The organism is Paraflavisolibacter caeni (assembly GCF_025628885.1).
Classification (GTDB): Bacteria; Bacteroidota; Bacteroidia; order Chitinophagales; family Chitinophagaceae; genus Flavisolibacter; species Flavisolibacter caeni.
Window position 1 is genome coordinate 230,686 of sequence record NZ_JAOTIF010000002.1, and the last position, 57,671, is coordinate 288,356.

48 protein-coding genes (2 of these 48 only partly in view) are annotated in these 57,671 nt (G+C 39.7%); 16 read left to right on the forward strand and 32 right to left on the reverse strand.

From position 1 onward, the window contains the following. The 4 genes from OCK74_RS05080 to OCK74_RS05095 all read left to right on the forward strand — a co-directional run. A protein-coding gene (locus OCK74_RS05080) for an adenylate kinase (RefSeq protein WP_279295923.1) crosses the window boundary here: on the forward strand, positions 1-53 show its end. Its footprint begins 541 nt before the window's first position; 53 of the gene's 594 nt are visible here — the last part of the coding sequence; its start codon lies beyond the left edge, outside the window; its stop codon occupies positions 51-53. Positions 54-238: 185 nt separating this feature from the next. Continuing rightward, positions 239-733, forward strand: a complete 495-nt coding sequence (locus OCK74_RS05085; RefSeq protein WP_279295924.1) for a DinB family protein — start codon at positions 239-241, stop codon at positions 731-733. Positions 734-859: 126 nt separating this feature from the next. After that, a complete protein-coding gene (gene paaZ / locus OCK74_RS05090; RefSeq protein ID WP_279295925.1) occupies positions 860-2,962 on the forward strand; it encodes a phenylacetic acid degradation bifunctional protein PaaZ in 2,103 nt (700 codons plus the stop codon). Between the two features lie 172 nt (positions 2,963-3,134). Beyond that, on the forward strand, positions 3,135-3,929 hold the full coding sequence (locus OCK74_RS05095; RefSeq protein WP_279295926.1) for an enoyl-CoA hydratase/isomerase family protein: 795 nt from the start codon (positions 3,135-3,137) through the stop codon (positions 3,927-3,929). Positions 3,930-3,985: 56 nt separating this feature from the next. Here the strand turns inward: OCK74_RS05095 and OCK74_RS05100 are convergent, their stop codons facing one another. The 28 genes from OCK74_RS05100 to lptB form a co-directional block, all read right to left on the reverse strand. Further along, positions 3,986-5,644 (reverse strand): capsule assembly Wzi family protein, encoded by a 1,659-nt coding sequence (locus OCK74_RS05100; RefSeq protein ID WP_279295927.1) that lies wholly within the window; start codon positions 5,642-5,644, stop codon positions 3,986-3,988. 42 nt (positions 5,645-5,686) lie between these two features. After that, positions 5,687-7,675: a polysaccharide biosynthesis protein gene (locus tag OCK74_RS05105; RefSeq protein ID WP_279295928.1), complete on the reverse strand. Its 1,989-nt coding sequence runs from the start codon at positions 7,673-7,675 to the stop codon at positions 5,687-5,689. Between the two features lie 163 nt (positions 7,676-7,838). After that, positions 7,839-9,008 carry a DegT/DnrJ/EryC1/StrS family aminotransferase gene (locus tag OCK74_RS05110; RefSeq protein WP_279295929.1) on the reverse strand — a complete coding sequence of 390 codons (1,170 nt, stop codon included), beginning with the start codon at positions 9,006-9,008 and terminating at the stop codon, positions 7,839-7,841. Between the two features lie 18 nt (positions 9,009-9,026). Further along, the gene (locus OCK74_RS05115) at positions 9,027-9,764 is read right to left on the reverse strand and encodes a DUF4184 family protein (protein ID WP_279295930.1); all 738 of its coding nucleotides are present in this window, start codon (positions 9,762-9,764) and stop codon (positions 9,027-9,029) included. Further along, positions 9,764-10,348, reverse strand: coding sequence for an acetyltransferase (locus tag OCK74_RS05120; protein WP_279295931.1), 585 nt, complete (start codon positions 10,346-10,348; stop codon positions 9,764-9,766). The genes OCK74_RS05115 and OCK74_RS05120 overlap by 1 nt, the downstream gene beginning before the upstream one ends. Positions 10,349-10,352: 4 nt before the next feature. Beyond that, entirely contained in the window at positions 10,353-10,985 is a 633-nt protein-coding gene (locus tag OCK74_RS05125; RefSeq protein WP_279295932.1) for a sugar transferase, read from the reverse strand. Then, a complete protein-coding gene (locus OCK74_RS05130; protein ID WP_279295933.1) occupies positions 10,982-12,220 on the reverse strand; it encodes a glycosyltransferase family 4 protein in 1,239 nt (412 codons plus the stop codon). The genes OCK74_RS05125 and OCK74_RS05130 overlap by 4 nt, the downstream gene beginning before the upstream one ends. Then, positions 12,180-14,096 (reverse strand): alginate lyase family protein, encoded by a 1,917-nt coding sequence (locus OCK74_RS05135; protein WP_279295934.1) that lies wholly within the window; start codon positions 14,094-14,096, stop codon positions 12,180-12,182. The genes OCK74_RS05130 and OCK74_RS05135 overlap by 41 nt, the downstream gene beginning before the upstream one ends. Next, a complete protein-coding gene (gene wecB / locus OCK74_RS05140; protein ID WP_279295935.1) occupies positions 14,093-15,208 on the reverse strand; it encodes a non-hydrolyzing UDP-N-acetylglucosamine 2-epimerase in 1,116 nt (371 codons plus the stop codon). The genes OCK74_RS05135 and wecB overlap by 4 nt, the downstream gene beginning before the upstream one ends. Beyond that, complete coding sequence (locus OCK74_RS05145) at positions 15,209-17,239, reverse strand: bi-domain-containing oxidoreductase (protein ID WP_279295936.1); 2,031 nt, start codon at positions 17,237-17,239, stop codon at positions 15,209-15,211. It abuts the gene before it with no gap. Between the two features lie 77 nt (positions 17,240-17,316). Next, entirely contained in the window at positions 17,317-18,090 is a 774-nt protein-coding gene (locus tag OCK74_RS05150) for an AglZ/HisF2 family acetamidino modification protein (RefSeq protein WP_279295937.1), read from the reverse strand. Beyond that, positions 18,083-18,703 carry an imidazole glycerol phosphate synthase subunit HisH gene (gene hisH / locus OCK74_RS05155; RefSeq protein ID WP_279295938.1) on the reverse strand — a complete coding sequence of 207 codons (621 nt, stop codon included), beginning with the start codon at positions 18,701-18,703 and terminating at the stop codon, positions 18,083-18,085. The genes OCK74_RS05150 and hisH overlap by 8 nt, the downstream gene beginning before the upstream one ends. Then, the gene (locus tag OCK74_RS05160; protein WP_279295939.1) at positions 18,700-19,836 is read right to left on the reverse strand and encodes an N-acetyl sugar amidotransferase; all 1,137 of its coding nucleotides are present in this window, start codon (positions 19,834-19,836) and stop codon (positions 18,700-18,702) included. Before OCK74_RS05160 ends, hisH begins: the two co-directional genes overlap by 4 nt. After that, positions 19,836-20,669 carry a glycosyltransferase family 2 protein gene (locus OCK74_RS05165; protein WP_279295940.1) on the reverse strand — a complete coding sequence of 278 codons (834 nt, stop codon included), beginning with the start codon at positions 20,667-20,669 and terminating at the stop codon, positions 19,836-19,838. The genes OCK74_RS05160 and OCK74_RS05165 overlap by 1 nt, the downstream gene beginning before the upstream one ends. 14 nt (positions 20,670-20,683) lie before the next feature. Continuing rightward, entirely contained in the window at positions 20,684-21,574 is an 891-nt protein-coding gene (locus OCK74_RS05170) for a glycosyltransferase family 2 protein (protein ID WP_279295941.1), read from the reverse strand. Positions 21,575-22,008: 434 nt separating this feature from the next. Beyond that, on the reverse strand, positions 22,009-23,034 hold the full coding sequence (locus OCK74_RS05175; protein WP_279295942.1) for an EpsG family protein: 1,026 nt from the start codon (positions 23,032-23,034) through the stop codon (positions 22,009-22,011). Positions 23,035-23,039: 5 nt separating this feature from the next. Then, a complete protein-coding gene (locus OCK74_RS05180) occupies positions 23,040-24,134 on the reverse strand; it encodes a glycosyltransferase family 4 protein (RefSeq protein WP_279295943.1) in 1,095 nt (364 codons plus the stop codon). 209 nt (positions 24,135-24,343) lie between these two features. Then, positions 24,344-25,633 (reverse strand): O-antigen translocase, encoded by a 1,290-nt coding sequence (locus tag OCK74_RS05185; protein WP_279295944.1) that lies wholly within the window; start codon positions 25,631-25,633, stop codon positions 24,344-24,346. Continuing rightward, the gene (locus OCK74_RS05190) at positions 25,627-26,739 is read right to left on the reverse strand and encodes a DegT/DnrJ/EryC1/StrS family aminotransferase (protein WP_279295945.1); all 1,113 of its coding nucleotides are present in this window, start codon (positions 26,737-26,739) and stop codon (positions 25,627-25,629) included. The genes OCK74_RS05185 and OCK74_RS05190 overlap by 7 nt, the downstream gene beginning before the upstream one ends. Beyond that, complete coding sequence (locus OCK74_RS05195; protein ID WP_279295946.1) at positions 26,736-27,290, reverse strand: acyltransferase; 555 nt, start codon at positions 27,288-27,290, stop codon at positions 26,736-26,738. Before OCK74_RS05195 ends, OCK74_RS05190 begins: the two co-directional genes overlap by 4 nt. Then, positions 27,244-27,702 (reverse strand): sugar 3,4-ketoisomerase, encoded by a 459-nt coding sequence (locus tag OCK74_RS05200; RefSeq protein WP_279295947.1) that lies wholly within the window; start codon positions 27,700-27,702, stop codon positions 27,244-27,246. The genes OCK74_RS05195 and OCK74_RS05200 overlap by 47 nt, the downstream gene beginning before the upstream one ends. Further along, complete coding sequence (locus tag OCK74_RS05205; RefSeq protein ID WP_279295948.1) at positions 27,689-28,105, reverse strand: sugar 3,4-ketoisomerase; 417 nt, start codon at positions 28,103-28,105, stop codon at positions 27,689-27,691. Before OCK74_RS05205 ends, OCK74_RS05200 begins: the two co-directional genes overlap by 14 nt. A 9-nt stretch (positions 28,106-28,114) precedes the next feature. Continuing rightward, positions 28,115-29,410, reverse strand: coding sequence for a nucleotide sugar dehydrogenase (locus tag OCK74_RS05210; protein ID WP_279295949.1), 1,296 nt, complete (start codon positions 29,408-29,410; stop codon positions 28,115-28,117). A 152-nt stretch (positions 29,411-29,562) separates the two neighbouring features. Next, positions 29,563-30,633, reverse strand: coding sequence for a GumC domain-containing protein (locus tag OCK74_RS05215; protein WP_279295950.1), 1,071 nt, complete (start codon positions 30,631-30,633; stop codon positions 29,563-29,565). A 208-nt stretch (positions 30,634-30,841) separates the two neighbouring features. Further along, positions 30,842-33,259, reverse strand: coding sequence for an SLBB domain-containing protein (locus OCK74_RS05220; protein WP_279295951.1), 2,418 nt, complete (start codon positions 33,257-33,259; stop codon positions 30,842-30,844). Positions 33,260-33,719: 460 nt separating this feature from the next. Next, the gene (gene fabG, locus OCK74_RS05225; RefSeq protein ID WP_279295952.1) at positions 33,720-34,475 is read right to left on the reverse strand and encodes a 3-oxoacyl-[acyl-carrier-protein] reductase; all 756 of its coding nucleotides are present in this window, start codon (positions 34,473-34,475) and stop codon (positions 33,720-33,722) included. 82 nt (positions 34,476-34,557) lie between these two features. Next, complete coding sequence (locus OCK74_RS05230; RefSeq protein ID WP_279295953.1) at positions 34,558-36,081, reverse strand: GH3 auxin-responsive promoter family protein; 1,524 nt, start codon at positions 36,079-36,081, stop codon at positions 34,558-34,560. A gap of 51 nt (positions 36,082-36,132) precedes the next feature. Then, positions 36,133-36,915, reverse strand: coding sequence for an LPS export ABC transporter ATP-binding protein (lptB, locus tag OCK74_RS05235; RefSeq protein ID WP_279295954.1), 783 nt, complete (start codon positions 36,913-36,915; stop codon positions 36,133-36,135). Positions 36,916-37,047: 132 nt separating this feature from the next. Between lptB and metF the strand changes: the two genes are divergently transcribed. Continuing rightward, entirely contained in the window at positions 37,048-38,007 is a 960-nt protein-coding gene (gene metF, locus OCK74_RS05240) for a methylenetetrahydrofolate reductase [NAD(P)H] (RefSeq protein WP_279295955.1), read from the forward strand. A gap of 157 nt (positions 38,008-38,164) precedes the next feature. On the opposite strand, the gene OCK74_RS05245 is transcribed toward metF, so the two are convergent. Then, positions 38,165-40,081, reverse strand: a complete 1,917-nt coding sequence (locus OCK74_RS05245; RefSeq protein ID WP_279295956.1) for a peptidylprolyl isomerase — start codon at positions 40,079-40,081, stop codon at positions 38,165-38,167. Positions 40,082-40,219: 138 nt separating this feature from the next. Next, positions 40,220-41,647 (reverse strand): DUF5106 domain-containing protein, encoded by a 1,428-nt coding sequence (locus OCK74_RS05250; protein ID WP_279295957.1) that lies wholly within the window; start codon positions 41,645-41,647, stop codon positions 40,220-40,222. Positions 41,648-41,764: 117 nt separating this feature from the next. Between OCK74_RS05250 and rlmD the strand changes: the two genes are divergently transcribed. The 5 genes from rlmD to cysS all read left to right on the forward strand — a co-directional run bounded on the left by rlmD (position 41,765) and on the right by cysS (position 47,910). Next, positions 41,765-43,213, forward strand: a complete 1,449-nt coding sequence (rlmD, locus tag OCK74_RS05255) for a 23S rRNA (uracil(1939)-C(5))-methyltransferase RlmD (protein ID WP_279295958.1) — start codon at positions 41,765-41,767, stop codon at positions 43,211-43,213. A 3-nt stretch (positions 43,214-43,216) separates the two neighbouring features. Further along, positions 43,217-43,897 (forward strand): rhomboid family intramembrane serine protease, encoded by a 681-nt coding sequence (locus OCK74_RS05260; protein WP_279295959.1) that lies wholly within the window; start codon positions 43,217-43,219, stop codon positions 43,895-43,897. Positions 43,898-43,935: 38 nt separating this feature from the next. Continuing rightward, positions 43,936-44,865, forward strand: coding sequence for a rhomboid family intramembrane serine protease (locus tag OCK74_RS05265; RefSeq protein ID WP_279295960.1), 930 nt, complete (start codon positions 43,936-43,938; stop codon positions 44,863-44,865). Positions 44,866-45,060: 195 nt separating this feature from the next. Beyond that, entirely contained in the window at positions 45,061-46,224 is a 1,164-nt protein-coding gene (locus OCK74_RS05270; RefSeq protein WP_279295961.1) for an endonuclease/exonuclease/phosphatase family protein, read from the forward strand. 177 nt (positions 46,225-46,401) lie between these two features. Further along, on the forward strand, positions 46,402-47,910 hold the full coding sequence (cysS, locus tag OCK74_RS05275) for a cysteine--tRNA ligase (protein WP_279295962.1): 1,509 nt from the start codon (positions 46,402-46,404) through the stop codon (positions 47,908-47,910). Between the two features lie 51 nt (positions 47,911-47,961). Here cysS and mnmC2 read toward each other — a convergent pair whose 3' ends face one another. Beyond that, positions 47,962-48,645 (reverse strand): tRNA (5-methylaminomethyl-2-thiouridine)(34)-methyltransferase MnmC2, encoded by a 684-nt coding sequence (gene mnmC2, locus OCK74_RS05280; RefSeq protein ID WP_279295963.1) that lies wholly within the window; start codon positions 48,643-48,645, stop codon positions 47,962-47,964. Positions 48,646-48,770: 125 nt separating this feature from the next. On the opposite strand from mnmC2, the gene OCK74_RS05285 reads away from it, so the two are divergent. Continuing rightward, positions 48,771-49,382, forward strand: a complete 612-nt coding sequence (locus OCK74_RS05285; protein WP_279295964.1) for a DNA-3-methyladenine glycosylase family protein — start codon at positions 48,771-48,773, stop codon at positions 49,380-49,382. Between the two features lie 302 nt (positions 49,383-49,684). Here the strand turns inward: OCK74_RS05285 and hemW are convergent, their stop codons facing one another. Next, a complete protein-coding gene (gene hemW / locus OCK74_RS05290) occupies positions 49,685-50,812 on the reverse strand; it encodes a radical SAM family heme chaperone HemW (protein ID WP_279295965.1) in 1,128 nt (375 codons plus the stop codon). Positions 50,813-50,909: 97 nt separating this feature from the next. Between hemW and OCK74_RS05295 the strand changes: the two genes are divergently transcribed. The 5 genes from OCK74_RS05295 to porK form a co-directional block, all read left to right on the forward strand. Then, on the forward strand, positions 50,910-52,679 hold the full coding sequence (locus OCK74_RS05295; RefSeq protein ID WP_279295966.1) for a POTRA domain-containing protein: 1,770 nt from the start codon (positions 50,910-50,912) through the stop codon (positions 52,677-52,679). 159 nt (positions 52,680-52,838) lie between these two features. After that, positions 52,839-53,789, forward strand: a complete 951-nt coding sequence (locus OCK74_RS05300) for a DUF4271 domain-containing protein (RefSeq protein ID WP_279295967.1) — start codon at positions 52,839-52,841, stop codon at positions 53,787-53,789. Positions 53,790-53,817: 28 nt separating this feature from the next. Further along, positions 53,818-54,612 (forward strand): uroporphyrinogen-III synthase, encoded by a 795-nt coding sequence (locus OCK74_RS05305; protein WP_279295968.1) that lies wholly within the window; start codon positions 53,818-53,820, stop codon positions 54,610-54,612. A gap of 198 nt (positions 54,613-54,810) precedes the next feature. Continuing rightward, positions 54,811-56,841: a thioredoxin domain-containing protein gene (locus tag OCK74_RS05310; protein WP_279295969.1), complete on the forward strand. Its 2,031-nt coding sequence runs from the start codon at positions 54,811-54,813 to the stop codon at positions 56,839-56,841. Positions 56,842-56,976: 135 nt separating this feature from the next. Beyond that, on the forward strand, positions 56,977-57,671 hold the 5' portion of the coding sequence (gene porK / locus OCK74_RS05315) for a T9SS ring complex lipoprotein PorK/GldK (protein WP_279295970.1). Its footprint extends 601 nt past the window's final position; 695 of the gene's 1,296 nt are visible here — the first part of the coding sequence; it begins with the start codon at positions 56,977-56,979; the stop codon falls past the right edge of the window.

The following is a 57,671-nucleotide window of genomic DNA, read 5'->3' on the forward strand; positions in this document are numbered from 1 at the left end:
AGGCTATTTGTCAAAGCATTGAGGCTGAAATGACTGCACAGCAGGAAGCCTGATTTGAATGACGAATCAGCCGAAAACGGTCCGATAGTTTTCTGAATGCAGATGAGGAATGAGTGATGATTGATGGAGATACTTTTAAGTTATACTGGCATTAGGTTCTTAGGCTAAGAACTCCGAACTTAGAAGTGAATACCCATCATTGATCACTCATTACTCATTTTTATCACCCATTTTCCATATGAATAACGAAAAGACCGACTTCCTCAAGAACAAACTTGTTCTGTATTTAAGCGATATCCCTTCTGACACACATCCCCAGTGGGGCAAAATGACGCTTCAACAAATGATTGAACATTTGATTGATACGTTCCGCATTGCGTCGGGCCGCGCTGAATTTCAACATATCCTGACACCTTCGGAAAAGCTGCCCAGGATGCAGGATTTTTTAATGAGCGATAAACCTTTCCGGGAAAATACCTTGAATCCTATGTTACCTCAGGATCCGGTTCCGGTTGTATTTCCTGGTATTGAAGAAGCCTTCCAGGAATTACAAAAAGAAATCGATCATTTCTTCGCTGTTTTTGAGGCTAATGAAAACCTCTCTACCCGCAATCCTATTTTTGGTGATTTAAATTTTGAGATGAATCTGCAGTTACTGTATAAACACTCCTTGCACCATTTGAAGCAGTTCGGCGTGATATACACTCCCATGCAAGCTCCCGGTTCAGCCTAAGGCGGAGCAGATTACGTTGCAGTCCTACCATTTAAGAGGTGCTCCTGTTAGCCTTCCCCTAAGGGAAGTAGTCTTTATGCAGAAGAATTGCTAACTTATAATCGAAATTATTTCTAAAAGCTTTTTATGATCAATGAAGGACAGTTCAACCTAAGTTCCCCCTTTAGGGGGACAGGGGGCTTGGCTGGGGGCAAACTTCAGAGTTATGTAACCGGGCATTGGATAAGCGGAGAGGGGGATGGGCAGCTACTTTTTGATGCGGTTACCGGAGAGCCCATTGCTTCAGCTAGCACAAAAGGGCTTGATTTTGACTCTGTTTTAGCATATGGCCGCTCTGTAGGTAATCCTGCTTTACGTAAACTTAGTTTTCATGAGCGTGGCAGGATGCTGAAAGCCCTTGCTTTACACTTAATGGCTAAAAAAGAAAAGTTTTACCAGGTAAGTTATCATACCGGGGCAACAAAGGCCGATAGCTGGATTGATATTGAAGGAGGAATAGGCAACTTGTTCAGCAATGCTTCACTGCGCCGGAAATTTCCAGACCTTCCCTACTGCACCGACGGTGAACCTATCGGACTGAGCAAGGGCGGCACTTTTATGGGCCATCATATAATGGTACCCAAGGAAGGTGTAGCCATTCATATTAATGCCTACAACTTCCCGGTTTGGGGTATGCTGGAAAAATGTGCTGTTAACTGGTTGGCAGGTATGCCTGCCGTGGTGAAGCCTGCAACCATTACTTCTTATCTGGCAGAAGTCGTTGTAAAAGAAATCATTGCTTCGGGCATTTTACCCGAAGGCGCCTTGCAGCTCGTTTGCGGCAGCGCCGGTGATTTGCTGGATCATGTGACCGGCCAGGACGTGATCACATTTACCGGCTCTAAATCTACCGGGCTGATACTGAAAGGCCATAAAAGAATAATGGAGGAAAGCGTTCCCTTTAATATGGAAGCAGACTCCCTGAACTGCATTGTATTAGGAGAGGATGCTATTCCTGGTAAGCCCGAGTGGGACATTTTCATCAAAGAAGTGAGAAAAGAAATCACAGTAAAAGCCGGTCAAAAGTGTACCGCCATCCGCCGCATTTTTGTTCCGGAGCATTTGCTGGAAGATGCCTGTGTTGCTCTTAGTAAGTCATTAGCTCAAACAATTATTGGAAATCCATTGAATGAAAGCGTACGAATGGGAGCCCTTGCTGGAAAAGGACAAAGGGATGAAGTGAAGGAGCATATACAAAAGCTGCTCGCTGCTTCCCAGATAGCTTATGGTTCGCTGGATAGCGTGGAGGTCATTGATGCCGATCCTCAAAAGGGGGCATTCCTTTCTCCTATATTGTTATTGAATGAGACTCCTTTTAGTACAGAAAGCGTACACGAGGTGGAATGTTTTGGACCTGTGAGTACCATCATGCCATATAAAAACCTCGACGAAGCTATACTATTGGCCAAAAAAGGTAAGGGGTCATTGTGCTGTACCATGGTGACTGCCAATGATCAACTAGCTACCCAATTTGTTGTGGGAGCTGCTACACACCACGGCCGTATATTGGTGTTGAATGAGGAGTGCGCTAAAGAAAGTACGGGACATGGTTCTCCTTTGCCTATGTTGGTACATGGTGGGCCCGGCAGGGCAGGAGGCGGAGAGGAGATGGGCGGCGTACGTGGCGTAAAGCATTACATGCAAAGGGTGGCTATACAGGGCTCTCCGACATCCATTACAGCGATTACAAGGAGCTATCAGCCAAAGGCAAAAACAACAGAAGAGGAGAAGCATCCATTCAGAAAATACTTTGAAGAACTGGAAATTGGTGATTCGCTCCTTACCCATAAAAGAACGGTTACCGAGGCAGATATTGTAAACTTTGCCAATATTAGCTGGGATCATTTTTATGCGCATACTGATCATACATCTCTCCAGGGAACACCATTTGAAAAGCCCGTGGCTCATGGATATTTCATCTTAAGCGCAGCTGCAGGACTGTTTGTAGATGCCCGAAAAGGTCCCGTGTTACTAAATTATGGGTTGGAAGAATGTCGCTTTATGAAGCCTGTTTACGCAGGGTCGACAATTGGCGTTCGTCTGACCGTAAAAGAAAAACTACCCCAGGATACTAAAGATGAGTCAGATATTCCGAAGGGTATTGTAAAATGGCTGGTAGAGATAACGGATGAAACAGGAGAATATGTGGCGTTGGCTACAATTTTGACGATGGTGAAGAGAAAGGTCTAACCATGATGGAGAGACTGGCCTGAATAAGAATTGAGGATGATGGATAAGAATTATTAAGAGTTTGACCGTTTCTTAAAAATGTTGGGTCGAGGAATGATGTTTGCAGTTTTTTTAGAGTAGATTTAAGTAAGGAAATGTTTCAGTTTATCCCTCACCCTTTTATACCTCAATTATGATACAAGATTTCCATAACGGACATGTAGTATCCGAAACTCATAAAGGCATTACCACTATAGAGTTTTTCCATCCTCAAAGTAATTCTCTGCCTCGACGATTGCTGGAAGGCCTTGCCCATGAAATTCACGCAGTCGGAAGTGATGATGATACCAGGGTCATTGTGCTACGTTCTGCTGGTGATAAGGCCTTTTGTGCCGGGGCTGCGTTTGGTGAGTTATCCACGATAGAAAATGAGCGAAAAGGATTTGAGTTTTTCAGGGGCTTTGCCGATGTCATCAATGCCTTACGTGTAATACCTAAACTGGTTATTGGCCGTATCCAGGGGAAATGCGTTGGTGGTGGGGTTGGTTTGGCCGCTGCAGTAGATTATGCTATCGCTGTAGACGCTGCCGAAATTCGCCTGAGTGAACTTTCTCTTGGTATTGGTCCTTTTGTGATTGGTCCTGCGGTGGAACGTAAAATAGGTTTGTCTGCATTCAGCCAGATTGCTATTGATGCCACCATGTGGCGTGGTGCCGACTGGGCAAGAAGGAAAGGTTTATACGCCGAATTGCACGATTCGATTGAAGGCATGGACGAATCCATTTCCCGCCTGGCTAACCAATTGGTGCACACCAGTCCGAAAGCAATGGCTGAATTAAAAAGGGTTTTGTGGAGAGGAACAGAACACTGGGACGAGTTGCTTTACCAAAGAGCTGAAATCAGTGGAAAGTTGGTAGTTGGAGATGATACGAAGGCTGCGATTGAAAAGATCCGGACGAAGGTGGTGAGGGAGGGAAAGATAATGTGATAAAAATAAAAATGCCACCTGTTGGTTATATCTGGTGACCAGCAGGCGGCGTATTATTAAAAGAGATAAGACACTGAAAACCCAGCATGAATATTATTGACATCTTTTCCTTCGCCACTTCTCCATTGGTAGTTTAGCGATCTGATCAAGGAAAGATCTGCATTGTAAATAAAATGTTTGCGGTGCCAGCTTTTATTCAGGTTTAAGGATACATCTACCCAGTGCCTTCCATAGTTTTGTAGGGGAGCGAATGCATCAAAATAAAAATCATTATTCCACACCACCCTTTCCAACATCACGCCAAATTTGTCAGTTTCTTTTATCCAATTGAGTCCAATGCTTTGGCTGTTGCTACCAGGACCAATACCTGCTCCAATTACCTGTCCCCGGTTTGTGTATCCCTGCCCGATTCGGTCATGAGTATACCAACTGCCTTGTGGCCTGACAGTTATTGTAGGGGGGACCTGCAAGTTGGAAATTTCAGTAAATAATTCAACATCCTTCCCCTTTTTAGTTTCGAACAGCTTTCTAAATCCTATTATATAAGCTCTTGAATGTTCAGGTTCTAAAATGAGATCTCTTAAATTTGCTGCATGATCGTTCCTTCCATATTCTGCATACAATTCAGCTTTCTCCTTTGGAAGAATTAGTCTGAAAAATATAGACAGCAATTGATTCTTTTTAATACTATCTTCCCTTGCCACATTACCACCTTTAAAAAGTTTAGTAACAATTGGTAAGTACCTGCTAAAGGAATGCCCTAGTTCAGACTCATATTGAACAAAAACCCTGCTCATACCTAAGAACAATCCTGTTGTCCATTTAGGCTGCCAGGTAATGACCATACCATTGAAATACCTGTCATCATTAACTTTTGCACTATACAGTCGATGTCCTTCATAAGTATGCGCTGTATCATCAGGAAAGATGCCTGAACTTTTTAGAATACCAGATACTGCCTGCCATTCAAAGGAACCAACAGGAGAGGATACTGGTGAGACAGTGTTGAAAGTAATATGTTGAAAACCCGTTGCATTATTGCTCATGATCAGAGAGTTCCGGATACCAGGGCCCCACCACAGGTCTTCGGAGGACACCCCTAATGAAAGTTTCCTATAATTGAAACGTATACTCGACTGCCCAGGAAAAAGCTTTGCATAAGCTCCCTTCCCATATTTTTCAGGATTATCAAAGTGATTCAAAAAATAATAATAACTTTTCCAGATGCTATCGCTATATGTTGAGGGAAATGTTGAAAAGTTCCTGTTTTGGGCATATACTAACTCTGGCTGAAATTGAATACTTAAAGGACCAATTGTGGAATATAACCCAAAGGATAACTGGCCTTGGTAACCCCTTGCCTGTATCATGGAACCATCATTCCATCCATAAGGGTGGTGAGAGTTATACTGTTGCTTAAGCATAACAGGAAGGAAAAGTCCTTTACCTGCTCCTCTTGCAAAAAAAAAAGAATGAGAATTGTTCCTGACAGTTAGAACGTTGAATACATGATTACCGGAATCGTTTACAGATATAGACGTATAGTTGATAGGCCTTATTGTGAGTGATGTATTGCTGTCCAGAACTCCACTCATTTGTAACCTTCTCCATGTCTCTTCCTGCAAAGGTGTTCCTACAGGAATCGTCTGTGAAATAGAACAGAAACTACAGGCAAATAGAAAAGAAGTAATAATGAACTTAAGTGTTGCTCTCATAAAAAGAAAATACAAATTTTGAATACTAAACAACAATGATTCTTAGCTTACTTGTTTTACCCTGTCCAACTCCTCGTAGACAGAATTATTACTCTTATATTCCGGCACCATAAACTTCATCTGCTTGACCACCTCGTAATTCTTATTCTGCTGTGCCAGTTTGATCAGGATCTCTACATTACTCCCAATGAATTGAAAATCTGCTTCGGAAGTTTTTGAGATCATGATTTTCTTGTTGTAGGTAGGGATTACTTCTTCTTCCTTATTCAACAGTTCCTCAAATAATTTTTCTCCGGGGCGCAATCCAGTGTATTCAATCTTTATGTCTTTACCAGGCACAAAGCCTGAAAGCTTGATCATCTTATGTGCCAGATCTGCAATCCGGACTGGTTCTCCCATATCAAACAGGAAGATCTCACCACCATTGCCCATGGTACACGCTTCTAATACTAAAGAGCTGGCTTCGGGTATGGTCATAAAATAACGGATGATATTAGGGTCTGTAACTGTGACAGGACCACCTCTTTGAATTTGTTCCTTGAACCTTGGGATAACGGATCCATTGGAACCTAATACATTTCCAAAACGTGTAGTGATAAACTTGGTGTGTAGTCCTTCTTCACTATCATTAGAAAGAACTGATACGTACTTTCCTGTGGTATTCATGTACAGTTCTTTGAAGTTGTGTTGCAATCCTTTGATATACATTTCAGCGATTCGCTTGGACGCGCCCATTACATTTGTCGGGTTAATGGCTTTGTCTGTAGAAATGAGCACAAAACGTTCTACCCGAAACTGCAGGGAAAGGTCTGCCACCACTTTGGTACCCAGCACATTATTTTTTACTGCTTCAGAAGGGTTATTTTCCATCATGGGCACGTGTTTGTATGCAGCCGCATGAAATACCACTTCTGGTCGGTACTTCCTGAAAAGGCGCCGCATGGCATCTATCTCCGTAACGTCCCCAATGACTACCTTCATAGAGCCTTTTTCACCATATTTCTTTTTCAGTTCATATTCTATCTCGTAAAGAGGGGTTTCGCTGTTGTCGAATAAGATCACCATCGACGGGTTCATCCTGACCACTTGTCTTGCGATCTCACTCCCTATGGATCCTGCAGCTCCTGTTATTAAGATCCTCTTGGTCTCCAGGTATTCAGTTATATGCTTTTTGGCAAGTTCAATGGGCGGCCGGTTTAGAAGGTCTTCAATCTTTATATCCTCAATTTGCAGGGGCTGCAATTTTCCTTCTACCCAGTTTTCTACAGACGGTAGGACCTTCACCTTGATGTTCCTGGATAAAAAGTACTCGACCAACTTATTTTTAAACTCAAGCTCAATATTGTCTGATGCAAGAAAAACTGTCTTTACATCCCAATCCTTTGATACTTTTTTAATCTTATGAAAGGAGTAAATCTTCACGTTATCGATAGAACGATTATAAAACCTGCTATTGGTTTCAATAAACGCAACAACACTATAATTGCACTCCTTTATGTGTTCTATGGCTCTTTTGATAAGAAAGCCATTGGAAGCACCTCCAAATACCATCACATTCTCTAGGTTATATCTTGCTTTTATGCTCCTGTGGTACAGGTCTTTCGCCGCTACCCGGTAGCCGAATATGATAAAAGAGGCTGTAAAAAAATAGATGATCAATACGGATGTAGGAATCAAATGAGCCCAACTATAATAGCTGCAAATAAAATTTACAGTTAAAACAACAAAGAAAGAAGCAAAAACCGCACTGATACACCGGGCACCTTCTTTCAGGCTCGACATACGGATGATTCCCTTATAGGTACCGAATACAAGAAAACAAAGTATATTGATGACTGTCACAGCTCCCAGTTGTAAATAAAAATTATGTGCTTTAATGCTGTTGAAATCAAAATTGAAGCGTAGAAGGATGGCGTATGTAAGGGACATAACGCAGATAATTACATCCAATACAAAAATGATCCACCTTGGAGTTGTTTCTTTTTCTTTGATAATGGAATAGAAGAAATCCATAGGGTTAATGATGCTCATAATCAGAAAGTTTTGTTGATGAAACAGCAAATTTTGAAGCCCGGCTTCAAAATCTAAGAGTAATGACTATCTGGATAATACTCCTACAAGCAAATGTACGTTTAATATTGTCCTTTCTGCCGTATAGGTGTTGAAGACAATTCAGGCAGCCATATCCTTGTTATCAGGACATCACTTTCTCTATGATCGTCCTGATATCAGACAATTGCTCTTTAGTTAGATTCGAACCCGATGGAAGACAAAGACCATGATCAAATAAATGCTCACTTGTTCCATTGGTGTAATTTTTACATCCTTTAAAAACCGGTTGCAAATGCATGGGCTTCCATAATGGGCGGGATTCTATGTTTTCTCTTTCCAGTGCCATTCTTAGCTCTTCACGTGTAATGCCATTTGACGAAACAGCAGGATCGATAATAACCGTTGTCAGCCAGCGGTTACTTTTAAAACCTGTCAATTCAGGCAGGAATGCAATTGCCGGATTGGACGAAAATAAATCATAATAAAATTGGTAAACTGAACGGCGCTGTTTTACCCTTTCTTCCAACACAAGCATTTGCCCTCTCCCAATGCCTGCACAAATATTGCTCATCCGGTAATTATAGCCAATGTGGCTATGTTCATAGTGAGGAGCGTTATCCCTAGCCTGGGTAGCCAGGAACTTGGCCTTTTCCACCAGGGCTTTGTTTTTTGATATTAGGGCGCCCCCACCAGAAGTTGTGATGATTTTATTACCATTAAAAGATAAAACAGCTATATCCCCAAAAGTCCCGCACTTTTGGCCATTGATAGATGAACCCAATGCTTCAGCGGCATCTTCCAGTACAGGGATCCCATACTTGTTTGCAATAGAGCAGATCTGCTCCATTTGAGCGGGCATGCCATAAAGATGGACGACTATGATGGCCTTGGGCTTTTTTCCGGCGGCTATCCCTTCGGTTATAGCCTTTTCCAGCAACAGGGGATTCATATTCCATGTTGCTTCCTCGCTGTCGATGAATACAGGATTGGCACCCATGTAAACTATAGGATTTGCGGAAGCGGAAAAGGTCATGCTCTGGCAGATTACTTCGTCTCCTGCCTCTATACCAAGCAATATAAGTCCCAAGTGAATGGCTGCAGTTCCGCTGCTCAGGGCTGCTACAGATACACCTCCGCCTAAATAATTCGCAAGGTTTTCTTCCAGGCCATTTACATTAGGGCCCAGCGGAGCTATCCAATTGGTAGCAAACGCCTCAGATACAAATGCTTCTTCCTTACCTCCCATATGAGGGGATGAAAGCCATATTTTACCGGTTGTCTTCCTGGTAAGTTTTATTTCTAAAGTTTCCATTGATACGTTCTTGTAATTCTAAACTGCTGTACTTACAGTACTTTCTGGTTTAAATTTATTTAAGGAGCAGTAAATAGATGAAATGATCAATCCTGCCAGTAAACCAGCAATGCTGGTATTAATAAGTATATCGATAAAGTGCTCGGAATGGTAACAATTCATGAACCTGCATATAGTGAAGATGGTGGATACCAGTGCAATCAATCCCCAATAAAGTTTCTTGTTTGAATGCTCCTGTACAATATCGTTTACTGGTAACCGATGTACAACAACAAAAATCAGAATAAGAGGAGGAATAGAACAGGCATATTGAACGAAAACAAAAAGTGGATCAGAAATTCCAAATATCTCTACCTCTGCCTCCATTCCTGGAATTATTCCCGGGTGCGTCAATTGGTCCCATAACAAATGTGACGCAATTCCGGCTATAAGCGAGAAAAACACATTCCCGCTATTTTCTTTTACATGCCCAACCCAATCAAAGGAATAAAATAGTACAAAACGGCTTTTAAAATAGCGAGGCAAATGATCTATCAACGGCATTCTCACAACCCCGTGAAAAATATAGCAGCACAGTAACGCCAATGGCAGATCCAGCAAAATAGCGCCTGTCCAGCTATGGCTAAATTTCTTGTCTACATCAAGTGTAATAAATCCTTGGAAATCTGGCACCATGCTTCCGACTACCAAAGCAGTTACAGAACCTATTTTTCTGAATGGAAGGAGAATAGCGGGATGTGAAAAGGTAAAGGGCATTAACCTTGAATTTGATTTCCTGGATTTCCAACGAATTTACAATGATCCGGTATATTACGGATGATCACCGCGCCTGCACCAATGGTGCACCACTTCCCAATACGAATGCCGGGGATGATTACCGCTCCCGCACCAATATGAGTTCCTTCTCCTATGTGTACATCTCCGCATAAAGCAGCATTTGGAGATATATGTACAAAATCTCCTAAAATACAATCATGGTCAACCGACGCATTAGTATTGATAATACAGTGTTTACCAATTTGCACATCTGCATTAATGCTTACCCCGGACATTACCACTGTGCCATCACCAATTACAGACCGTCGTGAAATATTGGTAGATGGATGAAATGCACATCCGTATTTTACGTTTAACAGTCCGGCAATCTTTTTCCTTATGGCATTGTTTCCGATAGAAATAATTAGACTACTTACTGCTTCATGCTCATAGGGTTTTACTTGATAACCCAATAGGTTGTTGATATTCACATTATCATCAAATAACCCGTCAATTGTAATCCCTAAACACTCAAGGATTTCAATTATAACTTTTGCATGTCCACTGGCGCCGTATAAGTACATCTGCTTAATTTAAGATACTTCCTGAAAACTTTTCCATGGTAACTGAAGACGCTGAATTGATGCCTTCTGACTTAAATACCTTATATAATGTTCTCAAGGCAATTTTAACATCAAGCCAGAAGCTGATATGTTCTACATACCATATATCCTTCTCAAATTTCTGATCCCAGCTAATTGCATTTCTCCCATTTACCTGCGCCCATCCTGTAATTCCGGGCTTTACTTCATGCCTTCTTCTTTGTTGGCTATTGTATAAAGAAAGATACTCTACCAGCAAAGGCCGAGGTCCAATGATACTCATATCGCCTTTAATAACATTAATAAGCTGGGGTATTTCATCTAAAGAAGTCTTACGTATAAACTTTCCCACAGGTGTCAACCTTTTTTCATCAGGTAATAAATTACCTTCTTTATCTTTTCGATCATTCATTGTTTTGAACTTAATAATTGAAAAGATTCGTTCATTCTTGCCTGGTCGCCTTTGAAGAAAAAACACCTTACCATCGTTAGCAAAAAATAATATGATAACAACAATGATGAAAATAGGTAAAAAACAGATAAAGGCCACAAAGCTCACAAGAAAGTCTAATACTGGTTTTATGAATGACAGATAGACTTTTTGATTGAGTCGGTTCATTTTTTTAAGACATCTTTTATGAGTGCCAGGTATTTTTTTGCTAACTGCGTCCGGTCAAAATTTTCTTTAGCAAAATGGTAACCATTAACACCTTCTTCTACAATTCTTCCCTGATCATTGATGTACATCCTGATTACCCGGTTAAACTCTTCTGCATTTTCCGGCTCAATATAACTGCCGGCTTCAGCTTGTTCTACCAGCTCCCTCGAAACACCATCTATGGCCATTAAAATCGGCTTCTTACAAGCCATATAATCAAAGGTCTTGTTTGAATATACAGTTTTGAAAGTATCAACTTTTTTCAATACAGACATACCCATATCAGAACTGATAATGTATTTGAAGACTTCCTGTTTGGGGACTGGATCCAGAAAACGCACATTCTTGATTTGGCGCTCTTTGGCCATTTTTTTTAGCTTCTCCTTTTCCATACCCTGACCAATCAGGAGAAAGAGTACATTGGTGTCTTCCAGTAATTTGCCAGCATCCAATACCTGCTGTAGATGGTTGGCCACACCATGTGCCCCTACATAAGTGATAACAAAATGGTCATTTAAATCATTTTTACTTCTGAATATTTGCCTGTCAAAGTTCTCCAGAAGGCTATCGGATAAAGAAAAGTCTGCTGCATTTGGAATAAATATGACCTTATCGGCTGGTACATTTTTATTTTCGATTAAAGCGGTCCTGAATGCAGGTGTTAAGACGTTTATTAGCTTGGCTTTCCTATATATAAACCGTTCAAACCAAAATGCCAGTTTGATGATCGGCTTTGAACGCAGTACCCCAGTATCTATCGCCGATTCAGGCCAGAGATCTCGAATCTCAAATACTAGAGGGATTCTTTTAAATCGTGAAATACAATAACCGCTGAAACCAACAAAAAGTGGTGGTGATGTAACAATGACTACATCAAAATTCCCCTTCACCTTGAAAAGACCTGCCCAAAGGCTGGAGAACATGAATGAAAAATAACCCCACAAACGGCCGATAAAATTTTTATTATAAGCCTCCGATACATGGCATCTCCACACTGCAACCTCACCCTGCAATTTCTTTTTATATAGTTTTCCTTTATATTCACTTCTTTTCTCCTTTCCATTGGCATGCACCATGCCAGCAAGGACTGTTACCTGTGCACCCTGGCTGACCCATGTTTTTGTGATTTCGTTCCATCGCGATCCGCCTGCATCATCATCTTCCAGAAAGTATTGGTGTATTAATAAGATATTCACTGTTTATTTTTATCCGTGTTTTTATTGTATTTGTTGCACTGCTGATGATCACTCTTTTAGTCTCTTCTTTTTGACCATATTGTGAAGAATACCATCCTTTAGCTATTTCTGGATGCAATGGTTCCTCCGCCTCTGAAGCATAACTTATGTCAGCTGAAGATGGCTGATTCCAATTTTGAATGATCGTCCGGCCTGGTGGTAATCCTTTAATATGGTCTTCGATTATCCATTCCGGCTTTCCTTTAGTTTTAATAATTGTTCTTTGGTGGTCTATATTTTTGCCGAGCTGGCGGAATGCACTGATCGTTCCTGAAAAATTGATTCTTTCTGCATCTTCTCTCAATTCTGCCTTCTTACATTGCGTCCAGTAAAACCAGATAAACCGTCCTCCTTTTTTCATCTGGTCTTGCTCATCGAGCAAAACTGTATTGTGTGAGGCTGTACCAAAAAAATACCTGGCCAGTTCTTCTGTTGTGTTATACTTATAACTACCGCCATCCAACAAAATATTCTTTCCCTTATACCAAACATCCATGTGCAGGTTATCGGCCTGTGATGGCCTGTCTTTGTGATTCCCACAACGGATAAACGTCAGGGTATCCTGCTCCCGGATTAAGTAATATCCCCCTTTGGGAAACCGATACACGATAGAGCTTAGGTCAAGGCTTTTTTTGTATTCAGGTTGCAAACCATACCATCCCAGGTCTTCTTCGGTGCTGTTTAAACCGGCATCAATATGGAGTACAGCAGCCAGACCATTCAGTTGAGGTCTGAAATCCGGAAATCCCCGGTCATTTAATTTAAAAAATAAAGCCCCATCGTTTGCACCATAATTGGGCAGTCTGCCTGTATAATCATCCATGCAGGTTCGTAAAAAGAACAAAGACTTTTCCGCTCGTTCATACACAATGGGCAATAGAGGGTCCTTGTTAATTTCTGATAATCGTATCCCCCATGTAAGCAACTGTATCACTACCCGGTGGTAGTTCATTGAGAACTGCAGAAAGGTGCCGTCCTCATATACCTGGTAGGATAACTCTTCCTCAAACCACTTCTTTCCCTTTTGTCCCCACGCCTTTACTTCCGGTATATAAGGGAAGAGCATTCCTGCTATAAAAAGAGCAAGCGTTTCTGTAAGGGCATGATTGTTTCGAACAGCTATCCTGGAAAAATCAATATTATGGTATACATGATGTAGCTGCCAGTATATAGAATATTCTATTTGAGCAAATACGTCTTCCGACAGGTTTTCTGAATCGCGGTAATAATATAAGGCAAAGATCCAGTTCAATACGCGTAATGAAATTTCCTGGCTACAACGGTAGTTAGGCCCACAGTTTACAGGGTTGTTCTTAATCCAGGAAAGGATCTCCCCAAATACAATACCCGAGCAATCCTGCTGAAAATGGTAATCAAACCGGATTAGATCATACAAAAAACTGAAACGGGACTTCTCCCAGACAAACTTTATATCCCCGGCCTCCCTCGAAAAGTCTGCTACTTCTGTCCAATGTTTCCTTATATCGTATTTAAAACCAGTTTCCGGGTTGGTAACCCAATCGTAATTAAGCCCTATGTCATAGGTCAGGCTGTTGAAAAAAACAAACTTACCCAAGCGGTATTTATCAAACCATTCTTTTAACTGGTTAGATGGTTTCAATTCAACATTTATATTTCTTTTATTTTGGAAAAAGAAATTGCCTGCCTGCTCTTTCCATTGTTCCAGGGAGCCCGCAGTTTTGCTGACTGGTGAAAGTGGGAATTTATTTTTTAATAAACCCGTTCGCCTAAAAACTTCGTAGCAACCACGGAAACGGATATACCGCCACCCCATATTTTGGGCCAGGTTGACCCTGTCTTTGAATTTGTTGATCAATTAACTGTGATTGAGTCTAATTCAAAAAGAGTACATAAATGCTTTACAATCCGGTCAGCGGCATGGCCATCCCAATACTTTGGAATGCTGCCCTTTTTCCATTCACCCCGGTACAATTTTTCAAAAGCGGGCTTGATGGCACTTGGGTTGGTGCCGATTAGTTCGTTTGTGCCAATGGTGCACGTTTCTGGTCTTTCGGTATTATCACGCAGGGTCATGCAAGGCACCCCCATTACAGTGGTTTCTTCTGTTATTCCCCCAGAGTCGGTGATCACTGCTTTTGCGTGTTGCACCAGGTAATTGAACTCTAGGTAACTGAGAGGTTCTATAAGAAACAGGTTTGAAGCGTTGATGTTTGTTGAGGAAAGAATTTTAGCCGTTCTTGGATGAACTGGAAAAATGATGGGTACTCCCTTGGATGCTTCTAATATAGCTTCCATCAATTCAGCGAGTTTGTTTTCTTCATCCACGTTGGCCGGCCGGTGCAAAGTCATTACAATATAACCATTATCTTTTAGAGCAGCTTCCTTCCAGACAGGTGGTTCTATGAACCGGGGCGTTTGCTGGTTCAACGTATCGATCATGGTATTACCCACAAAAAATATTCTCTCTAGTGAAACGCCAGACTTTAGCAGGTTCTCATTGGCCGTATCTGAAGTAGTGAAAAAATAATCTGTAATGGAATCAGTAACCATCCGGTTGATTTCTTCCGGCATTGTCATATCCCAACTGCGAATACCTCCTTCCACATGGGCGACCTTGATGTTGTTCAGTTTCTTTGCAGCTATGGCACATGCCATAGTTGAGGTGACATCTCCCACCACCAGCACAAGATCAGGCCTGTTCTCTAATAACACTTTTTCATAGCGAACCATAATAGCTGCTGTTTGTTCAGCTTGTGTACCTCCTCCTGCCTCTAAGTTAATATCCGGTTCAGGAATGCCTAACTGATCGAAGAAATCCCCACTCATTTTCTTATCATAATGTTGCCCGGTATGTATTAAACGAAACGAAATATTATATCCGTCATTTACAGCATTCCTAACAGCTTTGATTATAGGAGCAATTTTCATGAAGTTCGGGCGTGCTCCCGCAATAATATCAATAAGCATTTAAATAATTTTAATCCAACTATTCACCTTTAAACTCTCAATGGCAGCAAAACTGGCTTTTGTTGTATTGATAATTTCATCAAATGGAATAAGTGCTTCTCCACCTCTCGTAATACGCTCCGTTAACAATTTAAATTGTGCGTTATGGCCTTTATCAATTTTTGTTTTTAACTTGGAGAAACCTCTAAAGCCATACCCATTAGTCGTTTTGAAGTTATCCATGATCAAGGTTCTTTCTTGTGAATAAACCTCCACTCGCTCTTTCGAGTATTCTTTGGATCCATTTGAAAAATAATTGATTACTCCAGTACTTCCGTTCTCATATCGTAACAATATAGATGCGTTATCAGTATTTTCTTCTGGTTTGGAGCCCATAGCATTCATACAAACAGCATGTATTCTGCTTCCTGTTATAAAACTGATTAAATCTATATAATGGCAAGCTTCGCCAATGATTCTACCTCCTCCAACTTTCATATCGTGCACCCACACGTTGGTTGGAATGTATCCGGCATTCATCGTAGCTACTACATTTACAGGCGCAGTACCAACTAATTGCTTTATTTTTTGAATGTGCGGTGAAAACCTGCGATTAAAGCCAACGGTCAATGTTGATTTACCGTCATAAGCTCTTACAATCTGATTGAGCTCTTCCTGATTTAATGCAAGAGGCTTCTCTACAAATACATGTTTTCCGGCTTGCAGGCACTCGACAACCAATTTCGCATGTTGATTATGACGGGTTGTTATCATCACAAGATCAATACTTGCATCATTGATTATTTCCTTGTAATCAGTCGTGCTCTTAGATATGTTATACTTTTTTGCGAGTGCAGTTCCCGAAAGTCCTCCTGAGCTGGCTATGTTCACTAAAGTGGTATTAGCCTTTTTTAAGGAAGGCAACATGGTCATCCTTGTAAAATTACCAGCACCGATAATTCCAATAGTACCTTTCTGTTGGGTAAATAGTACAGTACTTAATGTAACAACACTGGAAGCATCTGATTGATCAGGATAGATTAATATAGAAGCTATAGAATCTTTATTGCTTATGTTGTTGTATATTTTAGTGTAATCATCTAGAGCTGCACGCTCTGTAACTAATGATTTTACATCAAGTTTACCTGTTGATATTGCTTGTAATATTGCTTCGAAGTTCCTTTTTTCTGTCCATCTTACAAAAGATATTGGGTAATCCTGTCCCTTTTGTTCATACTTTTCATCATAGCGTCCTGGACCATAGGAGCAGGATACTTGGAAAGTTAATTCTTTCTCATAGAATTCAGATCTATTCAGATTTAGTCCAATTACACCGACCAATATAATGCGTCCTCTTTTACGGCTCATCTGAGCTGCATGAGAAATTATTTGATCTGTCTTGGCAGATGCAGTGATAATGACGCCGTCGGCACCTACTTCATTTGTTAAGTTTTGAACAAACTTTACAGGATCATCACCGGATTGTGGGTTTACGGTAATAATTCCAGCTTTTTTGGCAATTGCTATTTTATTCGAGTCAAGATCAATCCCAATGACCCGGCAACCATTTGCTTTGAGCAATTGAGCAGTAATCAAACCAATAAGTCCTAACCCTATGACTACAACCGTTTCACCAAAGGTTGGATTGCACAACCGGATACCCTGTAAACCAATAGATCCGATTACTGTAAATGCCGCTTCATCATCTGAAACATTTTCAGGAACATGTGCAACAAGATTTTTGGGTATCGACACATATTCAGCATGATTGCCATTGGAGGCAACCCGATCTCCAACTTTGAATTCATGTACGCCATCACCAACTGCAATGACCCGTCCAACATTGCAATAACCTAATGGAAGAGGTTGATCCAACTTATTGAAAACAGATTCCAACGTTGAAATAAGCCCTTCAGTTTTCACTTTATCCAGCACTTGCTTTACTTTATCCGGCTGTTGTTTTGCTTTTTGAATAAAGTTTGCTTTGCCAAATTCAACCAACATTCGTTCAGTTCCTAATGAGACTAAACTTCGTGTAGTTTTAATGAGCAATTGACCAGGCTTTACCAAAGGTGCGGGCACTTCTTCCAATATGGTCTCTCCGCTCTTTAGATTCTGAATGATTTGTTTCATGAATATGATTGATGCAGTTCCTGTTTTTCTTTTTTACCAGGATAATTTATTAAAACAGCTCTATATTTCCCTTTGAATACAAACAGACTACCAGCAGCAACACCGATAATTCTATATTTGCTGATTACTTTTCTAATATCTTCGACGTTACCTGCCCCTCCTAATATTGTTATTGGAACCTCAGTTGCATTACGGACGATGTCAATTAAAGTAAAATCATACCCTTCCATTTTACCATCTCTGTCAATAGAGTTGATCACAATTTCTCCAACGCCTATTTTGTCCAGTTTTTCAACAAAGTCCTTAACTTTTATACCCGTTGCTTTTTTCCCATTGTGTATATAGATTTCATATCCACCTAAAAATGATTTCTTTTTCACATCCAACACAACAACGACACTTTGAATACCTACTGCATCACCAATCCTTTTGATAAGATCAAAATCTTTAAACACGGCAGAGCTTAAGGCTACTTTTTCAGCTCCCAAACTGATTATTTTCTTTGCTTCCTCTACAGCTGATACACCACCACCATAACAAAATGGCATGCGACATTCTACAGCTAAGTTCTTGATTAAATTAAAATCGGGTCCACGCCCTTCTACAGAAGCATCAATATCTAATACGATCAATTCATCAACTTCTTTTTCGTTGAATATCTTAACTGCATTAATCGGATCACCCACATATTTGGGATCTTTAAATCCAACTGTTTTTACCAACCCTTTTTTATGAACTAATAAACAAGGAGTTATTCTGGATCTAAGCATTTAGATTTGCGAAGTTTTGTAATAGTTTAACACCGTTATGATGGCTTTTCTCTGGATGAAACTGAACACCGTAAATATTATTGTTCTTTACGGAAGAAGCGAAGTTTTTGCCATAGTAGGTTTTCGTTAGTATATCAGAATCTTCTACACATTCAAAATAATAACTGTGCAAAAAATAGAAACCTTCTTTAACATCTATTTCATCAAAAAGCAAATTGTTTTTAACCAACTCTACTGAGTTCCAACCTAAATGAGGAATTTTGGGCTTTTCATGTATCAAAGTTTTATCTATTTTCTTTACTACCCCATTTATCCAACCCAAACCTGGTAAGGTTCCTTCCTCGCTGCTTTTTGCTAAGATCTGCATACCCACACAAATGCCCAATACTGGTACTTTATTTTTTAAAACTTCATGGTCCAACACAGATCTAAAACCTGATTTATCCAGCATTTCAATAGTTTCATCAAAAGCACCTACCCCTGGTAAAAGGATCTTTTGTGCCCCTATCACTTCTTTAGGAGTTTCAGCTACTTTAAAGGGAATTTTTAATCGTTCATAAATATTCCCGATGGCACTGATATTTCCTGAACCATAATTTATTATAGTAATCATCGTTTAATTGATCTTTCAATACCAAGATATTTAAGCACTTTTGCACCAAGTTTAAAAATCGATTCTTGATTTTTATAATCTTGGTAATATTTCTTTTCTGAATTAAAGTAGCCTCTTAATGTATCACTTGTTATACCTAGCTTGGTGGCCACGTAGTTAAATTCATCTTCAATGGTTTCCGGGTTGTATGCCGGCTTTTTAAGCTTTTCCAAAGCTTCTTCCCTAGTCATTTGCTTTGTTAAGATTAAACTTGAATATTGAACTTTCCGGGTATCAAAGCCAAAGCGTTCTGGAAGCCAATAACCTTCATAAAACTTAGTGAACCTAGATTCAAAGTGCTTTTGAGGATAAGGTTTCCATCCATAAGTATCGGCAAGAAGTTGCAAGGCTTCTTCCTTTATGTATGGCATATAATTTAAAGGCTTCACTACTTGCACCCCTTTGATATATCTTAGATAGAATTTATGGCGAAAAATTGGGCTAAAAGGATATGTTTCCATTTTTACAGTTCCAAACTGGCGTATGATATCTTTTATCTGTGCCATATCTGTTCCATAATAAAGCCATTCCATTGGGTTTCTTACACACTCCGTTGATATATTCCCACCATTCAGGATATACTTAATTTTGTATTTATCGGCAAATTTGTAAAGTGTTGCGATAAAAGCATGATCCTGTGGGATATCTAAATGAGGAACACCTGATTTGAAAAAGGCTAATTGGAAATCCTTCATCTCTTCCCAATTAATAACTTCTGTATAAAGATCAAGGCCTAACTTTTCAACCATCACTTGGATATTGTTGACTGCCAACTCAGAATTCCATCCTCCATCTACATGAAAAACCAAAGGCCGCAGCCCTAGCTGTGTAACTGCTAAATGCAACAAGTAAGAACTATCTACGCCACCACTCATACCTAATATACAGTCGAAATCTTTGCCTTTACCTTCTTTTTTGATTTTTTCTACCACTGCATCCAATTCTTTTCTCCCTTTTTCATCAGTGTGCCAATTGGATTTTACATTAGTGTAGAAATCATTACAATGGTCACAAACACCTTTATCATCAAAAACTATCTTTGAATCAGATGTGTCCATGACGCAGTTAGTACATATTTGGTATTTATTTATCATTAAAATAATTTAATATGTTTTCTATATTCCTTATGTGATTGTTTTGAAAATTCCCATTTTAATTTCCCTGGCAATTTATTCGTCGATGCATGCGTTAAATGAGTAACAGAAATTGATGGCTCATAAAATATTTTATATCCTTTTTCCAACAACTGTTTAGATAAAAAGAACTCTTCATACATTAAAAAAGAAGGTGAGGATAATTCTTCAAATAAGTAAAAGAATTTTGGTGTCAAAATATAACATGCTCCATAACCCTGATAAATTTCTCCAGAAACTTCATATCTATCTTCATCTTTTCTTCGTGTAACCTTTTTCGTAATCTTGGCAAGCTTTAATATCATCATTGCAATCCAATAATTTGAATGATATATATCGTAAAAAAACTCTCTTGTTTTACTTATTTTCTCAATAACATGTGGATTTTGATGAACTCCGTCACTAGTTATAATATCAGGGGAAATGACCGGATATTTTAAAAAAAATTCCTTACTTTCAAATATCGAATTATAAAAGTTGGGCGGGAAAAGTAGATCATTATTCCCAACTACTATGCATTCTATTTCTGGGTGATTATCCCTTATATATCTAATTCCAATATTTAATCCTTTAAAATAACCAACATTTACTTTACTGTATATTATATCAACGTTTAATTTATTGCTCGCAAAAGTTTTTAATATTTCAATATCTTTTTTTTCTGAGTTATTGTCTACAACAACAATTTGAATCCTTCCAGAAGTTGATTCTTCTTGTAAAGACTCGATTGCATTTATTGTATAATGAGCATTATTAAAATTTGTAAAAACAAATCCAAGTTTATCTTTCAACATTAATTCAATATTTATTATTGATTAGTATGCATTTTAATTGATTGATAATTAAAGGCATCGAGAATACCTTCATAGCTTTTCTTTAGTTTCAACATTACATCTTTCTCAACCATGATAATTTTTAAAATTGAGAGTATATAGAAATAATTACACTTTAAAACAAAATATGGCTCAATAAAAAAATAATCTTTTGTTAGCAAAATATGATTCCTCGACATATAGTATCTTCTAAAACTGTTATGATTCGAAGATGTTATTTTAAATCCAAGAAAAAATTTGATTAGTGGATTTCCAGCTTTATGTATCATGCCCGGTTTTTGGGAAATCAACAATTTATATCCATTCTTTTTTAATCTTAAAGAATATTCTAAATCAACATTATCGATGAAAAAATCTTCTCTGAATCCTCCAATATGAAAAAAAGACTGAAGACTAATCATACATCCCGATGTAATCAAATAATCTTTCTCTAAGTATAGTTTTTGATTAGAACCTTCGTTATAAGAATCCTGAATTGATGATGTATAATTGACTCCAATAGCTCCTATTTTATCTTTATATAAATATGAATCATAAACTTCTTTTATTATACTAACTATATTATCAAAGGGGGTTGAGTCTTGATCAAAAGTTAGCACATAGTTTACATCATGCTTTTTAGCTTCTATTACACCTTGGTTAAGTGCTTTTGCAATACCTAAATTCTGATTATTTTTTATAAGGGTTATTTTGTATTGCTTTTCAATTAAATTAAGAATCTTCATTGACTTGTAGTCCGAAAAATTATCGACAATTATTATACTTTCAACTTGACTCTGGATAGTACTAACAAGATTAATTAAACCTTCGTCTGGGTTATGAGTAATAATAAGACTGGCAACATTAAACAATTCTGATTCTTTCATAATTAATTATATAGGATAACAATCGGGCAGTTTTACAAAGATGCGCTGGTAGATAGAATTGCTTTTCAAACAACTCAAACTGAACTTTCCATTGAATTACTTTCCGGGTGACAAGGAAAATGCCAATAAAATACAGATTTAGTGCACCCTGACAGCCAACCTGCTGTTCACTATGATCAGCAGAAACTTGAAGCGTAAAATCTCCTTCTCTATCCTTCTAAGCTTTGCCTGCCAACATTTGTTTAGCCACAATAAACTCACGGACCAGATAAAAAAAGGAACACAGTGACGTAAAAAATACAGTGAAAACCCATCCTTCAACCTGCCTTTTTGATGACTAGTGGTTGGTTCCTCTAACAGGGAGTTGTAGCAGATAGAATCAAACCCTCATACCTATAAAATTCTATTTTGAAAATTTTACAGGATTGGAGTAATTAATAAAGTAACAGTTTTGTATAAAAAACTGAAAAGCACAAATGTGCAAATCCTATAAATAAAATTAAAATGTTACCTAAAAACTTATTTCTAAATGTATAAAGTATACAAGGAATTAAGACTATCTCAACAATTAACAATAATTCGCTGACTCTAGAACCAATTCCAGGAATTGAAGCAAAAGCAGAAAATAAAAATAGTGAGATGAAATAAATTTTTATAAGAACAATTGCATAGGAGTTTCTTATATGAATTAATTCAATTTTCCTTAAAATATAATAACCTACAATGATTCTAGATAGGTATATGATATTAAATAAATTAATTTCATTATCATAAGTACTATATGATTCAAATTTGGCTTGAATTAAGTTTATCGGAATATAGTCTATAAAAAAAAATAAGTTGACATTGAAAAAATAAATAAAGTAGCCTGCGGGCACTAATAGAAAATAAAATTTCTTATTAATCTTTTCACCGTTTAGAAAATAAAGCAATAATATAATTAATGCAGAAAAATGAAAAAAAACGGCTAATAATGAAAAACACAAAAAAGGTACTACTTTTTTTTCTTTAATTGGTTTAATACATAATAATAGTAACCCTGCGGCCACTCCGGCTCTTATTTGTGTCATTTCTAATGTTAAAAAAAAAACACAAAAATAAATTAACACTGAGTGCAACCTATATTGTGATAAAATGCTTATTGAAAGATATTTAAAATAAACACCTAGTAATGCATATATTACAAATAAGAATACAACATTATTGAAAAGATGATCAACTAATTTTGCAATTAATATGAAGGAAGGTTCTACCCTTGAAAAGGAATAATTTATTACATCATTATAATATTCAATATAGCCGGTATAATCATTTGATATATTCTCGCTTCTAAAACCTGCGATTAAAAAAAGTAACAGTCCTGAAAAAATAAAAAATCCATTTTGAAACTTTGATTTTCTAATCGAAATTGCGCCAATTAATAGGAGAAAAAATGAAAAGACGAAAAATAAATAGATCATAAAATTTATTTTCCTTTACTATTTATTTTTTGTTGAAAACACTTTATCATTTTTAATGAAGAATTATACCAACTTAACTCTTTAGTATCATGTAACGCATTTTTTATTTTCTCATAATAGAAATCATCACAAATAACCATTTTTATCTTCATTGCTATATCACTTGGATCATTGATCTTTACAATCCAGGCATTTTGATCATTAGCAGGGTAATATCCGGTAGTGATTACCGGTATTCCACACGCCATTGCCTCGATAACCGGATAGTGTACAGCACCTATTTGAATCGTTGCCGGAGCAATCAGTATATCTAGTGACTTGTAAAAAGAAGCTAATTCAATATCATTTTTAGGATAAGTTGTAGATACACCTGGAATAGTTTTTAAATCTTCCTCTCCAAAAGCTACTTTAAGCTCAATATTTAAATTTTCCTTTTTTAATAGTTCAAATGCATCCAGTACATCATTTGTTCCTTTCCAGGCGGCCCGCCTCCCAATACACCCTATAGTAACCTTCTTATCCTTTAAACTAACTTTCCCAACTTTATTTGGGAAAAAAATATTAAAATCCATTGCAGGTAATACATAATCTTTAGATTTAATGTATTTATAGTTTAAGTAAAAAGGCGCATTTACTATTCTAAAAAGGTCAAAAAAATAACTTAAAAAGGATAAAAAAGATAAAATATAATTTTTAAAACCTCCCAAAACCAATTGTGATTCTACTTCATCTAATTGTATATAATAGGTTTTTAAGGATTTTAATTTACAAAAATATACTGGGTAAGTTGTATGAGATTGATTAGCTAATACAACATCAAATTCATACTTATTGAAAGAATTCAATCCTTTATAAAGTGAAAACAGATCTATAAAAAATTTAAGCTTATGTTTATTTTCATTTTTTAAATTTGTCAAACAAATCCCTTTTTTATCTACCCAAATAATTTTCGCATTTGTTGGATAATGTGGTAAATCGGTATCACTAATAGATAAAAATGTGACCTGATGACCTAGTTCAATCCAAGTATTTGCTAGATTTGAAAGTACTCTATACCCTCCCTGTTTTCCAAACCCCAAAACAGGTATTAATATTTTCATATTTTGACTTTTTTACTCATAAGCATTAGTGTCCTGTTGTGGACAAATATTACTCATTGAAACCCTTGATTGTATTGTGTCATAGCTAATTATTTGTATCACTATTTTTGAAAAAATGACCGCTAATCAACTGCTTCAGTAGATTCAATTACAATACTTAAAAAAATAAAATTATAACCAATTGAAACTATTTTAATTATAGCAAAACGTTAGTGAAAAATTATCTTTTTAAATATCAGTCCCATTACTAAGAAATATATTAAATAGTTTAAACAATAAGCTTGTGTAATACCTACCAGTCCATTCATTCTAATAAAAAAGAAAGAAAAACAGACTAAAGAGGCTGAAAAAATTATTTCTGTTGCTATAAATGTTTTGGTCATTGATTTGGCTATCATTAAGAAAGCCAGCAACCAACTTGCTATTTTAAAGAAATCCCCTAATAGTTGCCAAACAAACAAGTTTTCCATTGGATAAAAATCCGGAGCAAAAAGCACTTTGATGATAAAGATTCTAAAAAAATAGATATGGGCAAAACCAACACAAAGAATTGGCAAAATCACTTTATACGCTTTGAAAATTTCATGCCGCAACTCTAACTTATTTTTCAATTCCGACAAACGAGGTAAATAATATACTCCAAAAGATGAGGTAATTACCATTACATACATTCCCGATATTCTATTCATTGCTTCCCACCATCCTGCTTGTATTGGCGAAACAGTTGAAATAATATGTGCCCGTATGATAAGTTGAGAAACAGGAACAGTTACAGCCGTCACAAATGTCATCAATGCATAATGAGTATATTTTTTTAGAATTGTCTTGTCAATTCTTTGTCTAAAATAATCAAGCTTTAGCCAAGGTAATCGACGCATCATCCAAATAGTTATAAAAACCATAAAACTTTGAAAAGTTACTGCGCTTATTAATGCCCCTCGGAGTCCCCAAAAGTAAACTAAGCAAATTGTAAATCCCACACCAACAAGAGCATTGATAATGTTTATACTCACAAATTTTTTTAACTCTTTAAACCCATTTAAAATAGATAGAAGAAAGCCATTTACAGCATAGAGGAATACGGCTAAACCAAATAATATGAATAGATATCCATATTCATTAGAAAGCATTATCGTTTTGCTGAGAAAATCATGAAATATTATCATGAAAATTCCTGCTAATAACGAACAATAAAGCGTAATCTTAAATGCAACCGAGAGATAAGATTTTATTTTTTCATCAGATTGCTTATTTTCTGCCACATACTTTGTGACACCACTATTAATTCCCCCTGATGCAAAATTGTAAATAATAGTAGAAAAACTATTCAATTGACCTAGTAGTGCTATTCCTCCCGGACCAATAATTACAGATACAACTTTCACACTAATTAATCCAGTAAGCATCTTAACCAACGTAGATATTGAAGTAAGAGAAAATACCTTTACAATATCAGCTCTCCAAAATCTTTTACATAAATCAATGATTTTTTTTAGCATAGCTTTTTATATAACCCTATCACTGCTATAATTTTTTCAATCTCATTATCACTCATCACTGGACTTATTGGCAAACTCAACACCTCTTGATGTATTCTTTCAGCAATAGGCAAACTCATATAATTATACTCTTTATACGCTACTTGCTTATGTGGAGGAATAGGATAATGAATAACTGTTTGCACTTTATTATCTAATAAATACTGTTGGAAATGATCTCGATTTTTTACTCTTACAACAAAAAGATGAAATACGTGATCATTTCCCCCTGAGTAATAAGGTAACTGTACATTGGGATTCTTAATTTCACTTATGTAGCATTTAGCAATCTCCCTTCTTCTTTCATTATCTCTATCCAATCCTTTTAGTTTTTCATCTAATATTGCAGCCTGCAATTCATCTAAACGACTATTAGGCCCTTTATATAGATTATGATATTTTTTATGTGATCCGTAATTAGCTATTGCTCTAATAGTAGAAGCTAATTCATCATTATTAGTAGTTATTGCACCGCCATCTCCAAGTGCTCCTAAATTTTTACCGGGATAAAAAGAATGTCCAGCAGCATCACATAAATTGCCGGATTTTTTACCATTATTGTGCAAAGCGCCGTGTGATTGTGCCGCATCTTCAATAACCAATAACCCATATTTTTGAGCAATGGCATTTATTGCTTCCATATCACATAATTGCCCATATAAATGTACAGGCATAATAGCTTTCACTCTAGGGGTTATTGCTGCTTCTATTTTATTAGGATCAATATTATAAGTAATTTCATCAGGTTCTATGAGAACAGGTGTTAATCTATTTTCAGAAATAGCTATGATACTTGCAATATATGTATTCGACGGAACTAAAATTTCGTCCCCTTCTCTTAATAAACCTAGTTCTTTATATGCACGTATAATTAGAATTAATGCATCTAATCCATTAGCTACGCCTATACAATGTTTACTTCCACAATAGGTCGCATAATTTTGCTCAAACTGTTTTACCGCTTCACCTTGTATATACCAACCGGAGTCAAATACACGGCTCATAGCCGATTTGATTGCAGTTTCGTATTGTTTATTTAATTTTAAAAGATCTAGAAATTTTATCATTTTTTAAGAAGCTTTCCTTCAATTAAGCAATATTGTTGATTAGTTTTCTCATCCATCAAATGCATGTTTAGTAGTACTCCTTCTTTTGTGATATAGCCCTTTTGTTTTGCAGGATTACCATACCATATGGTAAATGCCGGAATATTTTTTGTCACTACACTTCCTGCGCCAATTAATGCGTGTTCACCAATAGTTATTCCGGCTACGATTGTAGCATTAGCTCCTATAGAAGCCCCAAATTTCACGATAGTCTTTGCGAAATGTTCCGGATAAATTTTAGAACGAGGGATTAAATCATTTGTAAATGTTACATTAGGTCCAACAAACACATTATTTTCTAACTGTACTCCATCCCAAATCTGTACACCTGATTTAATGGTTACATTGTCGCCAATTACAACATCATTCTCTATCAATACATGGGCGCAAACATTACAATTATCTCCAATGACCGCTCCATCCAATATCACACAAAACTGCCAAATCGTTGTTCCTGAGCCGATTTTAGAAGATTGTACATCCGCTAACGGGTGAACTTTGTAGTTTACCATAGTTTAAAAATTCATCATAATTTCTAATGTAATCTTCTTCATTATACTTGTGTGAAGCCAAAACCAAACAAATAGCTCCTGATGAAAAATTAATCTCTGAAGCCCATATTCCGGGTGGTATATAAAGTCCTATATAAGGACGATTTAATTGCACCAATCTTTTTGTTTTCCCATCATCCAATAACACCTCAAAAGCGCCACTCGCTGAAATCAAGAACTGATGACATGCCTTATGGGCATGTGCCCCACGAGACTCCCCTCCGGGGATATCATATAGATAAAATATCCTTTCTACTGCAAAAGGGATTTCTATATTATTATGTACAGGAGTAATATTTCCAGCTCTGTTTTTGATTTTGGGTAACTCAATAATAGAGCAATCAAAGACAGTAATACTCTTACGATCTATCATTGATTGTGTTTTTATATTCATCAAACAGCCGCATATAATCGCTGTCATCATACATTGTAGATGCTGCAACAAAAGCTAAAGAATTGGTGGAAAAATTTTCCATATGCCTCCAAATCATTGCAGGAATATATAGGCCACTGTAGGATCTATTAAGAGTGAACTTTTTTTCATCCATGCCGTCGTTCAATACTATATCAAAACTGCCGGACAAGGCCACAATTATTTCTTCCTGTTGTTTAAATGCATGACCTCCTCTTATTTCCCCTCCCGGCACATCATATATCCAATACACCCTATTTATTTCAAAAGGCAGATGATTCCTACTTTCAAAAAAAGAAAGGTTACCACGTTCATCTAGTATTTTGGGTAATGAAATTAATTTTACTTTATTCAGAGAACTCATATAATAATATTACAATCTTCCGTCCGCAATACTCCGATCTAAAAACGACTTGGTATCAAATATCACAGTACCGTTGCCATTTTTAAGTTTCGAATAGTTAATGGACAGAAATTCCTTATGTGATACAGCCAATACGATAGCATCATAATGCGTATTTATTTCATCAATTAATTTTATACCATATTCATGATGCACTTCTTCTTTGTCCGCATGAGGATCATAAACATCTACAGTCACACCAAACTGCTCCAGTTCTCTGTGTATATCTATTACTCTTGAATTACGTATATCAGGGCAGTTTTCTTTGAATGTTATCCCTAAAATAAGTGCTTTAGAAGCGTTTATTTTATGTCCCTTATTGATCAATAATTTTACCACTTTATTTGCCACAAACATTCCCATTGAATCGTTCACTCTTCTTCCTGAAAGAATTACTTGAGGGTGGTAGCCAACCGATTCCGCTTTATGTGCAAGGTAGTACGGATCAACGCCTATGCAGTGTCCGCCTACTAAGCCTGGTTTATACTTCAAAAAATTCCATTTAGTACCTGCAGCTTCAATAACATCCGAAGTGTCAATACCAATGCGATCAAATATTAATGCCAACTCATTCACAAATGAAATATTTATATCGCGTTGCGCATTTTCAATGGCTTTTGAAGCTTCTGCTACTTTGATATTTGCAGCTTTATGTGTACCTGCAGTAATAATACTTTTGTATAAATCATCAACTATATCTGCAATTTCAGGAGTGGAACCTGAAGTGACTTTTTTGATTTTAGTCAAGGTATTTACTTTATCTCCAGGATTGATTCGCTCAGGTGAATAACCGCAATAAAAATCTTTATTGAATTGTAGTCCACTTACTTTTTCCAGTACAGGTACACATTCTTCTTCGGTACAACCCGGATAAACTGTAGATTCGTAAATCACAATATCTTCTTGCTTCAATATGCTTCCAATCATCTCAGAAGCTTTACGTAAAGGTGTTAAATCGGGGGCTTTAAACTGATCAATCGGCGTGGGAACTGTTACTATAAAGACGTTGCATTGTCTTATATCTTCTATGTGAGATGAGAATTTTAATCCTGCACGGCCTGAATCGCAGATAGAAAAATTCATTGCAACCTTCATCGCTTCTATGTCTGCTTCCATAGTACGGTCGCGACCTGACGATAGTTCTTCAACGCGATTTTTGTTTATATCAAATCCAATGACGGGGTATTTTTTGCCGAATTCAATAGCAAGAGGAAGGCCTACGTAGCCGAGGCCGATGATTGCAATACGTTGTTGTTCTATTTTCAAGTGGTAAAGATTTAATACTAAGGACTAATTAATTAGCAGCAAACTGGTATTTTGATTTAACAGTTCCAATGGCAACAACCTTTACATTTCCCTTGGCCTCCTGTGCCATCAACGCATAACCTTGCAAAGGCAACTGCACTTTTACCTGCGCATCACTCTGTTGTTTGAGCTGAGGCTATTATTTTTAGATAATATAAAATTGCTAAAAAGCTAATAACAATGAAGTTGGTAAAAAATAAGGATATAATAATGATCAAAAACAATCCTTTCTTATTGTCATCAAGTGTCAAATCTGGTTTGTCCAACACTTGTATAATTGGTGTTTGTTGAGCTAGTATCATTTTAGAGGCTTCCAGATTTTTTGTAACCTCTGTATATAAAGTGGCGATAACTGTTTTATCGCGGGAGGCAATTTCAACCGGAACTCTTGCAGTTGTTATTCCAGGATTGGCATCTAAAGGTTGCACAGCGGCAGCTACATAAGATTTGTTGTTCAATAACGCGAGTAAAGAATCTGAACGTCGTTGCATACGATTGATGTTAACCAGGGCTGTCCCAGTTTTAATGTTCAGGTACATTTTACTGGCTTCATCAACTAGTCGTTCGGCCATGAGCCTAGCGAAGCAATCATTTTCTGCAGTAACCTGAACTTTAATGATGGTACCCTTTTTATTGAATCTATCTGCAGAGAGATTTTTTTTGATTATTGTTTTGTATATAACATTGAGAACGCTATCTTGAACAGGGCTCATTGATAAATTGGCATTTTTAAAATTTATTGCAGCGAGTTGAGGATCCTTTTCCCACTTCTTTTTCCTTCCTGTAAAATCAAGATAAAGGTCTGCTAAGGTTAAACTATCAGATCCATGATTTTCTATTTTGCTCAATAGGACCAGAGTTACTACTTTTTTTGATTTAAGAATATCTAAGATATTATCTCCGGCAAATATGCTCCCGCCTCCACTTAAGCCTCCAATGTCAATTCCAAATTGAGATGCAAGTCCACTAAGCCCCGCCATGCCGCTTTGCTTTTCTTCTAACACAAATGTGCACGCAGCTTCATACTTCGGCTTTTGTATATAAAAATATACGATTCCTAAACCGGCACCAACACAAGAGAAAAGTAAAACCAACCACCATTTGCTCAATAGATAATTGATAAAGGTTCTAACACCATTTAGAATATCAACAAGTGTATATTCTGCTACTTCAGTTGATTCCATAATAAAAGCAGTTTTTCAAGAATGTTGCTTCTGAAAAAGCACGGCTTCGCCACCTCAGTCACACAAAGCTTTTTTGACAGAGCAAAGAAATTAGTTATGTTTTCTGATAAGCATATTGCTAACTAAGGCTAAATACTTATCAGTTTATTAAATGTGTACTCTAAATGCTTAACGAATCCAGTCTAACTTTTCACTATGAACTTAACTACTACTTCACAATCAACGCAGCCGCTGTTATCAACGCTGTTATTGCCGATATAAATATCCCCGCCTTTGCTGCATCTAGGCCAGTCTTCTTCGGCTTCTCAGGAACATAAATGCTCGACCCTGGATATATCTTCGGATAATTATTGATAACACCCAACGTCTTTCTAATCTTCGCCGAACTTCCATTCGCATAAATCACAAAAGCCCTGTTCCTTTTCGCCAACTGGGTCACACCCCCCGCATCTGATATATAATCATTCATCTTCTTGCCCTTCTCATACATAATATCCAAAGGCTTAAACACCTCTCCATTAACGCTTACTGTATTATTAATACGCGGAATGATCAATTCATCTCCTTCTTCTAGTGTGATGTCATCCGCACTTCCCGGATGCTTCAAAATGTAATTCAAGTCAATAGCGACATCTGAAGTAGTCTTATTAACTCCCTCAGCCTTTACTTTTGAAGTATCTTTCACTGCCGCCATGAACAGTCGCTTAACTTCTGCTGTATCCACAACACCTTTCTTTAAACGTATCAACTTCGCCCCATTCACATTAGCTGTATACAACAATCCACCAGCACGGCTAATCAATGAACTCAACCGCTCCTCACGACTCTGAAGGGTATAAACAGCTGGCATCAAGACTTCACCGCTGATCTTTACACTGATTTGTTTCTGGTAATAGGGGTCCTCCTTGATGGTCACAATATCAAACGGCATTAATACCAGGTCTGTAGAAGTGCCCGAAAGATCTTTATTGCCATCCAGGCGGATGATTTCAACAATATTGCTGCCTGCTTTATTTACTTCTACATCTCTTTTCCGCCGGGAAATTTCAATGCCCATACCTGTGGCATTATCTGCAAAGCCTTCAGCTTTGAAGATGAGCGATTTTAAAGAGAGACCATCTTCATAACGGAATATTCCAGGTCTGCGTACCGCACCATTAATAGTTATCGTAGCTGTGTCTTTCAGATCAAAGATCGAAGCAATGTGTACACTATCTTCTTTTTGAAGCTGCAGGCCACTTTCATTGCCAGCTATGATCGGTTTTAAATCAACAGCTATATATTCTTTGGAAAGATCCTGACGGGTGCGTACTACCAGTGCCCTGCCGGTAAAAACATCTTCCTTTAGACCTTGTGCTTTAAGAATAAGATTGCTCAGGGTCATGCCATTTTCCAGTGCATAGGCTCCTGGTTTGAAAACAGCACCTTTGATTATTACTCTGTTCTGATAGCGGTTGATCACTGAATCAATAAAGAATTCATCGCCATTCATTGGTTTGAAAGCATGAAGCGAGTCTCCTGCAACATCGATTACTTTACGTTCAAAGTCTGCGATCCTGTTACCTGTGATCCTGCCCCTGAATGCTTTGCTTTTAAAACCGCCGGCATACTGCAAAGCCTCTTCAAGACTTTCATTTTTACGCAATTCAAATATGCCAGGTCGGTTTAGTTCTCCATTTAAAGTAACTAGCATATCAGCAAATGGAACCCTGATCACATCATTATCTTCCAGCCTCAGGTTGCTCCTTTGGTCGCCTTTTACCAGGAAATCATATAAGTCAGCTTTCTGGATTACTTTGTTATTTCTGATCAATTCAATATTTCTGAAGGAACCATTTTCTGCAGGGCCCCCACTTACATACAAAGCGTTAAAGAGCGTTGCTAAAGAGGGTAGGGTATAAGTACCAGGCCTGTTGATGGCACCGATCAAAATCACGCGGATACTGCGGATATTTCCTAGAGTCAACTGGAGTTTGGTCTGTCCGCTGTTCAGGGCAGGGTAGAATTTTACCAATCTGCTTTTAAACACTGCTGTAGCTGCTTCTACAGACAATCCATTGACGTTGATAACACCTGCATACTTTACGTTCACAGATCCATCTGGTGAAACCTTCAGGTTTTGTTGTGAAAGGTTCATACCATATATATTCAGGATCAATTCATCATCAGGTCCAATAATATAATTCTTTGGAGTAGGCATGCGCAGGTCTGGCTCAAAAGTGAGGTTGGTATTGGAGAAAAGTTCCGAACCGAAGATCCTTGAACGCTTTTTGATACTTTCTAAAGACTCATATTGAATATCAGTTTTAGGAGCTGTTCTTTTACTGGCAAAATTGACTGATTCATCCTTAACTGACGCGCCAGGTATTTCTGAAGTGCCTACAAATTGTTGTATCCTGACCTTCAATTCTTCCATTTCTGAAGAGGGAAATCCGCGTTTCAGCAACTCTGTTTCCAGTTCCTGCGGTGTCATTCCTGACGCTTTTGCCTGATTGATATATTGTTTTAACTGACTATCAGAAATTTGTGCCGCTTTGACCATGCTGAGGTCGGAAGGTAATTGTGCAGACACACTAATGCAGGAAATGCATAGAAGCAGGAAAAAGAAACCTCTAAAAAATCTCATAACGTTATTGAATTTGGTTCTTCATGTTCATGCAGGTCAACGGATAAAAGATTTTTCGCATAACCATGATCACTCTTTACTTAAAGAAATATTGATGAGTATTTCTTTAAGATGGTTGCAAAGGTATAGGTTACTCTTAATATAAAAGTGCCCCGTTTGCGAAAAAAGATGCTGATAAGTGTAAATACTTGCCAGGTTTGTATACTGCTAAAAAAAATGTATTTCGTCTATTTATGCTAGTTATCAAATACTTATATATGATCAGTAATTTGCTGGTAATGCTGTGTAGATGAATTATATAGTTCTTTTAACAGAATGATGAACATAAGTTTTGTCAATACCCTTAACCGTTAGTAAAACAATTATTTAAGGATAGTAAGTGTATTTGCTTATTGTGTTATACGAAAAAGACCTGGTAGGCGGGGTGCCTCCAGGTCTGATAATAAAAGAATTATAGAAATTACATATACAGCCCGCCATCCGTACTGATCACCTGTCCGGTAACGTAAGCACTCATATTAGAGGCAAGGAAAAGAGTTACGTTGGCAATATCTTCTGCAGTACCGAATCTTCCCAAAGGAATACCCGCTTTGTATTTATCCGCTTGTTCTCCATCTTTTAAATAGGAGGTCATATCTGTTTCTACAAATCCGGGAGCAATCACATTGCAGCGAATGTTACGGCTGCCCAGTTCTTTCGCTACTGACTTGGAGAAACCAATGATGCCTGCTTTAGAGGCTGCATAGCTCGACTGACCTGCATTTCCCATCAAACCAATAATAGAGCTCATATTAATAATACTGCCGCTCTTGGCTTTCATCATGGGCCTGATCACCTGTTTGGTCATGTTGAAGATGCTTTTCAGGTTCACCTCCATTATTTCATCCCATTGTTCTGGACTCATTCGTAGCAACAGGTTGTCTTTTGAAATACCTGCATTGTTGACACAAACGTCTACACCGCCAAATTCTTTGACTACGTCGTTAACAAGTGTTTCGCACTCATTAAAATTAGCAGCATTACTACGGTAAGCTTTTGCCTTTACGCCAAAGCCTTTTAATTTTTCTTCGAGGGCTGCAGCTCTTTCTGCACTGCCTTCACTTACATAAGTAAACGCCACATGAGCGCCTTGCTCGGCAAATTTCAAGGCAATGCCTTCTCCAATTCCGCGGGCTGCGCCGGTAATAATACAAACTTTATTTTCTAAAAGCTTCATGAAGTCGGTTTTTTGGAGGGCAAATGTAATCCTATTGAATGAGTTTGCGAGCGCTCAATCATCTTCTCTCCTCACTCGTCATTCACCTCACCTCCTCAGCCATCACAAACCTCTTGATCTCTTCCAGCGTCTGCCTTTCATTGGACAAGCGGGGCACTTTATGCTGTCCTCCTAGCTTTCCCTTGCTGCTAAGCCAGTTATTAAAAATGCCTTTAGGCACTGCTTGCACCACTGGGAGGCGCAGGGCTATGTCTTTATGGCGTTTGGCTTCATAGTCGCTGTTGATGCTCTTTAAGGCAGAATCCAATTCATGAACAAACTGCTCCAGGCTTTCCGGCTCTTTTTCAAATTCGATCAGCCATTCATGGGCGCCATTACCATTTTCTGAAAAGAAAATTGGTGCAGCCGTATAATCATTAACGATGGCCCCGGTTTTCTGGCAGGCTGCTGAAATAGCCTGGTCTGAATTATCAACAATCAATTCTTCACCAAATGCATTAATGAAATGCTTGAGTCGCCCGGAAACTTTAATTCGGAATGGATTCAATGTAACAAATTGAATAGTGTCGCCTACCAGGTAGCGCCACAATCCGCCATTAGTTGTAATAACAAGTGCATAATTCTTCCCTGCTTCCACCTCATTCAGTTGCAGGGTTTGGGGTGATTCTTTGCCCCATTCATCTATGGGTAAAAACTCGTAAAAGATTCCATGATCACACATCAGTAGCATCCCCTCTTTGCCCACATCATCCTGCCCGGCAAAAAAACCTTCAGAAGCATTGTACATTTCCTGGTAGTTAATGGGGGCACCAATCAGATTTTCAAACTGCTTCCGGTAGGGAATAAAACTTACGCCACCATGCAGGTACAATTCCAGGTTGGGCCATACTTCCTTGATCGTGGTCTTCCCTGTAATCTCAAGTATCCGCTTTAGGAGCACGATCAGCCAGGTCGGAACGCCCGCCATGGAAGTTACGTTTTCCTGGATGGTAGATTGGGCTAGGGCTTCAATCTTGCTCTCCCATTCATCCATCAGGGCAATAGAAAGATCTGGCGTGCGCAGCCAGTGGCCATAAAAAGGAGAGTTTTGCAGTATTATGGCGCTTAGGTCGCCATAATGAATTTCTTCGTGCAACTGGTTGATCTGGTGACTGCCGCCAATCACCAGCGATTTCCCAGTAAGCAAATCGCTCTCCGGGTGTGTTGCGTAATAGAACGCTAAAACGTCTTTTGCTGCCTTAAAATGATTATCCTGCAGGCTTTCCTGGCTAACAGGAATGAATTTGCTTTTATCTGAAGTAGTGCCGCTGCTTTTGGCAAACCACTCTACTGGCGTATTCCACAATACATTTTCTTCGCCCTTCATCATGCGTTCGATATAAGGCTTAAGATCATCATACTCGTGGATAGGCACAACTTTCTTAAAATCAGCCAGCGATTGTATTTCCGAAAACCTGTGGCGGCGGCCAAAATCAGTATATTGGCCGGCAGACAGTAAATCTTGCCATACAACAAGTTGGTTGGCAGCAGCATCGTTGATCCATTGGTCTATAGACCACAGTCGCATCCGGGCAAAGCTAGATATGGCGGGACTTAATAATTTCATCTGTGATTGGCAAGATAAAGAGAACTGGGGAAATAACCAGCCCTCAAAAAATCACAGATTATTAGTCATAGAATTAGGATTCACTTCTTCCAGCAGGTAGTCTTTTCTCTTCAGTTCAAAGTTCCGACCCAGGTACAGCCTTTTCACCTGTTCATCCACAGCCAGTTCCTCGGCAGTTCCATGGCGGAAGATCTTTCCTTCAATAAGCAGGTATGCCCTGTCGCAGATAGAAAGAGTTTCTGTTACGTTGTGGTCGGTGATTAATATACCTATGTTTTTAAACTTTAATTTGGCAACAATTGTTTGGATATCCTCTACCGCGATGGGGTCAATACCTGCAAAGGGCTCATCCAGCAATATAAATTTAGGGTCAACAGCAAGTGCGCGGGCAATCTCAGTACGTCTTCTTTCTCCTCCGCTCAGCACATCGCCCGGACTTTTGCGCACATGGTGCAGGCGAAACTCGTCCAGCAAGCTTTCTAGTTTTTCCTTTTGTTCCTTTTTGGTGAGCTTAGTCATTTCCAGCACTGCTGAAATATTGTCCTCAACACTAAGTTTCCTGAAAATAGAAGCTTCCTGCGGCAGGTAACCAATGCCCATTTGCGCCCGCTTATACATTGCGAGTGGCGTAATATTCTGGTCGTCCAGGAAAACATCGCCCTCATCCGGTTTGATCAGCCCAACCACCATATAAAAGGTAGTGGTCTTTCCCGCTCCGTTCGGTCCCAGCAGACCCACGATTTCGCCCTGCTTTACATCTACAGATACATGGTTCACAACGGTGCGGTTGCCATAGCGCTTCACCAGGTTGGATGTATGAATGGTCGTACTCAATCAAAAAAGTTTGGGCAAAATTAAGTGAAATGGTCTGTGCAGCATTTAGATGATACATATGCTTTTGTATTTAGTTAACAGAGTTTGTCTTCTTCCTCTTTATATGCTAACTCCTTACCTTTGCCCCCGTTTATGAAAGTAATTGACCACATTAACCAGGCGGCCGGTAATAGCACGCTGATTTCATTTGAAATTCTTCCGCCCCTGAAAGGAAAAAGCATTAATGCACTCTGGGAACATTTAGATCCGTTGGTGGAGTTTAAGCCGGTGTATATTAATGTTACCTACCACCGCAGTGAAAGCATGTTCAAGAAAAAGCAGGATGGAAGCTTTGAAAAAGTTGAAGTGCGTAAGCGTCCGGGTACAGTTGGCATTTGTGCGGCCATTCAAAACCGCTATAAAGTTGATGCTGTGGCTCACCTCATTTGTGGAGGCTTTAGCAAGCAGGAGACTGAAGATGCCTTAATTGACCTGAACTTCCTGGGTGTTGATAATGTGCTGGCGCTCCGCGGCGATGCTCCTAAAAACGAAAGTTCCTTCGAGCCAGAGCCAGGTGGTCATAAATATGCTATTGAATTGTTGCAACAGATAAGTAATATGAATAATGGTATTTATCTGGAAGAAGACTTGAAGAATGCTGTGAAAACCAACTTTTGCATCGGTGTAGCCGGCTACCCGGAAAAACATTTCGAATCGCCCAACATGCAGACAGACCTCTACCACCTGAAGCTAAAAGTTGAATCAGGAGCTGATTACGTGGTAACCCAATTATTCTATGATAATAAAAAGTATTTTGAATACGTGGCAGCCTGCCGTAGTTATGGCATCAACATCCCGATCATACCAGGCTTAAAACCAATCACCTCTAAAAAGCAGTTGACGGTTATTCCCCGCACATTCCATGTGGATATACCGGAAGAATTATCTAGTGAAATTTTAAGGTGTAAAACTGATGCAGATGTGGAAATAGTGGGTGCAGAATGGCTGTTGCAACAGTCCAAAGAGTTAAAAGCTGCCGGTGTACCCGTATTACACTACTATACACTGGGCAAACCACACGTGATTGCGAATGTGGTGAAGGAGCTGGTTTAACACCCCCAACCCCTAAAGGGGAGGCCTGGGCTGCGGAGCCTTAATTGTATATTCTTAGCTGTATATTATTTAATTAAGAAAGCCCTCAACTTTTCAAAGTTGAGGGCTTTCTTAATAGATATTTTAAAGCTAAGGCTTTGCCGCGCTGCCCTCCCCTTTAGGGGCCGGGGGTGAGCTGGGCTTGCGCGTACTTCTTCACCGGATACTTCTTCTTCAATTCCTCTACCCACTTCTTTTCCAATTCAATTCCATAATCATTGATCACGGAGCCGCGGGCTTCCGCAAAAGTGCGTTGAACCGGTTGCATATTAACCTGTATAATATAAGCAAAGGCCGTTGTATTATCTGATTTGTTGATCTGCGGTTGTGTAAAGGTTTTATTCGTTGATGCATTGGTAATCCCGGGAATGCTGCTCCACTCAAACCTTGCGGAATCTGCTGTCACCTTTTCGTTGTACTGTTCTACGATCTCACGCCATTTGCCAGGAGATTTTTTCAATTGAGCCAGCACCTGCTGTGCGGTGGTTGCATCGCCAGCATAGAAAACGATGGCGTCTGCACTTTTTTTCCAGATATATTGGTCTTTATGTTGCAGGTAATAGTTCTGAAGAGCGACCGTATCATTTTGAGCTGGACCCCATACTTCTTTTTGCATGATCTCGAAAAACAAATTGCCTTCCCTGAATTCTGTCAATTGACTGCGGAATTCAGGATTGAAAGTTTCCAGGTTGTCCTTGTAATACTCCAGGGCAGTGTATTGCATGAATTCATCCCATAACTGTTCAAATGGTTTGCTGGTACCATCAATTTTAAAGCGATTGTTGCGGGCGTAAGTAATCCAATCGTCAACAGTGGTGGTTTTGTTGCCTAGCTGGAACAATGGTGTAGTGGCTTTAATTTGGAATTGAGTGCCACTTGTTTGACTATCCAGCGCCTGGCTGGTGTAAGCCTTCAATTCATTTTGTTGATAAGGGGAAATTTTATAGCCTGCTTTTTGTAAAACGGTCTTGACCAGGTCTGCCTGCGTTGTGTTGATCCGTTCATCCTGCTGTACTTTTTCTCTCAGCTGTTGCATCGCTTCTACATTGTTACGGTCTTTATTTACAGGCAGCCTATCCATGCGCTTTATAATATGGTATCCATGCGCAGTTGCAAATGGTTTACTAATAGCGCTGTCTTTTGACAGGGCAAAAGCTGTGGCTTCAAAAACAGGGTCATACTGTCCTACACCAAATTCAGGAAATCTGCCTTCGGTCTGGGCCGAAATAGGGTCGGCGCTGAATTGGGCTGCCAACTTGCCAAAATCATCACCTTTAAGCAGCCGGTTGTATAGTGAATCTGCTAGCTTTTTGGTTTCTTGTTTCGAAGCAGCATCTGCTCCGGGCGGAAAAGCCAGGAGGACTTGTGCAGCTCTCATTCTTCCTAGTGCTTTCCTTTCTCCGGCATTCTTAAAAATGTGGTAGCCTGCTTTTGACCTGTAAATTGGAGAAATCTTGCCTGGAGGTGTAGCATAGGCCAGGTTTTCCAATTCGTAGGGCAGGCTGAAAACAGTAATAAATCCCAGGTCTCCGCTATTTGATGCAGCTGAAGGATCTCCGGAATATTGTTTCGCAATAGTGGCAAATGGGACACCTTTTTGTAACTGTTGATAAGCCTGCATTGCCTTTTGATAGGTTGATGCTGTATCTCCGCCAGTTACAGGAATAAAAATGTGCATGAGGTGAATATCTTTCTGGGAACGGTCAAATGCTTCATTCACCAGTTTGTTCATGCTTTTCGGATCATTCAGATAGTTGGGCAGAATTTGTGCCCGCAGGTTTTGCATTTCTGAGACAATATTCGGCAGCGTGTCATAGCCCCTTGCTTTGGCTTCCTTGATTTTTAATCGTGCAGTAATATAAAGGTCAAGGTATTCCTGCATAGCCTTAGGGTTTTTGCCGGCAGAATTGTTTTTTTCGTATGCCTGTAGAAAGTCTTGTACGGAAACAGAATCGTTGCCATAAGTAAACAAGGTTTGCGAAGAAGCTTGCAAACCCAGGGCAATAGCAACAGCTAGTATTGATTGACGGATCACGGGTGAACGGTTTTAAAGCGTATAAATTAAATGTGATAGTTAGTTAATATGAATGTATGCAAAAATGAAATATCTCTCATCCTTTTCCTTCTATTCGTCATTCAAACTTGTCAGCCTCTTGCGGATTCGAATAATTCATCATTTCATCGCGTTCTGCTTCCAATGTTCCAGGATCTCATCTACCTGCGTATCTGAAAGCTTTTTCGCAATAATATTTTTATTTTTATCCAATAGGTACAAGGTTGGGAAACTTTGTACGTCAAATAATTGAGAGTAGCCTGGAATGCCCGCTTCTATCCGCTTCTTTTCTGCTTCTTTGGAATAATAAACATGTACCCAATTTCCCAGTTTATGTTCGCTGATAAACTTCAGCCAGTCTTCTTTTTTACCATCAGTTTCTTTCGCCATGCCAAACATTTTGATGCCCTGTGCTTTCCATTTCAAATTGTAAAGGCTGTCAAGTTTTGGCAGGGTTTCTTTACAATGACTGCATGTCGGATCCCAGATAGTCAATAAAATATAGGGAGCCTCTACATCGTAAAGTGATATGGTTTTTCCTTCAGGGTTGGGTAGTTCAATGTTTGCAGCAGGTTTGCCAGTCAGGTTGGCCATCAGGCTGTAAGCACGGTCAGTAATGAGTTTTTTACCTTTTTCATTCAACCATGAATAATTCTTTTGTGAATAGTATTTTTCAAATAAGTGGACAAACACCGCATCTTCCCACATGTACTTTTGGTTCAGGAACCGGTTTGTGAATTTCAGCAGCAGGAACTTTTGCATCTCTTCATTAATGCTGGCAAATGACATCATATAGTCTATTTCCTTAATCACAGAATCTGCGACAGGGTAAACCAATTGTTCAAAATACTTATCAATCCTGCTTTCAAAAAAAGGCGTACGGGCAAGACGCTCATCATAGAAGTTTACACCATCCCAATAATGATTCTTGAAGTAGTGATAAGCAAAAAGAGAGTCCCCGGTAGGTTGGTTTTTGGGCACCTCTGGTTCCTTCATAGCCTTTAGCAACACGGCCAGGATACCATCAGGCTCTTTGGCAATAATATCGTTTCGGTATTTTTTTAGCGTTTCATTCATGCTGGCGATCAGAGAGTTGATCTTTAGTGAATCAGCTTCAGAAGCACCACTTCTCTGCTTTTGCAAAGCATCCATTTGGCTTCCATATTTCATCATATAGTCCTGGTAAGCCATAAATGCTGTATTCTCCGGCGAATTTAGAAAGCTGCGCTTGTTAATGTTGACGGTATCGGCAACAACAGAAAATTTCTGATTCTTGTCTACCAGGAGTTCAAAATTATGTGTTCGGTCTGGATACCCGATCAGGTAAATACCCCCGCCTAACTTCTTAGGACCTTTAAAAGTTGCTTCGCTTTTTTCATTTAATAAAACAGAGTCAACTATGGGTAATTGCTTGCCATAATAGTGTCCAAGGTAAATGTATTGGTTTTTGAAGGGCTTCAAAGTGACTTTGATTTCATGGCCATTAGGGGCCTGGGCAAAAACACAACTAGCCAAAAAGCAGGAGAGTAGGGTAGCGTACAGCTTCATAGATGTATGTGGTTCAAAAGTAAATATAAAAGAAATGTGTTGTTCCTCTGGTTAAAGAGTTGTAAACACTTTTAGGTTAAAGATGCCTCCATTGGTAAAGGACGTACTTTTGACGCCGTGAGAAAAAAGAAGAACATAGTATTAGAAAACTTATTGGTAGAGGACTATGCCGCAGAAGGCAAGTCCCTGGCCCGGAAAGACGGGAAAGTTATATTTATTGAAGGTGCCGTTCCTGGCGATGTCATCAATGTGCGCCTGGGCAAAAGCAAAAAAGACTGGGCCGAAGGGTACCCCCTGCAGTTCCTTTCGTATTCTAAAGAGCGGGTAACACCTTTTTGCCAGCACTTTGGTGTATGTGGAGGCTGCCAGTGGCAAATGCTCCCTTACGATAAGCAGTTGCAATACAAGCACAAACAAGTTTATGACAACCTTACCCGGATCGGTAAAATCGCCCTGCCAGAGTTTTATCCAATCGCCGGCGCAGCAGAAACCAAATACTACCGCAACAAACTGGAATATACCTTCAGTACGAAGGAGTACACAGAAGACAAGCCTCACCCCCGGCCCCTACAGGGGCTTTCGGATCAGGAAGGCTTGCGCGCTGATGCTTCCGCCTCAGGCGGACTGGGGGTTTTGGGCTTCCACGCCAAAGGTTTCTTCGACAAAGTTGTAGCCATTGAAAAGTGCTGGCTCCAGGCTGAGCCAACCAATGACCTCCGCAACGCCATTCGTGATTTTGCCCGTGAGAACAATCTTAGCTTTTACAACATCCGTGAGCATCAGGGGTTACTCCGCACCATGCAGGTGCGCCTGTGCACTACCGGCGAAATAATGGTAAACATTGTGTTTGGTGAGGAAAAGAAAATAAAGCAGGTGCTCCAATTTGTAGAAAAAGAATTCCCTCAGATCACTACCCTGCTTTATACGATCAACTTAAAGAAAAATGATTCCCTGCACGACCTGGAACCTGTTGTATATAAAGGGAAGGGGTATGTCATTGAAAAACTGGAAGACTTTCAGTTTAAAATTGGTCCTAAATCGTTTTTCCAGACAAATACCAAACAAGGTGAAAAGTTATATCAGATAACAAGAGAATTCGCAGAACTTGATGGCACTCAAACTTTGTACGATTTATATTGCGGCACTGGCAGCATTGGAATATTTTGCAGCCGCAACGCCAAAAAGATCATTGGGGTCGAAGTAATCGATGCCGCAGTTCAGGATGCAAGGGAAAATGCAGCGCTGAATGGTATTGACCAGGCCGCTTTCTTTACCGGCGATGTTATTGATGTGTGTAATGATGACTTTTTTGCGCATCACGGTCGGCCTGATGTAATTATCACCGATCCGCCCCGTGCCGGTATGCACGAAAAACTGGTAAAGAAGATTTTGGAAATGGAAGCGCCTACCGTAGTCTATGTGAGTTGCAACCCGGCCACACAGGCAAGAGACCTGGCTTTGCTGGATGAAAAATATGAAGTAACAAAAGTTCAGCCTGTGGATATGTTTCCGCACACCCACCACATTGAAAACGTGGCGCAATTAAAATTAAGAAGGAAGATTTAACATATGAACGATTTTAAATACAGACCGGATAGCTTTCCGCCAATCGTAAAAAACCTGATTATTATTAATGTTTTGGTGTATATAGCTCAATTGACTATCAATGGGCTTACGGAAAAAATTATGTTGTACCCGGTAATGTTTCCGCAGTTTGAACCTTACCAGATAGCCACTCATATGTTTGCGCATGCACCTAATTCTTTCTTCCATATCTTGTTCAACATGTTTGGTTTGTGGATGTTTGGAAGGATTTTGGAGAATGTTTGGGGTGGCAAGCGTTTTTTATTATTTTACTTACTGTGTGGTGTTGGCGCAGCTGCCTGTCATATCCTGGTGCAGTACTTCAGTTTCGAGCAATGGCAACAGGCAATGGCAGCAGGCGATGAATTAAGAGCCGCCCGGTTTGAGCAATCTTTAGGACCTGTATTGGGAGCATCAGGAGCAGTGATGGGAATTTTGGCCGCGTTTGCCTACCTGTTTCCAAACACGGAACTTTATATTATGTTCATACCCGTTCCGGTAAAAGCCAAATGGGCTGTACTGGGACTTGTGGGAATTGATTTGTTTTTTGGCCTGGCTAGCTTCGGTAACGACAATATTGCTCGCTTCGCACATTTGGGTGGAGCTTTGACGGGATTTTTAATTGTTTTATTTTGGAACCGTAAAAACCGCCGGAGATTTTATTAACATCTTATCAATGGAAGATTGTAAATTTATTGTGTAACATGAGGTACTATCGAGAACAAAACAGAAGTAGGCTAACCGTGGGTCAGGACGGTAACTCATTGGTTATGCTGATAGCCATTCACCTTGTGGTGTTTGTGCTGCTGGCTTTTATTAAGGTCATTTACTATTTCAGCTACGGAAGGGATGGACTGGGGGTATACCACAACCAGGTACTGGATTTGATTACACTTCCTGCAAGTCTGTCAGTTTTGGTCAGGCAACCGTGGACGTTAATTACCCACTTCTTTGTTCATGACAACGTATGGCACATCATTGCTAATATGCTTTGGTTGTGGGCTTTTGGATATATTCTGCAAGACCTGGCTGGCAGCCGCAAGCTCGTTCCTGTTTTCGTTTATGGCGCATTGGCAGGTGCATTGGCCTATATTCTTGCATTCAACATTATACCGCCACTTCATGATGCCATGGGCAATTCAAGGGCCTTGGGAGCTTCTGCCGGAGTGATGGCCATTGCAATTGCTACTACAACACTTTCTCCTGGTTACCGCATATTCCCAATGATTAATGGGGGCATACCGCTATGGGTAATTACAATGATCTTTGTGATTATTGATCTGGCTACCATTCCATACAACAACCCGGGTGGGCATGTAGCTCATTTAGCCGGCGCGGGCATGGGTTTTCTGTTCGTTGTCCTGATGCGTAAGGGGTATGACGGTAGCAATTGGATGAATGCTTTCTTCGACTGGGTGAATAATCTCTTCAATCCCGATATACCTAAAAAAGGCCGCGATGTGAAGACCACCCTCTTTTATAAGAGTAATGTACCTCCATACAAAAAGAAAGTAAGCATAACTCAGCAAAAAATAGACGATATCCTGGATAAGATCAATCAAAAAGGATATCACTCTCTTTCTGAAGACGAAAAGGAGGTGCTCCGCCGCGCCGCAAGCAAAGACGAGATCTAAAATAAATCGTTAAGTTGATTGCTCAAGGTTCAGAGTTCATTATCAGCCAGGTTGCTTGATCATGAACTCTGAACTTTTTTATGATAAGTAGTTCCGCTGCACTCTGGTCTATAAACTCCCGGCATTGGACTATGAACTTTAAACGCTCAACTCTTCAGGTTTGGAACTTTGAGCTCATCATGATAAATTGCACTAATGGCAGGAAATTTTGCTTCACTGGCAAAAAAGGTTTTTATTTTTTTGAATCTACTGGCAGCATTCGTATTCCTGATTGCCTGCTATGGACCCTATCTGAATCCGCAATCCTGGTGGTTTCTGCTATTCCTTGGATTAAGTTTCCCTCTTCTGTTTTTAGTTATAATTTTCTTCATCTTCTTCTGGATACTTATTTCACCCCGTTATATTTTCATTTCTATAGCGGCCTTGCTCCTGGGATGGAAAGGCGTATCGGTATTTTTAGCTGTCCGGCCTATTCCTGATTTCAATACAGAAAAACCTAAAGACGTACTAAGGGTGGTGCACTGGAATGTAGCCCGGTTTGTAGAATGGAGACGCAATAATAATAAAGGAAGCCAGACAAGGCTAAGAATGATGGATCTCATACAACGCCAGAATGCTGATGTGCTTTGCTTTTCTGAATTTTATCATTCTACTGATTCCGAATATTATGACAACCTGAACTATGTAATGAAAGACCTCGGCTATCCCTACTTCCATTTTTCCTGGGATGATGATGGGGGGCGCCAATGGGTGGGGCAGGCTATTTTTTCCCGTTATCCAATCATAGATTCCGGGATAGTCCGGTTTCCTAAACCCGGCATTCAGGAAAGCCTCATCTACGCCGATGTTGTGTTTCATAGAGATACCCTGCGCTTTTATACCATGCACCTGCAATCGGTTCAGTTCAAGAAACGGGATTATGAGAACATTGAAAAAATAAAGCACCGCGACGATAGCATATTTGAAAGCTCCAGGGGCATTCTTTCGAAATTGAAACGCGCTACTATTATCCGGGCTCACCAGGCAGACATGGTAAAGAGTGCATTGAACAGCAGTCCTTATCCATCCATCGTGACGGGTGATTTTAATGACGTCCCTAATTCTTACACTTACTATACCATCAGCGACAACTTACAGGATGCTTTCCTGAAAAAGAGTTTTGGCGTTGGCCGCACTTTTTCCGGTATTTCGCCAACGCTTCGCATCGACTATATCCTGGCAGCCAAAAGCCTCTCCGTGCTCCAATTCGACCGGCATGTGCGCAAATACTCCGACCATTACATGCTGGTAGCCGACTTAAAAGTCAATCCCCCCGCCCCAAAAGAGAAAATTATACCTGCTCCAAAAAAGAAAAATTGAAATGGGGCCTAATTTTAGCCGGCATCTTTCTCAACTATATTCATCTCACAATTCAAGAATTTTCTATTCCACATTTTCCATTCTTTCTTGTTTAAAGCTCATTCATCATGTCCTATTCACCGCCAAACTACAAACTTCAAACTCTAAACTTCAATCTCCTTTCTTTACTTTGCACTTATGAGCACATTGAAAGTTTACAATTCTTACAGTAGAGAAAAAGAAGAATTTGTTTCCCTTGTTCCTGGTCACGTGGGTATGTATGTGTGCGGACCCACAGTAAGCGGAGAGAGCCATCTGGGCCATGCCCGTCCATATGTAACGTTTGATGTAATTTACCGCTACTTGATGCACCTGGGGTATAAGGTGCGTTATGTGCGCAATATCACTGATGCCGGTCATTTTGAAGAAGAAGGTCGTGAAGCTGAAGATAAGATTTCGAAAAAGGCCGTTATTGAAAAGTTGGAACCCATGGAAATGGTGCAGAAATATACCAACCTGTTCCACTGGGCCATGCAGCAGTTCAACTGCTTGCCGCCTTCTATTGAGCCGACCGCAACCGGCCATATTGTTGAACAAATAGGAATGATTGAAGAAATTATCAAAGCCGGTTTTGCTTACGAAGTGAAGGGAAGCGTATACTTTGATGTGAAGAAATATGCGGAAAGCCACGATTATGGAAAGTTGAGCGGAAGGATCGTGGAAGACCTCCTCACCACTACCAGGGAACTGGAAGGTCAGGATGAAAAACAGAATAAAACAGATTTTGCATTATGGAAAGCTGCTCCACCCCAGCACATCATGCGGTGGAAAAGTCCTTGGGGCGAAGGCTTCCCAGGTTGGCATATTGAGTGCTCCGCTATGAGTACCAAGTATCTGGGTAAGCAGTTCGATATACATGGTGGAGGCATGGACCTGCTTTTCCCGCACCATGAGAGTGAGATCGCTCAGAGCACTATTTGTAACCACGTAGCTCCTGTACGTTATTGGATCCACAACAACATGATCACCATCAACGGCCGGAAAATGGGCAAGAGCTACAATAATGTGATCAAGCTTACGGAACTGTTCAGCGGGGATCACCCTATACTGGAAAAGGCTTATTCGCCCATGACTGTACGGTTCTTCATCCTGCAAACGCACTACCGCAGTACGCTTGATTTTAGTAATGAAGCACTGCAGGCAGCGGAAAAAGGCTTGAAGCGTTTAATGGAAGCTTATGAATGGTTGAAAGAATTGCCGGTTAGCCAGCTGCCTGTTTCAGGTGACGGTCAGCAAACGGATAATGAACTGGATGAACGTTGCGCTAAACTCATTGGAGAGTTGGATGAATTCATGAACGATGATTTCAATACAGCTAAAGTATTGGCCAATATCTTCGAGCTGGTGCCGGTCATCAATACTATTAAAGATAAAAATGTCTCTGGTGGAGGATTGTCTGTAGAAACTTTAAAGTTACTGCAAAGCCAGATGAAACTGTATGTAGAAGATATCCTCGGCTTGAAAGGTGAAACCGCTGCAGAAGGAGATAAGCTGAAAAGTGTAATGGATGTCTTGATTTCTATCCGCAAAGAAGCCCGCGCCAGGAAAGACTGGGCTACTTCCGATAAGATCCGTAATCAGTTAGCTGAAGCAGGCATTTTGCTGAAAGATGAAAAAGACGGCAACATTAGCTGGACAGTGAAATAGCTTAGCTGGTTTGGTATGGCCTGATGAAGTTTGCGCCCCAAAATAGACACTTTAGTGCCTTTGGGGCGTTTTCACAGCTCTCACAATCTCTCTCTTTCCAGGCGGCCCGGCCAATTTAGTGACCACAAACCCCGCCGCCTGCATGGCCCTGCGTACACTCCCTTTAGAGCAGTACGTCACTAACACTCCTCCTTCAACCATTATATCAAACAGCTTTCTAAACACATCCTCTGTCCATAACTCTGGTTGCGCTGATGGTGCGAAGGCGTCGAAATATACAAGGTGAAAGGATTCCTGTGCAGTGAAACTTAATATATCTGTTTGTTCCTTGCGCAGGGTAAAATATTTATTGATGGTATGATCTACTCCCCATGGACAATGATGCAATCGCTCAAAAAGATCCTGCTGCCCTAAAACAAGTTGATAGTTCAATGAATTGGCTTCTACTACGGAAAGCGGGTATTTCTCAACTGCCGTGTAGTAAATGTGTGCTTTTCTCTTTTCTCCTTCAATCGCAGTTAAAAATGCATTGAGTCCGGTACCAAATCCCATTTCAAAAATCCGCAACTGAGTTTTCTGCTGCTCAGGTTGACTCAATAAGTACACCAACCCGGTTTCAATAAATACGTGCATGGACTCCTGAATAGCTCCATGATGAGAATGGTAGGTAACATTCATTTCCGGTATTGCCACTGTATGCGAACCATCTTTTGTAACTATGATCTCTCTTTTCATCAACCAATTCAATTAAATAATCCCTCATGCAAACTTCCAAATAATCCCTCATAATTTACTTTTTAACCATTAATCCTGATCCTTTTCATTGCTGGCTCTAACTTGGCATTTCGTACTTTTATCCCATGCACTACATCGCCCACCTTTCGAAAGACAAAAAGTTGAAAAAGCTGATCGATACACAAGAACCTCAGCAATTGAGTTTCCATCACAACATTTGCCTTCGGCTATGTGCTTCCATTATGAGTCAGCAGTTAAGTACCAAGGTGGCCCAGGTGATTTATAGGCGTTTTCTTGAATTATACGGCGGTAAAGAACCTACCCCTCAGCAAATTGTTGATACGCCTCTGGAAACTCTTCGAGGTATAGGACTTTCCAATGCCAAAGCCGCTTATGTGCAAAATGTCGCCCGGTTTGCTTTAGAACACAACCTGGACGATAAGAAACTGGAAAGCTTGGAAAATGAAGAAATCATAAGCCTCCTCACTCAGATCAAAGGGGTAGGCAAATGGACTGTGGAAATGCTGCTGATGTTTACCTTAGGCAGGGAAGACATTTTTTCTATAGACGACTATGGTATTCAAACAGCGATGAAAAAAGTTTACAAGCTTGATGATACCAATAAAAAAGAATTCCGCCAGCAGCTTTTGAAAATATCCGGCAAATGGGCGCCCTTTAGAACCTACGCCTGTCTGCACCTATGGTTATGGAAGGATAATGCTCCTGTGAGCGGATAGTGTCATCGTTGCCACAAACACCCAATTTTAAATGCTGCATTTTCCTTTTTCTCCCCGATCTATAGGGAAATTCGAAAGAGCTCTTATAGTAATCTTATAGAAAACTTACAGTAAAGTTATAGTAATCTTATAGTAAAGTTATAGTAAACATCCTCCGTACATACTCCCTAGCTACTCCATATATAGTCCGTATCTACTCCGTACCTAAGGCGTATCTAAGCCATATCTGCTCTATCAGCATGGTATTGATTACCTCAACATCCCTAAATCCCAAATCCGAAATCCGAAATCCCATAGCCCCTCTATACAAAAAACAGCTCCGCTGCAATCCCATCAGCCAGTAACATTCCATCCTCTGTAAGGCTAACATGAGTCTCTTTCCTGGTAATCAACCCGTTATCAGCATATGGCTTTAGTCTTTCTTCCACAAAAGCAGCCTTTTCTCTCCCCCAATGCCTGGCAAGCCTATCCAGGTCCATGCCTTCCAATGTACGAAGGGAGATCATTATATATTCATTTAACTGCTGGTTAGGGGTAAGTATTTCTGTTTCATTGGCTAGTTCTGATTTATTGATAGCCTCAATATAGCTCATATTATTCGCCACATTCCACTGACGACTGTTGCCATTGAAAGAATGCGCCGAAGGACCAACCCCCAAATACTTTTCACCTCTCCAGTAAGACGAATTATGCCGGCTGCGACAACCGGGCAGGGCAAAGTTGGATACTTCGTAATGCTCATATCCCTTTTCTTTCAGCCACTGCATGAGCAATTGAAAGTGCCTGGCCTGTTTATCCGGATCAACATCTTCCTTCTTATGCTGCCTGATTTGCTTATGCAAAGGCGTTTTTTCTTCTACAGTCAGCGCATAGCAGGAGAGATGCGGGATATTGTAGCCATTTGCAGTCTCAACATTTTGCTTCCAGCGCTCGTCTGAAAGTAGGGGAGAACCATAAATGAGATCGATATTAAGATTATGAAAACCAGCCTTCTGGCTTTCTTCAATGCATTGAAATGCCTGGTCAGCATTATGGGCCCGGTTCATCCAGCGCAGGTCATCCTCAAAAAAGGACTGTATGCCTATGCTCAACCGGTTGATTCCCTGGCTCTTCCAGCCATCTAGCATTTCTTTGGAAATATTGTCCGGGTTTGCCTCCAGGGTTATTTCCGCTTCCGGCAATACAGCAAATGTTGAATGTACCTGGTTAAGAATATGTTGGCAATCCTCAATAGACAATAAACTCGGCGTTCCGCCCCCGAAATAAATGGTAGATAATGGCTCACCCTCTAAATAGTCTTTCTGCAGCTCAATTTCTTTGATCAAGGCCTGAACAAATTCATTCTTATACCGCAAAGATGTGGTAAAATGAAAATTGCAATAAGCGCATGCCTGCCTGCAAAAAGGGATATGCAAATAAATTCCAGCCAATTTCGTTGTATAATTTGTGATTGTAAAACGTAAGAAATCTTATATTCTTATTAAAATTTGTACCTATAACTTCGCACCACGTTACTTACTATAATTGATGCCGCACTCGAACTACCTGCTTTGCTGCTTTTTCCTGCTTTTGTCCCTATGGGCTAAAGCTCAACCTTATTCGGTACACTACCGTGGAGCAGATTCAGTAATTTCAGAGCGACTTCAATTAACACGCAAATTTACTTCCCGTCCCGAAGCCGAATCTTACCTTAACAATCTGCCAACGCTTTTACAGGCCAAAGGTTACATTGCCTCCTCTGTAGACAACATAAGCTATGATTCTGTTCACGCAGAGGTGCAGCTATACCTGGGAGAGCGATTCCAATGGGCCAGGATATCCACCAAGTCAAAAGACGAAGATTTTTTACAGGCTATACACTGGCCTGCCCGTTCTTTTTCCAATAATGGTTTTGACTTCCCGGCCTTCCAGGCATGGCAGGAAAAGCTGATGAACTACATGGAGGAAAGTGGTTATCCATTTGCCCGGATTTATCTGGATAGTATTTCCATTCAGGGAAATGATGTGGCCGCCCTTTTGCAGATTGACCGTGGCCCCCTTTATATGATTGACAGCATCCGCATCAACGGTAATGTTAAGATCAGTAAGGAGTTTCTGGAACATTATCTGGAAATTCCCCGGAAAAGCATTTACAATAAAAAGAAGCTGCAGGCCATCAGTCAAAGATTAAAGCAGCTAACTTATATAGAAGAAGTACGCCCATCTACGGTGACTATGCTGAGTACAGGCTCTATCCTCGATCTGTATCTAAAACCTAAGAAAAGCAGCCAGCTAAACGTACTGGCTGGTTTTATGCCCAATAGCAATCCGAATGAAACGAAGCGGTTTCTGATTACAGGCGAGGCTAATGTTTTGTTGCGTAATTCGTTAGGTGCCGGAGAAACTATCGGTCTCAACTGGCAGCAATTACAGGCAAAATCGCCGCGGCTGAACCTGCTTTACGATCATCCTTTTGTTTTTAATTCCCCTGTCGGATTCAATTTTACGTTCGATATGTATCGTAAGGACAGTACTTTTCTGAACTTGAACATGCAGGTGGGGGGCAATTATATGGTCAGTGCCACTCAGTCGGCCTCTGTATTTCTTCAGAAGCGCCAAAGTATATTAAGTGCAATAGATACTACTTTGATCAAGCAAAGTAAGCGGTTACCGCAGCAGGCAGATGTAAGCTCTAATAACCTGGGAGTCGCGTTCCTTGTCAATACCACCAATTATCGTTTTAACCCGCTAAAAGGAGCAGAGTTTTACCTTTCTGCTGCAGCTGGTATCAAAAAGATCAAAAAGAATAATCAAATCCTTGAACTTAAGGATCCCTCATTCAATTATGAAAGTCTTTATGATACAGCAAAGTTGAAGACACACCAGGTGCGGGTCATTGCTTCAGCGGCAAAGTATTTTCCAGTAGGCAGGCAAAGCGCCCTTAAAACAGGTATTAATGCCGGTGTTTTTCAGAGTGGTAATTATTTCCTGAACGAACTTTTCCAGGTTGGGGGATATAAATTGCTCCGTGGCTTTACTGAGGAAAGCGAATACCTGGCACAATATGCAATCGGCACATTGGAATATCGCTACCTCATTGGCCTTAACTCTAACTTCTTTGGTTTTATAGATGGCGGTTGGGGACGAAACCCTTTACAGGAACAAAAGAATCATTCTTATATAGGAACCGGTCTGGGCATGGCATTTGAAACCAAGGCCGGTATTTTCAATCTTGTCTGGGCTATAGGCAAGCGTAACGATACTGAACTAAACCTTCGCCAATCAAAGGTTCACCTGGGCTTCGTAAACTACTTTTAGCCACCGCTTCAAATCTCCAACTTCCGACCTCAAATCTCAAAATCCCCTCTACCATCTATTATCCATCATCTGTCATCCCCATTCGTCATTCGTCAATCGAATCATTCGTCATTCCAATCGTTCCCCTGCTTATCTTCGTGCCCAACTCTGGTTTTGTTTGTGAAATATATTTTAATAGTAATTTTCAGCTTTTCGATAAGTTTTGGTTTCGGACAGTCTACTGACAGCTTAAGAGTAAAGGCAGACAGCGTATTGACAGCAGATACTGTAAAAAAAGATACAGTTGCTGTTAAGATTGATTCTGCAGCTATCAGGGCTGCAATGCTTTCTGATTCTTTATACAAGCTTGCCCAACACAGGTTCTATAGATTGGTCGATACTACTGTTTACAGCCACAATCCTTTTTTCTCCTTCAAAAACCCTGAGAAGCAGATAAGTGAAAAGAAAATATGGAGAGGAAAAGAAGCGCTATTCTATTCTATTCTTTTAGTATTGATCATATTTGCTTTGGTCAAAAACATGTTTCCTCGCTACCTGGACGATATCTTCCGGATATTCTTCCGTACATCAATGAAACAACGGCAGATTAGAGAGCAAATGATGAATACTCCTTTGGCATCATTGCTCTATAACCTGATTTTCCTTTTGGCAGGAAGCCTATTTGTTACATTACTATTCCAGCATTATAGGCTAGGAACATATTTTAATTTCTGGCTATTATTGCTATATGGCTTGGCTGGTCTGGCAATAATTTATGCCGGGAAATTCATCACCCTGAAGATCTTTGGCTGGATGCTTAATATTTCCGACGCTACAGACATATACATTTTTATCGTCTTTACTGCAAATAAAGTAGCGGGTGTTTTGATATTGCCATTCATTATCGGGCTGGCTTTTACTGATGGGATTCTGTACACCGCCCTATTTACCGTAAGCCTGATTATGGTAGGTTCCCTGTTTCTTTACCGTTTTTACCTTTCATTCGTTTCGGTTCATAAATTAATACAAATTAACATTTTCCATTTCCTGATATACTTGTGTGCTTTTGAAATTGCGCCTCTTTTACTGATTAACAAACTCTTGTTAGCGTTTTTCGCTGAATCTCATTAACTTTGCGGCAACTTTTTAGCCGAACCATATGGTAAAAAACGGAGTTAATAAGGCCTCTGCCGATAGCAAAACTAAAATATTGATTACGCAGCCAAGGCCTGAGAGCGACAAATCTCCTTATTTCGAACTTAGCAGGAAGTATGATGTGGAATTAGATTTCCACCCTTTCATACGTCTGGATGGTATTCCTGCAAAAGAATTCAGAAAACAAAAGATTGATATTCAAAGCCATACAGCGGTAATTTTTACCAGCAGGAATGCTATTGACCATTTTTTTCGTCTCTGTGAAGAAATGAAGATTAGTGTATCTCAGGAAACAAAATACTTCTGCATCACGGAAGCCGTTGCTCTTTACCTGCAAAAGTTCATTTTGTATAGGAAGCGTAAAGTGTTCTATGGGGCTGATGGTACCAATAAGAGCCTTTTTGACGTAATCAATAAGCATAAAGGAGCAGAAAAATTCCTCTATGTTTGTTCTGAGAACCAGCAGGACAATGAAATTACTGGTTGGCTGAAAGCGAACAATTGCGACTTTTCGCTGGCATTCATGTATCGTACTGTCAGCAATGATGTAAAGGAGATATTATCCCAAAACGCCTATAATGTGATTTGCTTTTTTACACCTAGTGGGGTAAAAAGTCTCTTTGATAATATTCCTGGTTTTGAGCAAAATGGAATGATCATTGGTGCTTTTGGCAGCAATACCTCAAAAGCTGTAGAAGATGCTGGTCTCACTTTAAGCATTAAAGCTCCTCAACCCCAGACTCCTTCAATGGTTGCTGCACTGGATCAGTTCCTGGCAGCCACAATAAAGAAGAAATAGTTTTACATATCTCAGAAAAATTAAAACCCGGCAGGTGAAGGCTCATTTAATAGCTACCCTTCCGGGTTTTTTCATCAATACTTTCCCTTAGTTAACCACCCTAACTTCTCATTAAAACTCATTATTAATTTGTTTCATTCTTTGATCATTCGCCGCATAGTACGATTATTGTAATACCAAAACTCAAGAATCTTAGTTATGTCGCCCTTTATCAATCGGTTAGCTAAAGAAACTAGCCCTTATTTATTGCAGCACGCCCACAATCCGGTGGATTGGTACCCCTGGGGAGAGGAAGCGTTTGCTAAAGCGCAAAGTGAAGACAAACCTATTCTTGTGAGTATTGGATATGCAGCTTGTCATTGGTGTCATGTAATGGAGAGAGAAAGCTTTGAAAACCCTGATGTCGCAGCAATTATGAATGAACATTTCGTAAACATAAAAGTGGACAGGGAGGAACGGCCAGATGTAGATCATATCTATATGGATGCCGTCCAAGCTATGACCGGTAGCGGTGGTTGGCCCCTTAATGCTTTTTTGACACCAGATGGTAAACCTTTTTATGGTGGCACCTATTTTCCTCCCCAAAGGGCATTTAACCGTGCTTCCTGGACAGAGGTTTTGCAGGCGATCGTAAAAAGTTATACAGAAAAAAGAGATGAAATAGTAGAACAGGCTGAGAACCTGACAGACCATCTTGAAAGATCTAATTCTTTCGGTATTGAAACGCCCGCTGATAATGTAAGTAAGGAACTGGTGGATACAGCGTTTCAAAACATCATGAAGAATGCTGATAAGGTATGGGGTGGCTTTGGAAGAGCACCTAAGTTCCCTCAGACTTTTGTGATTCAGTTTTTATTGCGCTATGCGCAGTTGACAGGTAATCAGGAGGCCAAGGAGCAAGCACTTCTTAGTTTAGATAAGATGATGCAGGGCGGTATCTACGATCACGTTGGGGGTGGTTTTGCCAGATATTCTACAGATACTGAATGGCTGGTACCTCATTTTGAAAAAATGCTGTATGATAACGCCTTATTGATTTCTTCTTTATCAGAGGCTTACCAGGCAACAAAAGAGGAAAAATATAAAGAAGTCATTGATGAAACGCTCCGGTTTATTGAAAGTGATTTGATGCATGTTGACGGAGGTTTTTTCAGTGCATTGGATGCAGATAGTGAAGGGGAGGAAGGAAAGTTTTACGTATGGGACTATGAAGAAGTAAGAGCTATAGTTGGAGAAAATGCAGATATCTTTTGCCAGTATTTCAATATCAAAAAAGAAGGGAATTGGGAAGGGAAAAACATTCTACATACTTCTTTAGCTATTGAAGACTTTGCCAGTCAAAACAGATTGAGTCCGGCAGCCCTGCGCGTAATCATTTCTGATGGTAAAAGAAAGCTGTTGGAGGCGAGAAGTAATCGTATCAAGCCTTTATTGGATGATAAGGTGATTTTAAGCTGGAATGCCCTGGTGAATCGGGCTTATTCAAAGGCATATGCAGCTACGGGTAATGTTCATTACAGGGAAGTAGCTGAAAGGAACATGCAGTTCTTGCTCAATGCTTTTACCAATGGAAGTGAGTGGTGGCATACGTGGAAAAATGGTCAGGCGAAACATCCTGCTTTTCTAGACGATTTTGCTACCCTGATAGCAGCTTTGATTGAGCTTGCTCAGGTGACAGCGGATTACAAATGGCTAAGACTGGGAGAGACCCTGTCCGAAGAGGTAATGAAGCAGTTTGCAGATACTGAATCCGCTTTCTTTTTTTACACCAATGTGACACAAAAAGATGTCCTGTTGCGTAAAAAAGAGCTTTATGACGGAGCAGTTCCATCAGGAAATTCACTAATGGCTTGCAATCTTTATTATTTATCATTATTTTTCGATAAACCAGAATGGAGGAAAAGGGCTGAGACTATGGTTTTATCCCTTTGTGATGTAGTTGTAAAATATCCTACATCCTTCGGTGTTTGGTTGTCGGATTTATTCGAAATAATTTATGGCATTAATGAGATTGCAGTTGTAGGCCCAGGATATAATGAAAGTCTGAAAGAGCTATTATCTGTTTACATCCCTCATAAAGTGCTTATGGCTGCAGGAACAGCTGACAGCTCCCTGCCTTTGTTGAAAGACAAATCAGGAGATGGGTTACAGATTTACTTATGCAAGGGCTATGTATGCCAGCAGCCAGTGAAAACCATAGAGGCACTCAGAAGTTTGATGCAGGTGTGAATTATTTTGGTAAAAATGCAATAAATAAGGAAAACAGCCGTTTCAATTGTTAAGTCTAAATAACCGGAACTTAAAATGATAAGAAATCAATTCAGCTTAGGATCAAAATCATATATTTGCTCAATACCCCTACGTATGAAAATGAGAAACCGTCTGGCAATAATTGCCCTTGCAGCAATATCATTAACTAGCTGCGGTTCATTAGGAAAAAAGGAAAAAGGGACTACATTTGTCGGTAACGGTCAGTTAGTCGGTGTTGCTCCTGGTTCAAAATATGTATTACCCAAGCCGCCCGGCATGGTATACATTCCTCAAGGAACCTTCCACATGGGACCCAGCGATGAAGACCCCTCTTATGCATTTAGTGCACGTAACCGTTCTGTTTCCATCAGTGGCTTTTGGATGGACGCTACAGAAATCACAAATAATGAATATCGTCAGTTTACCCAATGGGTGCGCGACTCCATAGCTGCTAAGAAGCTGGGCTATGTGAAAAGCAGTTCTGATGGTATTGAGTATGTGGATTGGGCAAAAATGCAAAAGTTAAAATGGAATGATCCTAAAGTTGTTGAACAGTTAGGTCAGACAGACCTGGTGCTTTCTCCGGAAGACCGCATTTTTGGCAAAAAAGAAATTGATGCCTCTAAGCTGATCTATCATTCAGAAACCTTCGATCTGAAAGAAGCCGCAAAAAGAGAAAATGCCGGAAAACCACGCTCTCAGTTTATTGTTAAATCTGATGTAAAGATCTATCCTGATACTTTGGTTTGGATCAGAGACTTTGCTTACTCTTACAATGAACCGATGACCAAAAGATACTTCTCTCACCC

What these genes read in the sequence shown, in the direction of transcription:
- OCK74_RS05085 (WP_279295924.1), top strand. Translation starts at nt 239, where the DNA reads ATGAATAACGAAAAGACCGACTTCCTCAAGAACAAACTTGTTCTGTAT.
- paaZ (WP_279295925.1), top strand. Translation starts at nt 860, where the DNA reads ATGATCAATGAAGGACAGTTCAACCTAAGTTCCCCCTTTAGGGGGACA.
- OCK74_RS05095 (WP_279295926.1), top strand. Translation starts at nt 3,135, where the DNA reads ATGATACAAGATTTCCATAACGGACATGTAGTATCCGAAACTCATAAA.
- OCK74_RS05100 (WP_279295927.1), bottom strand. Translation starts at nt 5,644, where the DNA reads ATGAGAGCAACACTTAAGTTCATTATTACTTCTTTTCTATTTGCCTGT.
- OCK74_RS05105 (WP_279295928.1), bottom strand. Translation starts at nt 7,675, where the DNA reads ATGAGCATCATTAACCCTATGGATTTCTTCTATTCCATTATCAAAGAA.
- OCK74_RS05110 (WP_279295929.1), bottom strand. Translation starts at nt 9,008, where the DNA reads ATGGAAACTTTAGAAATAAAACTTACCAGGAAGACAACCGGTAAAATA.
- OCK74_RS05115 (WP_279295930.1), bottom strand. Translation starts at nt 9,764, where the DNA reads ATGCCCTTTACCTTTTCACATCCCGCTATTCTCCTTCCATTCAGAAAA.
- OCK74_RS05120 (WP_279295931.1), bottom strand. Translation starts at nt 10,348, where the DNA reads ATGTACTTATACGGCGCCAGTGGACATGCAAAAGTTATAATTGAAATC.
- OCK74_RS05125 (WP_279295932.1), bottom strand. Translation starts at nt 10,985, where the DNA reads ATGAACCGACTCAATCAAAAAGTCTATCTGTCATTCATAAAACCAGTA.
- wecB (WP_279295935.1), bottom strand. Translation starts at nt 15,208, where the DNA reads ATGCTTATTGATATTATTGCGGGAGCACGCCCGAACTTCATGAAAATT.
- OCK74_RS05150 (WP_279295937.1), bottom strand. Translation starts at nt 18,090, where the DNA reads ATGCTTAGATCCAGAATAACTCCTTGTTTATTAGTTCATAAAAAAGGG.
- hisH (WP_279295938.1), bottom strand. Translation starts at nt 18,703, where the DNA reads ATGATTACTATAATAAATTATGGTTCAGGAAATATCAGTGCCATCGGG.
- OCK74_RS05160 (WP_279295939.1), bottom strand. Translation starts at nt 19,836, where the DNA reads ATGATAAATAAATACCAAATATGTACTAACTGCGTCATGGACACATCT.
- OCK74_RS05165 (WP_279295940.1), bottom strand. Translation starts at nt 20,669, where the DNA reads ATGTTGAAAGATAAACTTGGATTTGTTTTTACAAATTTTAATAATGCT.
- OCK74_RS05170 (WP_279295941.1), bottom strand. Translation starts at nt 21,574, where the DNA reads ATGAAAGAATCAGAATTGTTTAATGTTGCCAGTCTTATTATTACTCAT.
- OCK74_RS05175 (WP_279295942.1), bottom strand. Translation starts at nt 23,034, where the DNA reads ATGATCTATTTATTTTTCGTCTTTTCATTTTTTCTCCTATTAATTGGC.
- OCK74_RS05180 (WP_279295943.1), bottom strand. Translation starts at nt 24,134, where the DNA reads ATGAAAATATTAATACCTGTTTTGGGGTTTGGAAAACAGGGAGGGTAT.
- OCK74_RS05185 (WP_279295944.1), bottom strand. Translation starts at nt 25,633, where the DNA reads ATGCTAAAAAAAATCATTGATTTATGTAAAAGATTTTGGAGAGCTGAT.
- OCK74_RS05190 (WP_279295945.1), bottom strand. Translation starts at nt 26,739, where the DNA reads ATGATAAAATTTCTAGATCTTTTAAAATTAAATAAACAATACGAAACT.
- OCK74_RS05195 (WP_279295946.1), bottom strand. Translation starts at nt 27,290, where the DNA reads ATGGTAAACTACAAAGTTCACCCGTTAGCGGATGTACAATCTTCTAAA.
- OCK74_RS05200 (WP_279295947.1), bottom strand. Translation starts at nt 27,702, where the DNA reads ATGATAGATCGTAAGAGTATTACTGTCTTTGATTGCTCTATTATTGAG.
- OCK74_RS05205 (WP_279295948.1), bottom strand. Translation starts at nt 28,105, where the DNA reads ATGAGTTCTCTGAATAAAGTAAAATTAATTTCATTACCCAAAATACTA.
- OCK74_RS05215 (WP_279295950.1), bottom strand. Translation starts at nt 30,633, where the DNA reads ATGGAATCAACTGAAGTAGCAGAATATACACTTGTTGATATTCTAAAT.
- OCK74_RS05220 (WP_279295951.1), bottom strand. Translation starts at nt 33,259, where the DNA reads ATGAGATTTTTTAGAGGTTTCTTTTTCCTGCTTCTATGCATTTCCTGC.
- fabG (WP_279295952.1), bottom strand. Translation starts at nt 34,475, where the DNA reads ATGAAGCTTTTAGAAAATAAAGTTTGTATTATTACCGGCGCAGCCCGC.
- OCK74_RS05230 (WP_279295953.1), bottom strand. Translation starts at nt 36,081, where the DNA reads ATGAAATTATTAAGTCCCGCCATATCTAGCTTTGCCCGGATGCGACTG.
- metF (WP_279295955.1), top strand. Translation starts at nt 37,048, where the DNA reads ATGAAAGTAATTGACCACATTAACCAGGCGGCCGGTAATAGCACGCTG.
- OCK74_RS05250 (WP_279295957.1), bottom strand. Translation starts at nt 41,647, where the DNA reads ATGAAGCTGTACGCTACCCTACTCTCCTGCTTTTTGGCTAGTTGTGTT.
- OCK74_RS05260 (WP_279295959.1), top strand. Translation starts at nt 43,217, where the DNA reads ATGAACGATTTTAAATACAGACCGGATAGCTTTCCGCCAATCGTAAAA.
- OCK74_RS05265 (WP_279295960.1), top strand. Translation starts at nt 43,936, where the DNA reads ATGAGGTACTATCGAGAACAAAACAGAAGTAGGCTAACCGTGGGTCAG.
- OCK74_RS05270 (WP_279295961.1), top strand. Translation starts at nt 45,061, where the DNA reads ATGGCAGGAAATTTTGCTTCACTGGCAAAAAAGGTTTTTATTTTTTTG.
- cysS (WP_279295962.1), top strand. Translation starts at nt 46,402, where the DNA reads ATGAGCACATTGAAAGTTTACAATTCTTACAGTAGAGAAAAAGAAGAA.
- mnmC2 (WP_279295963.1), bottom strand. Translation starts at nt 48,645, where the DNA reads ATGAAAAGAGAGATCATAGTTACAAAAGATGGTTCGCATACAGTGGCA.
- OCK74_RS05285 (WP_279295964.1), top strand. Translation starts at nt 48,771, where the DNA reads ATGCACTACATCGCCCACCTTTCGAAAGACAAAAAGTTGAAAAAGCTG.
- OCK74_RS05295 (WP_279295966.1), top strand. Translation starts at nt 50,910, where the DNA reads ATGCCGCACTCGAACTACCTGCTTTGCTGCTTTTTCCTGCTTTTGTCC.
- OCK74_RS05305 (WP_279295968.1), top strand. Translation starts at nt 53,818, where the DNA reads ATGGTAAAAAACGGAGTTAATAAGGCCTCTGCCGATAGCAAAACTAAA.
- OCK74_RS05310 (WP_279295969.1), top strand. Translation starts at nt 54,811, where the DNA reads ATGTCGCCCTTTATCAATCGGTTAGCTAAAGAAACTAGCCCTTATTTA.